This is a genomic window from Pseudomonas sp. SMN11 (assembly GCF_052041945.1).
Classification (GTDB): domain Bacteria; phylum Pseudomonadota; class Gammaproteobacteria; order Pseudomonadales; family Pseudomonadaceae; genus Aquipseudomonas.
In genome coordinates this window covers 1-57,671 of record NZ_JBKGGW010000014.1, presented here as the reverse complement: position 1 = coordinate 57,671, position 57,671 = coordinate 1, and the positions used below count along the sequence as shown (strand labels likewise).

The 57,671-nt window shown below is 58.1% G+C and carries 41 protein-coding genes (1 of these 41 running past the window's edge); 20 read left to right on the top strand and 21 right to left on the bottom strand.

Annotation, left to right across the window (positions count from 1 at the left end; all coding sequences use genetic code 11):
- The 5 genes in view from ACLEJU_RS14295 to ACLEJU_RS14275 are tightly spaced (at most 54 nt apart) and all read left to right on the top strand, a layout consistent with a single transcriptional unit that may run on beyond the window.
- Positions 1-1,019 carry the final stretch of a glycosyltransferase family 2 protein gene (locus tag ACLEJU_RS14295; protein ID WP_435422892.1) on the top strand. It extends 1,456 nt beyond the left edge of the window, so the window shows 1,019 of its 2,475 coding nt (coding positions 1,457-2,475); the start codon falls outside the window, past its left edge; it ends in the stop codon at positions 1,017-1,019.
- Positions 1,016-3,469: a glycosyltransferase family 2 protein gene (locus tag ACLEJU_RS14290; protein WP_435422871.1), complete on the top strand. Its 2,454-nt coding sequence runs from the start codon at positions 1,016-1,018 to the stop codon at positions 3,467-3,469. The genes ACLEJU_RS14295 and ACLEJU_RS14290 overlap by 4 nt, the downstream gene beginning before the upstream one ends.
- 54 nt (positions 3,470-3,523) lie before the next feature.
- Positions 3,524-5,128: an aldolase catalytic domain-containing protein gene (locus ACLEJU_RS14285; RefSeq protein ID WP_435422870.1), complete on the top strand. Its 1,605-nt coding sequence runs from the start codon at positions 3,524-3,526 to the stop codon at positions 5,126-5,128.
- Positions 5,125-5,820, top strand: coding sequence for a cytidylyltransferase domain-containing protein (locus tag ACLEJU_RS14280; protein WP_435422869.1), 696 nt, complete (start codon positions 5,125-5,127; stop codon positions 5,818-5,820). The genes ACLEJU_RS14285 and ACLEJU_RS14280 overlap by 4 nt, the downstream gene beginning before the upstream one ends.
- Positions 5,817-6,497 carry an HAD family hydrolase gene (locus tag ACLEJU_RS14275; protein WP_435422868.1) on the top strand — a complete coding sequence of 227 codons (681 nt, stop codon included), beginning with the start codon at positions 5,817-5,819 and terminating at the stop codon, positions 6,495-6,497. Before ACLEJU_RS14280 ends, ACLEJU_RS14275 begins: the two co-directional genes overlap by 4 nt.
- A 209-nt stretch (positions 6,498-6,706) precedes the next feature.
- On the opposite strand, the gene ACLEJU_RS14270 is transcribed toward ACLEJU_RS14275, so the two are convergent.
- Positions 6,707-10,141, bottom strand: a complete 3,435-nt coding sequence (locus tag ACLEJU_RS14270) for a glycosyltransferase (protein WP_435422867.1) — start codon at positions 10,139-10,141, stop codon at positions 6,707-6,709.
- A 435-nt stretch (positions 10,142-10,576) separates the two neighbouring features.
- On the opposite strand from ACLEJU_RS14270, the gene rfbB reads away from it, so the two are divergent.
- The 5 genes from rfbB (at position 10,577) to ACLEJU_RS14245 (ending at position 15,175) form a co-directional block, all read left to right on the top strand.
- Complete coding sequence (rfbB, locus tag ACLEJU_RS14265; protein ID WP_435422866.1) at positions 10,577-11,677, top strand: dTDP-glucose 4,6-dehydratase; 1,101 nt, start codon at positions 10,577-10,579, stop codon at positions 11,675-11,677.
- Positions 11,674-12,576, top strand: coding sequence for a dTDP-4-dehydrorhamnose reductase (rfbD, locus tag ACLEJU_RS14260; protein ID WP_435422865.1), 903 nt, complete (start codon positions 11,674-11,676; stop codon positions 12,574-12,576). The genes rfbB and rfbD overlap by 4 nt, the downstream gene beginning before the upstream one ends.
- 11 nt (positions 12,577-12,587) lie before the next feature.
- Complete coding sequence (rfbA, locus tag ACLEJU_RS14255) at positions 12,588-13,469, top strand: glucose-1-phosphate thymidylyltransferase RfbA (RefSeq protein ID WP_435422864.1); 882 nt, start codon at positions 12,588-12,590, stop codon at positions 13,467-13,469.
- Positions 13,469-14,017 (top strand): dTDP-4-dehydrorhamnose 3,5-epimerase, encoded by a 549-nt coding sequence (gene rfbC / locus ACLEJU_RS14250; protein WP_435422863.1) that lies wholly within the window; start codon positions 13,469-13,471, stop codon positions 14,015-14,017. Before rfbA ends, rfbC begins: the two co-directional genes overlap by 1 nt.
- Positions 14,018-14,128: 111 nt before the next feature.
- Positions 14,129-15,175, top strand: a complete 1,047-nt coding sequence (locus tag ACLEJU_RS14245; protein ID WP_435422862.1) for a hypothetical protein — start codon at positions 14,129-14,131, stop codon at positions 15,173-15,175.
- 264 nt (positions 15,176-15,439) lie between these two features.
- Here ACLEJU_RS14245 and ACLEJU_RS14240 read toward each other — a convergent pair whose 3' ends face one another.
- From ACLEJU_RS14240 to ACLEJU_RS14230, 3 genes are all read right to left on the bottom strand, one after another.
- A complete protein-coding gene (locus ACLEJU_RS14240; protein WP_435422861.1) occupies positions 15,440-16,648 on the bottom strand; it encodes an alpha/beta hydrolase in 1,209 nt (402 codons plus the stop codon).
- A gap of 153 nt (positions 16,649-16,801) precedes the next feature.
- Positions 16,802-17,857, bottom strand: coding sequence for an acyltransferase family protein (locus ACLEJU_RS14235; RefSeq protein ID WP_435422860.1), 1,056 nt, complete (start codon positions 17,855-17,857; stop codon positions 16,802-16,804).
- Between the two features lie 173 nt (positions 17,858-18,030).
- A complete protein-coding gene (locus ACLEJU_RS14230) occupies positions 18,031-20,097 on the bottom strand; it encodes a hypothetical protein (protein ID WP_435422859.1) in 2,067 nt (688 codons plus the stop codon).
- A 654-nt stretch (positions 20,098-20,751) separates the two neighbouring features.
- On the opposite strand from ACLEJU_RS14230, the gene ACLEJU_RS14225 reads away from it, so the two are divergent.
- Genes ACLEJU_RS14225 through ACLEJU_RS14180 form a run of 10 tightly spaced genes read left to right on the top strand, consistent with a single transcriptional unit; the run spans position 20,752 to position 32,195 of the window.
- Positions 20,752-21,741 (top strand): FAD-binding oxidoreductase, encoded by a 990-nt coding sequence (locus ACLEJU_RS14225; RefSeq protein ID WP_435422858.1) that lies wholly within the window; start codon positions 20,752-20,754, stop codon positions 21,739-21,741.
- A gap of 12 nt (positions 21,742-21,753) precedes the next feature.
- Positions 21,754-22,527 (top strand): glucose-1-phosphate cytidylyltransferase, encoded by a 774-nt coding sequence (gene rfbF / locus ACLEJU_RS14220; RefSeq protein WP_435422857.1) that lies wholly within the window; start codon positions 21,754-21,756, stop codon positions 22,525-22,527.
- Between the two features lie 7 nt (positions 22,528-22,534).
- On the top strand, positions 22,535-23,620 hold the full coding sequence (gene rfbG, locus ACLEJU_RS14215) for a CDP-glucose 4,6-dehydratase (RefSeq protein WP_435422856.1): 1,086 nt from the start codon (positions 22,535-22,537) through the stop codon (positions 23,618-23,620).
- 28 nt (positions 23,621-23,648) lie between these two features.
- Positions 23,649-24,962 carry a lipopolysaccharide biosynthesis protein RfbH gene (rfbH, locus tag ACLEJU_RS14210; RefSeq protein WP_435422855.1) on the top strand — a complete coding sequence of 438 codons (1,314 nt, stop codon included), beginning with the start codon at positions 23,649-23,651 and terminating at the stop codon, positions 24,960-24,962.
- Between the two features lie 3 nt (positions 24,963-24,965).
- Entirely contained in the window at positions 24,966-26,675 is a 1,710-nt protein-coding gene (locus ACLEJU_RS14205; protein ID WP_435422854.1) for a thiamine pyrophosphate-binding protein, read from the top strand.
- Positions 26,672-27,607, top strand: a complete 936-nt coding sequence (locus ACLEJU_RS14200; RefSeq protein ID WP_435422853.1) for an NAD-dependent epimerase/dehydratase family protein — start codon at positions 26,672-26,674, stop codon at positions 27,605-27,607. Before ACLEJU_RS14205 ends, ACLEJU_RS14200 begins: the two co-directional genes overlap by 4 nt.
- The gene (locus tag ACLEJU_RS14195) at positions 27,594-27,998 is read left to right on the top strand and encodes a GtrA family protein (RefSeq protein WP_103449607.1); all 405 of its coding nucleotides are present in this window, start codon (positions 27,594-27,596) and stop codon (positions 27,996-27,998) included. Before ACLEJU_RS14200 ends, ACLEJU_RS14195 begins: the two co-directional genes overlap by 14 nt.
- Positions 27,991-28,923 carry a glycosyltransferase family 2 protein gene (locus ACLEJU_RS14190; protein WP_435422852.1) on the top strand — a complete coding sequence of 311 codons (933 nt, stop codon included), beginning with the start codon at positions 27,991-27,993 and terminating at the stop codon, positions 28,921-28,923. Before ACLEJU_RS14195 ends, ACLEJU_RS14190 begins: the two co-directional genes overlap by 8 nt.
- Positions 28,924-28,962: 39 nt before the next feature.
- Positions 28,963-31,239: a DUF7024 domain-containing protein gene (locus tag ACLEJU_RS14185; protein WP_435422851.1), complete on the top strand. Its 2,277-nt coding sequence runs from the start codon at positions 28,963-28,965 to the stop codon at positions 31,237-31,239.
- Positions 31,240-31,265: 26 nt separating this feature from the next.
- Complete coding sequence (locus ACLEJU_RS14180) at positions 31,266-32,195, top strand: NAD-dependent epimerase/dehydratase family protein (RefSeq protein WP_435422850.1); 930 nt, start codon at positions 31,266-31,268, stop codon at positions 32,193-32,195.
- 64 nt (positions 32,196-32,259) lie between these two features.
- On the opposite strand, the gene ACLEJU_RS14175 is transcribed toward ACLEJU_RS14180, so the two are convergent.
- From ACLEJU_RS14175 to gyrA, 17 genes are all read right to left on the bottom strand, one after another.
- Positions 32,260-33,897 carry a glycosyltransferase family 4 protein gene (locus tag ACLEJU_RS14175; RefSeq protein WP_435422849.1) on the bottom strand — a complete coding sequence of 546 codons (1,638 nt, stop codon included), beginning with the start codon at positions 33,895-33,897 and terminating at the stop codon, positions 32,260-32,262.
- A complete protein-coding gene (locus ACLEJU_RS14170) occupies positions 33,894-36,779 on the bottom strand; it encodes a glycosyltransferase family 4 protein (protein ID WP_435422848.1) in 2,886 nt (961 codons plus the stop codon). The genes ACLEJU_RS14175 and ACLEJU_RS14170 overlap by 4 nt, the downstream gene beginning before the upstream one ends.
- A gap of 17 nt (positions 36,780-36,796) precedes the next feature.
- Entirely contained in the window at positions 36,797-38,179 is a 1,383-nt protein-coding gene (locus ACLEJU_RS14165) for a class I SAM-dependent methyltransferase (RefSeq protein WP_435422847.1), read from the bottom strand.
- Positions 38,180-38,371: 192 nt separating this feature from the next.
- A complete protein-coding gene (locus ACLEJU_RS14160; RefSeq protein WP_435422846.1) occupies positions 38,372-39,580 on the bottom strand; it encodes an ABC transporter ATP-binding protein in 1,209 nt (402 codons plus the stop codon).
- A gap of 1 nt (position 39,581) precedes the next feature.
- Entirely contained in the window at positions 39,582-40,382 is an 801-nt protein-coding gene (locus ACLEJU_RS14155; protein WP_435422845.1) for an ABC transporter permease, read from the bottom strand.
- A 112-nt stretch (positions 40,383-40,494) separates the two neighbouring features.
- Positions 40,495-41,691 carry a glycosyltransferase family 4 protein gene (locus tag ACLEJU_RS14150; RefSeq protein WP_435422844.1) on the bottom strand — a complete coding sequence of 399 codons (1,197 nt, stop codon included), beginning with the start codon at positions 41,689-41,691 and terminating at the stop codon, positions 40,495-40,497.
- Positions 41,692-41,820: 129 nt separating this feature from the next.
- Entirely contained in the window at positions 41,821-43,182 is a 1,362-nt protein-coding gene (locus ACLEJU_RS14145; protein WP_435422843.1) for a phosphomannomutase, read from the bottom strand.
- Between the two features lie 130 nt (positions 43,183-43,312).
- Positions 43,313-44,755, bottom strand: coding sequence for a mannose-1-phosphate guanylyltransferase/mannose-6-phosphate isomerase (locus ACLEJU_RS14140; protein ID WP_435422842.1), 1,443 nt, complete (start codon positions 44,753-44,755; stop codon positions 43,313-43,315).
- A gap of 320 nt (positions 44,756-45,075) precedes the next feature.
- Positions 45,076-46,521 (bottom strand): MBL fold metallo-hydrolase RNA specificity domain-containing protein, encoded by a 1,446-nt coding sequence (locus ACLEJU_RS14135; protein ID WP_435422841.1) that lies wholly within the window; start codon positions 46,519-46,521, stop codon positions 45,076-45,078.
- A gap of 102 nt (positions 46,522-46,623) precedes the next feature.
- A complete protein-coding gene (locus ACLEJU_RS14130) occupies positions 46,624-46,887 on the bottom strand; it encodes a LapA family protein (protein WP_435422840.1) in 264 nt (87 codons plus the stop codon).
- Between the two features lie 21 nt (positions 46,888-46,908).
- Positions 46,909-47,205 (bottom strand): integration host factor subunit beta, encoded by a 297-nt coding sequence (gene ihfB, locus ACLEJU_RS14125; RefSeq protein ID WP_012313292.1) that lies wholly within the window; start codon positions 47,203-47,205, stop codon positions 46,909-46,911.
- Positions 47,206-47,470: 265 nt separating this feature from the next.
- On the bottom strand, positions 47,471-49,147 hold the full coding sequence (gene rpsA, locus ACLEJU_RS14120; protein WP_027918186.1) for a 30S ribosomal protein S1: 1,677 nt from the start codon (positions 49,145-49,147) through the stop codon (positions 47,471-47,473).
- A 124-nt stretch (positions 49,148-49,271) separates the two neighbouring features.
- Entirely contained in the window at positions 49,272-49,958 is a 687-nt protein-coding gene (gene cmk / locus ACLEJU_RS14115) for a (d)CMP kinase (protein ID WP_294340171.1), read from the bottom strand.
- A complete protein-coding gene (locus tag ACLEJU_RS14110) occupies positions 49,955-52,162 on the bottom strand; it encodes a bifunctional prephenate dehydrogenase/3-phosphoshikimate 1-carboxyvinyltransferase (protein WP_435422891.1) in 2,208 nt (735 codons plus the stop codon). Before ACLEJU_RS14110 ends, cmk begins: the two co-directional genes overlap by 4 nt.
- A gap of 111 nt (positions 52,163-52,273) precedes the next feature.
- Positions 52,274-53,368, bottom strand: coding sequence for a prephenate dehydratase (pheA, locus tag ACLEJU_RS14105; RefSeq protein ID WP_027918183.1), 1,095 nt, complete (start codon positions 53,366-53,368; stop codon positions 52,274-52,276).
- The gene (serC, locus tag ACLEJU_RS14100) at positions 53,368-54,453 is read right to left on the bottom strand and encodes a 3-phosphoserine/phosphohydroxythreonine transaminase (RefSeq protein ID WP_435422839.1); all 1,086 of its coding nucleotides are present in this window, start codon (positions 54,451-54,453) and stop codon (positions 53,368-53,370) included. The genes pheA and serC overlap by 1 nt, the downstream gene beginning before the upstream one ends.
- 174 nt (positions 54,454-54,627) lie before the next feature.
- On the bottom strand, positions 54,628-57,390 hold the full coding sequence (gyrA, locus tag ACLEJU_RS14095; RefSeq protein WP_435422838.1) for a DNA gyrase subunit A: 2,763 nt from the start codon (positions 57,388-57,390) through the stop codon (positions 54,628-54,630).
- Between the last annotated feature and the right edge of the window lie 281 nt (positions 57,391-57,671).

Below are 57,671 nucleotides of genomic sequence, written 5' to 3'. Positions count from 1 at the left end.
TGCGCGTGGCGCACAACAATGCCATTTTGCGCAAACGCTACCCGGATGCCTCGGCGCGGTACAACGCCTTCACCCTGCGTGACCCGATCAAGCCGGCCCGGCAAGCGCTGCAACAGGCGCGCCTCAAGCACCTGGCCAACAAGTCGGCAAACGAACAGAACGCTTGCTGGCCAGCTGGGGCCGACAAGGCCCTGTACATCCATGACGGTTCGAACAGCGACGCCGACTTCAGCCTGAGCTACCACCGCGATAGCCATCGCGAGTGGGCAGTGCTGCGCGCACCCCTGAAGCCACTGACGCTGAACCTGGAGTTCGAGCTGCCGAGCGACCTCACCCGTTTGGTCGAATGCCTACGAAATTTGCCGGTTCAGAACCTGGTGTTCCAGCAATTGGCGGGCTGCCCGATGGCCTTGTGCGACCTCCCTTCCCTGCTGGACATCCCGTACTGCATCCTCTGCCACGACGACCACCTGCTCAACCTGCAAGGTGACTACGACTGGCAGCGCTTTGCCCGGGAAGCCACCAGCGTGCAGCTGCCTTGGCAGGCACTTCAGCAAAGCTATGCCAGGGCCTTGCCTGGTGCCCATCTGCTCGCACAAACAAATTCGACTCGCAGCATTGCACCTGCCGTAACACCAAAGGTACTGCTGATTGGCGACAACCTGCGTAATCCTGACACCGCCCAGCGCTGGCTAAAGCTCGCCAGGCACATCAGGCGCGAGCAACTGCCCATTCGTTTGCTGGCACGGAGCGACAGCCCTTGGCTTAAACAATTGAGAGCCATCGGAACCGTACACGAGCTTCCTGAAGTCCATGACTTCAGCCTGGCCGAATGCGCCCAGGCAGCTGGCTGCGAAGCCGTACTGAGCCTCGTCGAGAACCCTGGCAGCGGCTGGCATGCACCGGCCCTCGCGGAAGAACTGGCCCAGCCACTCTTCGCTGATTGTGGCCTGCTGGCAAGCGAAGCCGGCGCATCCCCCCACACCTCTTTGCCTTTTTCACCGAGCCCGGACCGATGACCCAACACCTCCTGGACCAACCACAGGCGGCTCAGCAGCCCGTCATCTCTCCTGCCTTCAGTGGCGCCATCCTCGGCTTGGAGGGTGACGTGCTACATGGCTGGGCCATGGATAATGCACAGCCGGAACAACGCCTGATCATCGAGGTGTTCGTCGATGGCGCCAGTGTCGCGCTCGCCCGCGCCGACCAGTACGAGCCGCAAGCGCCGGCCGGCGACCAGTTCCACGGGTTTGTCGTGCAGCTGCGCCAGAGCTGGCTTGATGAAGCACGCGTCATCACCGCGCAGATCGCCAACCAGGCGGTTTCTCTCGATGGCCAGGTACTACTGCCCACCACGCCAAGTCAGGACACTGCGTCCGTTGCGTCACAGGTGTGGCACACCGGCGGCCTGCGGGTCGGCGGCTGGTGCTGGGACCCACAGGCTCCGCGCCGCCATGTGCAAGTGACCGTGCGTGAAGGTAACCAGGTCATCAGCCAGGCCACGTGCAACGTGCACAACCAGGCCCTCGCATACAGAGCTACCAGCGACCACGGATTTGCGATCGACCTGCCCTGGGAGCTGGCTGACGGCAAAATGCATGTGCTGGATGTGGTCAATGACCTGGGGCAGCCACTCGCGGGCAGCCCCATCCGCCTGCGCTGCTGGCCAGAGGGTGTGGAGGGCCTGATCAAGCAGCTTGACTCGACGCAGGATGCCGCAACACTGGAGCTGCTCAGCGCAGTCGCCAACGAGCAAAGTCTGCGCCTGCCGAAAAGTGCTGGCTGGGAGAGCTACCCCCAGTGGTTCGAGGCGTTTCAGCGTCTGGATGAAAAGGACTCCCCTGCCCTGCAAGGCAAGCTCGGCCTGTTGCTGATCAGCGAAGGTGAAGAAGCCCTGGAGCAAATCAGCCTGACGAGCCTCGGCGGTAATCGTGAAGACGTTCATACATTGGCCATCGCACCCTCGGCAGACCTGACACCGGGGATTGCTCAACTGCTGGCGGCAGGCTGTGATCGCATCTTGCCGCTGCATGCCGGTGATCGCCTGGCACCCCATGCCCTGCCTCACCTTAGCGCATTGCTCGATGATGGCAGTGCGTGGGCATTTGCCGATTGTGACCGGGACGGCCCTCAAGGCGAGCGCAGCCTGCCCTGGCTGAAACCAGTGTGGGATATCGACCTGTTCATCGGGGCCGATATCTTCACGCCGGGTGCGATCTTTGGCGCGAGCATGATAGAAACAGCCATTGCACTGCTGAGCGCCCGAGGTGATCAAGCATCCGTTGACTGGCACGAGCTGATTGCAGGCGTGGCCTTGGCCACTCAGAACAGCGACGAAACGGTAGCTCACTTGCCTCGCGTGCTTTACCACCGAGCCCACCATGCACCGGCCAGCCCGGAGCAGGCAGAGCCGTCGCTGCAACGGCTGCGCGCGGTGGAGTGGTTGTGCGAGGCGCTGGCATCGGGAGCTTCGGTGAGTCGCGTGGCGGGTTACCCGGCACTCCTCAGAGCCCACTGGCCGCTGCCTGAACAATTGCCACGCGTGAGCCTGATCGTGCCGACTCGGGATCAGTACAAGCTATTGCATGCCTGCATCGAAGGGCTACTGAACGACACCGACTATCCCAACCTGGAAATCATCGTTGTCGACAACCAGTCCAGCGATCCCGCGACCCTGGCCTATTTCGAGGACATCAAGGCGCGGGGCGTGACCCTTCTGCACCATCCCTACCCGTTCAACTATTCGACCATCAACAATCGCGCTGCCAGCATTGCGACGGGCGAGCTGATTGGCCTGGTGAACAACGATATCGAGATCATCGACGGCGGGTGGCTCAAGGAAATGGTTGCTCAGTTGCTCCGCCCGAATGTTGGCGCAGTGGGGGCGAAACTGCTGTGGCCAAACCGTATGGTGCAGCACGGTGGCGTGGTTGTGGGGATCAATGGCCTCGCTGCACATACAGGTAACAACCTGGAACAGCACGATGCTGGATACCTTGGGATGAACCAGATCAGCCGCAGGCAAAGCGCCGTGACTGCAGCTTGCTTGTTGCTGCGCAAATCGGTGTTCGATGATGTCGGCGGGCTGGATGAGCGTGCGTTTCCCGTGGCATTCAATGATGTGGACCTGTGTTTGCGAATTCAGCAACGAGGGATGCACTTGCTTTGGAGTGCATTTGCGCAGCTGATTCATGCCGAGTCAGCCAGCCGAGGCAAAGATCTCACTGCGGAAAAAAAAGCACGCGCTCAACGCGAGCAAGAGAATTTCATTAAGCGCTGGGGCGCCACTCAAACAGACCTTAATTATCACCCCGCACTTAGCCTCGATTACTTGACTGGTCCTTATGGTGGGATCGCATTACCACCGCAGCGCGCTGGCCAGCGGCTCAACAACCCCTCAGTCACGAAGCCAGATACAACGTCTAAAGATCAAAAAATTAGCCGACCCATGGAATCTGTCAGCCACTAGCTGACAGCCTTGAACCGGTCAGATATTAACCACCTCAAAATGGACGGATCATAAATGAAGCATTTGGATTGCACGCTACGAGACGGTGGCTATTACAACAACTGGAATTTCTCCGAAACACTGGTAGCGCAGTACATCGCCGCCATGCAAGCCGCAGGTATCCACACTATTGAGCTGGGGCTCCGCTCCCTGAAAAATAATAAATTCAGCGGCGCGTGCGCTTACACAACTGATAATTTCCTCCGCACCCTGGCTATTCCACCCTGCTTTACTGTCGGTGTGATGGTGAATGCTAGCGAACTGGTCGGCCAGCTTCCGCTTCAGCACGCGCTGAGCCTATTATTCCCTGTTAAAGCAGATGAATCGCCTGTTGATCTGGTACGTATTGCATGCCACGTCCACGAGTTCGCCGATGCGCTGCCAGCCTCTAACTGGCTGAAAGAGCGCGGTTATCAAGTCGGCTTTAACCTGATGCAGGTAGCTAACTGCTCAGAAAGCGAAATCAAGTCACTGGCAAAACTTGCGACCGGCTTCCCACTGGACGTTCTTTACTTTGCGGACAGCATGGGCAGCATGTCGCCGAACGACGTTGCTGAAATCATTAATTGGATCAAGAGTGAGTGGAGTGGCCCGCTCGGAATCCATACCCATGATAACTTGGGCCTTGCATTGTCCAACTCACTGCGCGCGATGGATGAAGGTGTCACCTGGCTTGATTCGACAGTGACCGGGATGGGCAGAGGGCCAGGGAATGCTCGCACAGAAGAACTGGCAATCGAGATCGCTGCACGCGAGAAAAAAGCATCGAACTTCATTCCTTTGATGCAACTGCTTCGCGAACACTTTAAGCCCATGCAAGCAGAATATGGCTGGGGCACCAATCCATATTACTACCTCGCTGGCAAGTACGGCATTCACCCTACTTATATCCAGCAAATGCTCAGTGACTCCCGCTTCGGGGAAGAAGATATTCTCGCTGTCATTGAGCATCTTCGAAAAGAGGGTGGAAAGAAATACAGCGAAAACACATTAGACGCTGCCAGGCATTTCTACCAGGGCAACCCGACTGGAAATTGGCAACCTCAAAGCCTTTTCTTGGAAAAGGAGGTACTGCTGCTGGGTACTGGACCGGGTGTTGCTGCACACCGGCAAGCATTGGAGCAGTTCATTACCGAACATAAGCCATTGGTCGTGGCATTGAACACACAAAGCTCGATTGCAGCTGAGCTTATCGATGTGAGGGTAGCCTGCCACCCCGTGCGATTGCTTGCAGACTGTGAAGCCCATATCAACCTGCCGCAACCGCTAATCACACCGTTCTCAATGCTCCCAGCCGATGTACAGGATGCGCTGAGAAGCAAGAATATTTTTGACTATGGGCTGAATGTACAAAGCGAGAAATTCTCTTTCGAGGATACGCACTGCACCATTCCGACCTCACTGGTGGTTGCTTATGCGCTGGCCGTAGCTGCTTCCGGTAAGGCAAAGCGGATTATGATGGCAGGCTTTGATGGATACATCGGCGAAGACCCGCGCAACGCCGACACCAATAACTTGCTCAAGAAGTACCAAGCTACACCAGGCAGCACCCCTCTGCTCTGCCTGACCCCAACGCGCTACGACATCAAGTGCCAAAGCATCTACGGACCTGTTAAATGAACAAACAAAAGCTGACTTGCTTCTTACCCTGCAGAAAGGGAAGCGAGCGCATTCCGCAAAAAAATATTAAACCTTTTGCAGGGTTTAAGTTTGGTTTGATCGAAATAAAACTTAAGCAACTGATCGAGTCGAGTAGCATCGACGAAATCATGCTAAGCACCAATGACGACTGCATTCTTGAATATGCATCTTCGCTGAAGTGCGACAAGATCAAACTTCACAAAAGATCCGACGCACTGTCTTCAAGCAGCACAAGCACAGATGAACTCGTAGCGCATGCGGCGTCGCTAATCCAAGAAGGCAACATACTCTGGACGCATGTCACCTCACCCTTCTTAACCGCTGATCGCTACAACGAGATTATTTCCCTTTATTACAAGAAGATTAACGAAGGTTATGACTCGCTAATGACGACAACACTTATTCACAGCTTCTTGTGGAATCAGCAGCAGCCTCTTAATTATGACAGAAATGTTGAAAAGTGGCCTAGAACCCAGACGCTCGAGGCCATCCATGAGATAAATAGTGGAGCCTTCATTGCTAGCACTGAAATTTACAGCACTTTAGATGATCGTATCGGGCAGAAGCCCTACCTTTACCCACTTGACAAACTCGTGAGCCATGACATCGACTGGCCTGAGGACTTCACGGTCGCTGAATGCCTAATCGAGAAAGGACTGGCAAAGGTATGACTATCCGCAAACTCGATCTCTTCAGCTATTCCACTTTGGTATTCGACTGTGACGGAGTTGTGCTCAACTCCAACAAAGTAAAAACTCAAGCCTTTTACCAAGCTGCTCTCCCCTATGGAAAGCAAGCTGCCGAGGCGCTAGCGAGGTACCATGTTGAAAACGGCGGTATATCTCGCTATAAAAAGTTCTCCTATTTCCTAGAACATATAATCCCACAACAAGCCAATAACGACATTGTTGACACCCTGCTTTCCGATTACGCAAACCATGTCCAGGAAGGCTTACTAAGCTGCGAAATCTCGCCTGCCCTTTTCAATCTTCGCGAGCAAACAGCACATGCAAATTGGCTAATAGTTTCTGGTGGCGACCAGAATGAACTGCGCTCAATATTTAAACAGCGCAATATCGCAGATATGTTTGACGGCGGGATTTTTGGAAGCCCTGACGCCAAAGAAGAAATTTTAGAACGCGAAGAAAGAAAACTCAACATCAAGCCAAACTCTCTATTCTTGGGAGACAGCAAATATGACTACCAAGCTGCCAAAAGCGCGAACATGGACTTCACATTCATCAGCGCCTGGTCAGAAGTGCAAAATTGGGAGCAATGGTGTAATGAATACAATATAACCAACACCCCCTACCTTACAGATTTAATCAACCCTCAAGCAAATCAGTGATTGAGGCGACACAACTACAAGTAAATCCACGCAACTTACGCTCGAACGCAACAATTATACACAAAAATAAATACGCACTTTTAGCACCATTTAGCCAACCAAACACCCTCAAAAAAAGGCTCTAGAAATCAATCTAGAGCCATATTCCAAAATTCGACTATTTAATTCTTACAACCTTCTAAATCCAGATAAAGCAACCAGCAAGTGTTTCATTGCTTTAATCCACTCTCAACCCTATCTCCAGACCAAACTGCATAAATATTGCTCAGCAATCGGACTTGATCAGCGGCAGTTTTCCTAACCACTTCACTGGACGTTTTCTTATGGACAACCACTTCCCCATCTATTTCTCTCAGGACTTTAACAATCCCAGCTTCAGTGGGTGAAATAATGTAACCGTTGACCCCCTCAGCAATGTCTTCACCTATCCCGCCTAAATCACTGGCAACCACCCAGCAACCGCAAGCTACGGCTTCTCGAGTTACAAGACCAAAACTCTCTGGCCAAGTTGAAGGCGCAAAGAGAACATCAATTTGACGATAAAGATCAACGACATCTTCCTGCCTAACCCGCCCAATAAATTTGACGGGGACGTCTCCCCATAGCGAATGATGTTCGTACCCTTCTTCCTTCGAGTGATCAACGACAAGAAACTCTATGTTCTTAGGCTGAGATGCAAGTACTGCTTCCTTCAGCAGATAGTACCCCTTGTGTTCAGACATTCCGCCAATGTGACCACAAATTACTTTACTGGAGTAGGCCGTGTCTTTATTCTGCCACTGTACGTTATCGGATATTCCATTAGGCGTAACAGTCACCTCAGCAATCCCATTTGCCCTGTAAATCTCTGCGAATGCATTGGATACAGTCAGAACCTCAGCGGCCCCAAGCAACAACTCCTTCAGATCGCGACGACGCTCGATAGAGTCTGCGAGCTTGATATTGGTGGGCAACTCAATCTTTTGATACAGATCTGGATGCCCTTGCGGATAGACTTTAGAATTATGGTCTACCAAGAACTGAAAATCTGAAATCCACCAAGCGTCATGCGCTGTTACAACGTATGGCACGCCACTATCTTTTGCAGCCGATACTATAGAGGCAGTTAAACGCTGGACACAATGGAAGTGTATGAGATCCGGCTTTTCACACTCCAGAAACTCGTTGAAAAGACGATACATCTCAGGATCTTTCGGGTGCCAGTCCATATGCTCGCGCCAAAGCGTAGTCGCGCGATAAACACGACAGCCTTCGTGATTATAGACAGTAAGCTTGTGCGCTTCGCGGCACTCCACATCAGCAGTAAATACACACAAGTCAAATTGACCAGCGTAATCCTTCACCAGCGTCGAGAAATTATCTGCAACAACACGCGTTGCCCCACCAATTGACTGGGGAGGGAAGAACACGTTAACCAATGCGACTTTTTTCTTTACTGCAGGCTTAGCAGCAGCATAACTCTCAATGTTCTTGCTCAGGGATTTCCCTAGCGCCTCCAAACCATAGTCGGAAGTTGCACGACGTTGGGCAGCTTGCCCAACTGAAAGGCGTAGATCGCTATCACCTACCAGTTGCTTCAGCGCCGAATACCACTCACTTTCACTGCTTGCCAGGTATCCGTCCTCACCATCCTTGACAACATCTCTATAGTTTTCCGTCGTGCTCAATACGGACGGAATGCCGTAGCACGCTGCTTCAAACCATTTAAGCTCACTTTTGCACGAGTTGATGCGATCATCATGCAGCACGGCAATATTGATATCAGCCTGCTCCAGAAGCGACCAATAACCTTGGACACTATCAATTGCAGGAAGGTGAATATACCTTCCCTCATAGGCTTGTTCAAACGCCTTCGGCAATCGAAGATATCCGACCACAATCAACCGAACATCAGAATAATCATTGAATATGCGCTCAATTGCAGGCAACGCCTGTTCAATGAAATCGATATTGTGCGCCTGCGTACCACTTCCGTAGAAGATATCAATGTGCTTTTTGGCAGCTTTGTCAGTGGTGCGAATTTTATTGAGGCTATCCAAGCCGTTCCGGTGAAGCCAGCAGCGCCGTTCCTGCACCAGGTTTTGCAACTCGCGCCTTAGCGGCTCTGTCGATGCAATACCATGACGGCACAGTCGAGCAGCGGCGTTGAATAATGCCATCCCTCGAGTCAACTCTCGATAGGTCTCATTGGACACATAGCCGCCATAACTTTCCAAGGCAGGCGGATACTCTGGCACGAAAAGCAAATCATCAATTTCGTAGAGGCTGAGTTTTCCGGTGGCGTTAACCTGCGCGATGGCCTTGATGACTTGCACCACGGCAGGCACACGATAAAATATCACAACATCATGCAGCGCCAATTCATTCTGCTTTAACTGAAGCTCAGTCCAGCTTATCGCGGTGGCTGTCTTACCCTGCAGCTGCAATTGCTCCAGCTTTTGATCTATTCGATAGCGCACGCATTGCGGAACGTGGAAATCACCAACAATAAGAACACGGTCGGTATTGATATCGCCCAACGGCCCTAACGTTGGAATGGGGGAGTCGCTATTCGACGCATCCACACCGCTGGCGGTCAGATAGGCGCGATAGATAAAGTTTACAACCTCACACGCTTCCTGAATCAAAAGATCACGATCCTGCATGTCCACACGAACCAACATGGCCGCGTGCAGGTCTTGCCACTTCTGATCGACCAACCGATCGAGCTCATCATAGAGCGCCCGATGATTAGGGTTGCGCAAAATGCCTTTGGAGAGCATTTCAATCGCTTCGTCTGGGCGATGCAGCCTATTCAAGCAAAGCGCACAATTAAACTCCGTCCAGATCGATGCACCAGGCAAATCCGATGCTGCCTCGAAGTATCGAAGCGCAATACTGACGTGCCCTTCCTCCATGTAGCTGGAGCCCAATTTATTTAGAGCTTCAGCGGAAGGTGCAATGCCGAGCGCGGCTTGAAGCAAGTTACGACCCTGCTGCTTCTTATGGCACTCAAGGTAGTACGAACCGAGACCGAGCAGTACGACCTGAGTCTTGTGCGGCGTATCGTCAAGCGGTAGAGGGATGACATTGTTACCTAACAGCGTATCAAAAACTCGCTGAGGGCTTATTTCAAAGCCATCCCGTGCGCTTCGCTCAAGAACGGCAGAAATATTGAAGCCGGTCGGAATCAAACGCTCAGGTAAGTCATTCTTCACGGCCCATTCTGCAACAGAAGGAAAACGACCTTCAGATTTCCCAAACCGTTGATAATGGAGGTCAGCCAGAGGCTGTGTAGTGATGCCATTGGCTTTCAAGTCTGGATACATCGCAAGGTAGAAGTCCAGTTCCACCTTTTTGCTCTGTAGTGGAAGCGGCTTCAGCCCTGCTGTCGTTTCGACGACGGACTTCTCGCTGGCGAGTTCAGCATCGCCTGCTGCATGGGAAGCTGACGCATACCGCCCTTCTCGATATCCAAATGCATGCCAGTGACTGACAAGATCCTCATCGCTCAACTCAGCCAAGTCAGCATAACTGAGGCGATAATATGCGGTATCCAAAGCAATTCTATACGATCCAGCCTTTTGCTGAGTCGCAATCGCCCCAGGCACTACCTCAAGACCTGCTTGCCCTTCGAAACTTTGATCTTTTTCCCTGACTGACATCTATGACGTTCCTATTTATTCCTATCACCCATTAAAAGCGGATAATTGGATAATTCCCTTTCTTGCAAGTCGAGCTTAACTAGCAAGCACTTTTAATGTCTACCTATACACTCTCAGAACCATTTGCACCGGATCAGCGTCTTGCCCCCACAGCCATTCACGCACCTTTAGTGCCTAGGCCTGCTGATCCTCTGCAGGCTTGCACTGCTCGCCATCACCTTGAGCCTTGAGCCTTCTGCTGCGGTCCTTCGTTGGATCCGTACTGCGGCTTGGCCGATTGAGGTGACAAACACAACCTCACGATCAAGTGTGTATTTTTACATATCAGGGTGGTCTAATTCACCCACGCGCTGATTTTCTGGCTAAGGTTGATGCGAAGTTTCTCAGCGTGGTGTGCTTAGGACAACATTTTTCGATCAAATAGAGCAGCTTTCTATGATATTTGTAACAGGCGGTGCCGGCTTCATCGGTTCGAATTTCGCACTGCAGTGGTGTGCGAATAACAGCGAACCCGTGGTCAACCTTGATGCGCTTACCTACGCAGGCAACTTGGGCAACCTACAGTCGCTGGAGGGCAATGCACAGCACCAGTTTGTTCATGGCAACATCTGTGACGCAGCGCTGCTTGCCCAGCTATTCGCTGAACACCGTCCCCGCGCGGTCGTGCACTTCGCAGCCGAGTCCCACGTTGACCGCTCGATCTCTGGTCCCGAAGCGTTCGTCGAAACCAACGTTGTAGGCACCTTCCGCCTACTCGAAGCGGCACGCGCACACTGGAACAGCCTCGAAGGCGACGAGAAAGCAGCCTTCCGTTTCCTGCACGTCTCCACCGACGAGGTATACGGCACGCTCGGGCCAAACGACCCAGCGTTCACCGAAACCACTCCATACGCTCCCAACAGCCCTTACTCGGCCAGTAAAGCTGCCAGCGACCACCTGGTGCGCTCGTACTTCCACACCTATGGCATGCCTGTACTGACCACCAATTGCTCGAACAACTACGGCCCGTTCCACTTCCCAGAAAAGCTGATCCCGTTGATGATCGTCAACGCCCTGGCTGGCAAGGCCCTGCCGGTATACGGCGACGGTCAGCAAATCCGCGACTGGCTGTACGTCGAAGACCACTGCTCGGGCATCCGCCGCGTCCTGGAGGCCGGAACCTTCGGCGAAACCTACAACATCGGCGGCTGGAACGAGAAAGCCAACATCGACATCGTTCGCACCCTTTGCAGCCTGCTTGATGAGCTTGCCCCTGCCTCCTCGCGCCAGGTGATCAATCAGCAGACTGGCAAACCGGTCGAACAATACGCAGAGCTGATTACCTATGTCACCGACCGCCCAGGCCACGACCGCCGCTACGCTATCGATGCCCGCAAGATCGAGCGCGAATTGGGCTGGAAGCCTGCTGAGACCTTCGATACCGGCATCCGCAAAACTGTAATGTGGTACCTGGCCAACCAGGAGTGGGTTAAAGGCGTCATGGATGGCAGCTACCGTGACTGGGTTGCTCAGCAGTACGGAGCAAACAAGGCGTGAAAATCCTGCTGCTGGGAAAAAACGGCCAGGTAGGCTGGGAACTACAGCGCGCTCTGGCCCCGCTGGGTGAAGTCATCGCACCGGACCGCCAGGGCAGTGGCGAACTCTGCGGCGACCTGGCTGACCTGGAAGGCCTTGCCGCCACCGTACGCCAAGTAGCCCCCGATGTGATCGTCAATGCGGCCGCCTACACGGCGGTGGACAAGGCAGAAAGCGAACAGGCGCTGGCAGCACTGATCAATGCCGAGGCTCCTGGCGTGCTGGCACGCGAGGCTGCTGCATTGGGTGCCTGGCTGATTCACTACTCCACGGACTATGTGTTCGATGGCAGCGGCCAGAGCTGCTGGCAGGAAGATGCGCCCACTGGTCCATTGTCGGTCTATGGCCGCAGCAAGCTCGAAGGTGAACGCGCCATCGAGGCCAGCGGCGCCCGCGCCGTGGTACTGCGCACCAGCTGGGTGTATGCTGCGCGGGGTCATAACTTTGCCAAGACCATGCTGCGTCTGGCTGCCGAGCGTGATGCGCTCAATGTGGTAGCCGACCAGTTTGGTGCCCCTACCGGGGCTGAACTGATCGCAGATGTTACCGCACACATCCTGCGACAGATCACCAATGCTGCAGACGCAAGCCAGTTGGCCGGTACCTATCACCTGGCCGCAGCGGGCGAAACCAGCTGGCACGGCTTTGCTCGGTTCGTGCTGGCTCACGCTGGCAGTAAAGGTGTTGCGCTGAAAGTTTCGGCCGAGCAGGTCGGCGCCATCAGCACCGAGGACTATCCAGTACCCGCACCACGGCCGCGCAACTCGCGCCTGGCGCTGGACAAGCTCGAAAGCACCTTCAAACTCAAGATGCCGCTTTGGGAGCAAGGCGTGCAACGAATGCTGGACGAAATTCAGTAATAGGGACTCTCATGGCTCGTAAAGGAATTATTCTGGCTGGCGGTTCGGGCACTCGCCTGCATCCAGCCACACTGTCGGTATCGAAACAGCTGCTGCCGGTGTATGACAAACCGATGATCTACTACCCGCTCAGCACGCTGCTGCTGGCCGGTATCCGCGACATCCTGATCATTTCCACACCGCAGGACACACCGCGTTTCGAACAGCTGCTGGGTAACGGCAACCAGTGGGGCCTCAACCTTTCTTATGCAGTGCAGCCAAGCCCGGACGGATTGGCGCAGGCATTCACCATCGGTGCCGACTTCATTGGCAACGATACGTCGGCCCTGGTACTGGGCGACAACATTTTCTACGGTCATGATTTCCAGTCGCTGCTGCTCAACGCCGGCCAGCGTGAAACCGGCGCCTCGGTTTTCGCCTACCACGTTCAGGACCCTGAGCGTTACGGTGTAGCGGAGTTCGACGACAGTGGCCGCGTGCTCTCGCTCGAAGAGAAGCCGAAAGTACCTAAATCCAGCTATGCAGTTACCGGCCTCTATTTCTACGACAATCAGGTTGTCGACCTGGCCCGAGGTCTTAAGCCGTCCGCCCGTGGCGAGCTGGAAATCACTGACCTCAACAACCTCTATCTGCAGCAAGAACAACTGCAAGTCGAGATCATGGGGCGCGGCTACGCCTGGTTGGACACTGGCACCCATGACAGCCTGCTTGATGCTAGTCAGTACATCGCCACCATGGAGCGCCGCCAAGGCCTCAAGGTCGCTTGCCCGGAGGAGATTTGCTATCGCGCCGGCTGGATCGATGCCGAGCAGCTCGAACGTCTGGCTCAACCGTTGCTGAAAAACGGCTACGGGCAGTACCTGAAAAACCTGCTTAAAGAAAAGGTGTTCTGATGCACGCGGTTCCATTGGCCATCCCCGACGTTTTCCTGTTCACCCCCAAGGTGTTCGGCGATGAGCGTGGCTTCTTCTACGAAAGCTTCAATGCCAACATTTTCAGCGAAGTCACCGGCCAGCGCCCCGAGTTCGTTCAGGACAATCATTCACGCTCGGTGAAGGGCGTATTACGCGGGCTGCACTACCAAATGCCGCCACACGCCCAAGGTAAACTGGTGCGGGTGATTCAGGGTGAAGTGTTCGACGTTGCGGTAGATATTCGTCGCTCTTCCCCTACTTTTGGCAAATGGGTTGGCGCTGTCCTTTCCGCCGAAAACAAGAACCAGCTGTGGATTCCGCCAGGATTCGCGCACGGCTTCGTCACCCTGAGTGACACGGCCGAGTTCCTGTACAAGACCACCGACTTCTACTCACCTCGCAGCGAGCGCTGCATTGCCTGGGATGACCCGGCAATCGCGATCGAGTGGCCGATTGACTTCACTCCTAGCCTGTCGGGCAAGGACCAGCTGGGATCAGCATTGGCAGACGCTGAATTATTCGATTGAAATCGAAGCGAGGCTGATTATGAAATTCACAGCCTCGCTTTCGCTCCGCTATATCATCTTTATTTCGCAAATCTCGACTAAGAATCCAACCAAAAATCTTAGAAACCAAAGGTGAATCAGTTGCCTTCAATAAATTTTGAATACTCTGCTTTTGACGTAAGCCTCAGCATAGCGGCAGAAAGCTCACCGAAAGTAAGTTTCGACGATGGAAAAACTTGGCAGACACCAAACCTGGAAAGCCCAGGAAAATACACTTACACTGTACCGGAAGACTTTTCACTCATCACTGATAGCGCGCTAATTAAAGAAAGCAATGGCGAGGTAATTACAATTTCTCCGCCATTAGATTTCGACGTAAGCCGCTCACACGACATCCACTATCTTAATGAAAAGGTTTTCAACTTTCGTAGCAGGATATCTGACAAGACAATATTTTACCACTACCTCCGCTCTCTATTCCTCTCGATGGATCGGAGCAGCAAGTTTTTCTGGGGTGTGATTTCCGTTCTTGCTTTCCGTGTGGCGGAGGATCCGGAGGCTAGAGCTGGCTTAGGACGTGAATTAATCCGTATTCGGAGAGACCTAATCACTCACAAGCCTCCGGCACCTCTAGACCCGGTTTCGCTGCGCTGGTGGATTTCTTCGGGCACAAACCTGATCCCAGTGGCAGAATTTTATAACCTCCGCGACAGCGCATTTGACATTGCGAAGGATATTTATGAAATGCGTGATGATAGCGCTAAGGCGCATATTGTCTATTGGAATACAGCTTCAGCCATGTTGCTTTATGCTTTTTATCTGTATGGCCAAGATCGAAACGGAGAGGCCTCGGACATCTTCTTAAACACCTTCACATTATGCCGCCGCGGCATTTCCGACATTTTCAATCCTCAAAATAAAAGCATCTTAAGCCAATATCCAGACTGTACGGCCCTAATCGAAATTGGCCGCAACGCCTTCGCATGCCATGCCGTTCTAAACGGCCGAAAATTTCAACCCGGCACGACGGCAGAATACCCGGTCGACTTAAAAGGTTACTACATCGATTTCATTGGCGCTGTACGGCGACATGATAAAAGCTTCCCGCCAAAGCTTGGTTACTTTATTCAACTTAAAGACCGCATGAATAAAGCAAGGGATATTTTGTTTAGCGACTGATGCGATTCATAAGAGTCAGCACCGAATCTAAAAGCTAGCCCAACGCAGCGCTCTGGCATCTCTAAACCGCGCCCCCCAGTATTAGAATGGGTGCCAGAGCCGGCGTCGCAGACCTTGACAAGAAATCTACACAATCCCAGTACGACACTGATTTTCGCCACGTGCCAGCGCAAAATTATTGCATCATAGAGGTTTACTAGCCCGCAAGCCATGTACAGAAATTGGATAAACCCTTTCAACGCACTAGAGGCATTACGGCCAAAACTAAACCGAAAGCGCCAACCTTCGATTGCGAATTACCTCATCAGCTTTCGAGCCATGAAGTCTCTTAAGATCAGCGGCTGCCATTTTTGCACCACTAAAATCCGAATCATGTATCAGTATATCTAAATACTCTCTCATCAACCCGAAATCATTCGGAAATTTTTCAAGTGCCGAACGGCATTTCATCTTTGCGAGATCCACATCACCACCAAGTCGAGAATACTTAACCGCTCGCACATATGCCAGCGAAGGTGCGTTCACCCCAAAGAGAGAAATCGCGAAGAACCATCGAGCTGCAGCTTGCTGCGGCGAACTTAACTGCTCAGCAACTTCGCAAAAAAGCTGAAAAGATGAGAAGCGTTTATTCGACTCGTAAAGCTTTAGGGCTTGATAACTGCCCCCTACCATATTTTTATTTTTCAATTGGCGCTTAGTCAGCGCCAATCTCAGCGCATCTACGTATGCAGGGACACATGCCCTATGAGTACGAAACTTTTTTCGGGTTTCATTAACTTCATCCTTCCCCCCAATTATCAACCGCAGGAGATAGTCGGGGATCATATCGGCTGCCTTCAACGCCTCACTTACTCCATGCCCACAAAATGGCATGCGCATTCTGAATACTTTTTTTAGGCTCCGCTCATATTCACGATAATGACTGCAATCGATCGAATAAAATTGATCATACGCAATAAGAAATTCACTATCTTGACTTGTATTTTCCTTGACATCATCGCGTATAAATGAAATGCCCGCAGCCAAGATTTTAAATCCAGAGTCGAATTTTATTTTTTGCGGATCAATTGAAAACTGAGGGCAGATAGCGAAAACTTTCGAAGGCCGAAGCAGCCCCGAAGTATGAATAGCCCCGTAAGCACCCATGGACTGACCATAAGCTACAACCTCTGAATACCTATCAGATATACAGCGTATCTCAGCGATCATTGGCTCAATATCGTCATACTGATACCAATGATTACCACGCGGAATTACTTGAATAGTATCTAAACCGGCGCCCCTGAGCGTTTCACGGCTTTGGCCCTTACGAGGGAGATCCAAATAATGCGTAAGTTGTAATGCATGAAATGCAACAACCAACTGCCTGGATTGAGCCTCCGCCGCACGGCAGTATATCGCGACTAGGTTTTCAGATTCGTAGATGACCCTGTCGGACTCAGGGAAGTCGAGGGGGATTGAGGTCCTTCGCATGCTGATCGGTCTCCTGTGCAATATCGCAGTATACAAGCGACGCATGCACTTACGCACCTACAGGTTAGTCGCAAGATCTTGTAACAAACCGGTACAAACTCCACCAGCGGTCATCATCTCGACCACGGAGTCATCAATGCTTCATTGAACTTATCAGCGCTGGGCTTGCAGTGACACGCCCGGCCCAGACTTGTTGCCAGTCATCGCTTTGGCGAATTTCAGCAGCGATTTCTCAACGACCACATAGCACATCACCCCTCCCAGCAGGCCGACTGCCAAGGCGCCAACCGCATACACAATCGCAAGCTCCTTGCTGGCCACCTGACCGAACAACGCTACGAAAAGCACGTACCAGACCCGCTGAGTCATGGGGTGCGAGAGATACATCGAGTACGACGCCTCCCCCAACAGCAAGGCAGCCTTACTCACCTTGGCGCGCAGGTATTTCTCAAGCGAAATGACGCCACACACCAACAATAATGCTGGCACGCCATAACTCAACACCCTCGGCACAGCACCTGCATCGGCCAACAGCAATGCGGCAATCGAAACACTAATGAGCGCAGTCGTCATCACCTTGCCAAGGCCCAGCAAATAGTGACGCTTGTAGCCCACCAGGACACCAAACAGGAATTCCAGAATGATTGGATTGGTGTAGGTGATAGCCACTGCCCCCTCAGGTTTCAGCAATACACCCGACAGCACAAGCGAACACAGTACCAGCGCAATCATTACGACCCTGAGCGCTGGCCTGGCAACCCAAAGCGTCAGCCCAAAGAGCGCGTAAAAGAACATCTCATATACCAGTGTCCAGCCAACGGTATAAACAGGTGTGATATCCCCTACATCAGGATTCAGGGCTGGAATAAACAAAAGTGATTTGGCCAGAAAAGCCAGGTCGACACCGCGCGTATTGAAAAACAGGCTGGGCATATAGACCACCGCCGCAACCAGCGCCAGGGTGAACAGCCAATAAAGCGGGGCCACACGCAGAAAACGAGACAGCCAGAAGCGGAAAATGCTCTTGTTCCCAGCCTCGGTTGTGACCCACATGACGAAGCCAGATATCACAAAGAAGATATCAACGCCGAAGTCGCCAATGGGTTTTGAAAAGTACGGCGCTACTGCAAACATGACCAACGAGTGATAAAGAATGACGAGGGACGCTGCAGTACCTCTCAGGTACTGGATTCCATAAAATTTTTCCACACGTACAATCCATTGCTATCTGAATGAAGTCAAAGCGACATTATCCCCGCGCGCTTGCCTTTTCTCAACAAACGGTCAGAAGCTGGGCACGGCACCGTTATGCCTGGGCTGTCGCTGTCGCGGGCAGCCCAGCCCAGACACAGGCTATTCGAGTGAGACACGGCTCTGACGGCTCACTTCTGCACAGCCACCGCCGCAGGCTCAAGCAGCATCAGGGTGCCGGCGGGATTTTTGGTGATTACCGGGTATCTGGCCATCAACGCTGCGTCGTTCACATCCACATACGTAATCGTACCTTCGGCCACGCCCAGGTAAATGCATTGCAGGGGTTGTTCGAGCGCCGCTCTAACCAGGCGGTCCAAGTCTCGCTGCAACAACGTTTCAGCGATTCCAGGTCCTTTCAGCGGCGACGCGATATTCAACTCCGCCGCATAGATGGCCTGGCGTTGGGTAAGAATCAGACAGTCGCGCCCACGGTAGGTACTGCGCATGAATGCCAGTTCATCGGCCACAGTCGGATCACGCTCGGCATTCAGGCTTGTGACGTTGTTTGCTGCGTCCAGGGCCATCGAGGGGCTCACGGCAATAAAGGTCACGGCGCCCATCGACATGAACAACACGATTGGAAACGCCATCGTTTTTATTGGCAGCAGTGCACCACGGGCGCCCTCTGCCGAAAGCAGCCGGTCGGCTAATACGCCTGCAATGAAGATGCACGGCCAGGAAACCAGCAACAGGCAACTGACGTGCGACCGCCCCTGATAGTAAGCAAATAGCCCTAGCCCCAGAACAGCCGTGCACAACAACACATCACACAGCGGGTCATCGGCACCGTTTCGCCAGGCATACAGTGCTGCAACCATCCCTGCCGCATACAAGGCAATGACTACTTGCCAGGCGTCCAATGCAACGGGCATTGGCAGCATGCCGAAGCCTGTCATGTAGAAAATCTTTTGCGATATCAGGATTTCTTCAAGGTCCAGGGATGCCCCGGCCTTGATACGCAGCAGCACGAAGCATCCAATCAGTGTACCTATGGCGATGAACAGGAAAAGCGCTGCGCGGGCTGCCGCTTCGCGAACGTTGCCACGCAACAGAGCTTTCACGAACAGCGTTGCGCAGAGAGAGACGAGGACCGGCACACCCGTATCCACATTCCAGAACACCGCCACACCGGCGAGTACCGCCAGGGCGCCATACAACTGCCAACACGGCCTGTGCGCGTAAGCGGAGAACAGCAGCAATGCCACTACCGGCATGATGAACCTGATCGGGAAGTACTGAACATACATATCGTCAGCATGCCAGTTCAGGTACATGAACAGGCCCATCGAAAGCGATGACGCGAGAAAGACGAAGAGTGACAGCACCCCATTGTTGATATACCTGCGGATCAGCACCGCAAGCGCCAACAGGCCGATGGCCTGGAGCAGCGAGAAGAAGGCCGTCATCGAGAAGACGGACAACCCGGTAACCTTGAATATGGGCGCAATGATTTCCGGAAAAAATCCGTACTGAGAAGGCAAGTCTGCGATCAATGTTTTCCCGTGAACCACCTGATTCAGTGCATAAAGGGCTGCATCGACATGAACGGACCAGACCGGCGACAAGTTCACTGCGCCGATAGCCTGCAAACGGTAAGACGCTATCTGCAATGCTGTTGCAACAAGCACGACCACCCACCAGCCCATTCCAGCAAGTCGACTACGCCTGTTACTCCCTGCCCGTTGCATCAGCGTAACCGCCAGTGCCACAGCCATCGACAGCACGAAGAAACCGATCTGGTTTTCTTTTGCCCATTCAAACGGGAAAAACAGGAGTCTTGTGTACTCTGAAGACACCAGCGGCAAGACAAACAGCACCAGGGTGGCCACCAATGCACTCGCCCGAACCCAGGGGCTTGCAACACATGCGTGAAGCCCTGGGGCCGTTGCCCTTCCCGAAAAAAGGAAGTACCCGACCAGCAGCATTGGCGCGAAGGCAGCGAGCACTACATAAATCAGGCGCTCCACCGGTTCGGGCGCCACACTGTATGGCTGGCCGTTTCTGGCATGGACCAGCATCTGGTCCGATGGGATCGCCGGAATATCCTGCGGAGCGAGCGCCCCAATCAGTAAACCTGCAGCCACCACGCAGGCCAGGAAACACAGTAGGACCACCAGGCCTTCATACACATACGTTTCCCAGTACCGAATGCCTTTTTCCGCCCTTGCCACCATCACCCCCTCGTCGTCGGTCATGCTTGCGCGCGGGCAAACTACAGCGCCCTGCGACTATTTTCAAACGACCCTTTTCCTAGGCCACGAACACCGGCTTACTCCCGATCCTCTACATGACTTGCGCTGCGGGCCAGAGTACCCGGCCGTGTGCTTTTTCTGGTGCAGCAAATGCACACCTCGGCTATGATGCGGGCCCTCAGGGTGAGAGGATCAAGACTGCCCCCTGACAACCCAGCACGGACAAGCATTTCAGCGTGATAAACGGATTTTCTGAGCGTCCCCACGCAGCATGCTCGGCTGCGCTTTCCCTCCCTGTTACCCGCAGGCCATTCAGCGTAGGTGACTCGCAGGGATACCCACAAATCGGGCGTGCCCCGCTAACCGGCTGTACCTTAGCGCACCGCTTGGTAGTTTTTTGTAGGAAAACTCCTATAAATTCTGCCGTCTGGCATTTACGACACTGAACACCTTGTCGCGATGGTAGACTCGCTGCCTCGTCACAACTTCAGAAACGCTGCCGGAGTGCCCGCCCTACCTGGGGTAACCCTAAAGCAACTTGTTAACAGGACTTTCCACGGCAGGTTCAAGTAATGGGTTTATCCCTGAGAACTGCTAACTGGCCAAAGCCGACAACAACTTCTGCAGCCCTTTGATTTTTCAAACCCGGTAACCTCAATGGCTTCAGTAAAACTTCAAAACGGCAAGACATTCAGTTCCGAATCCGGCACCTCACTGCTCGACAGTGCCAAGGCCGCCGGCCTCACCCTGGAATACAGCTGCCGCACCGGCCGTTGCGGCGTGTGCAAGACCACCGTCGTCTGCGGTGAAACTGAAGCCTTCCGTGAAGAAACCTCGCTGACCGCCGAAGAGCGGGCTGCCGGAATGATCCTGACCTGCTGCCGCCACGCAGCCAGCGACGTGGAAATCGACGCCGAAGACCTCGGCGCCCTCGGCGACATCGTGGTCAAGACCGTGCCCTGCCGCATCGACAGCCTCACCCGCCTGGCCGACAACGTGGTCGAAGTGGTGCTGCGCGTACCGCCCACCGGCAAGCTCAACTACCTGCCCGGCCAGTACCTGGACGTGATCGGCGAAGGCGGCCTGCGCCGCAGCTACTCCATTGCCAACGCCCAGCGCGAAGACGGCAAGCTGGAGCTGCAGATCCGCGAAGTCGAGCAAGGCATGATGTCGCAATACTGGTTTGGCAGTGCCAAGCACAACGACCTGCTGCGCCTGGAGGGCCCGCTGGGTACCTTCTGCCTGCGCGACAAAGAGGCAGGCACCATCGTCTTCCTCGCCACCGGCACCGGCATCGCGCCGGTCAAGGCCATGCTCGAACAGTTGCTGGGCAACCCCGAGCTGGCCGCCGGCAAGAAAATTTACGTCTACTGGGGTGGTCGCACCCCCGGCGACATCTACTGGACCCCTCAACTCGAAGGGCTCAACGCCGAATTCATTCCGGTACTGTCGCGCTCCCACGCCGACTGGCCGGGGCGTACCGGCTACGTGCAAAAGGCACTGCTCGATGACGGCATCGAACTTGCTGACGCGGTCATCTATGCCTGCGGTTCGGAAGACATGATCCACTCCGCCCGTGATGCACTGACCGCCGCCGGGTTGCCGGCCAAACACTTTTACTCCGATGCATTTGTAAGCTCAAACTAACAAGGAGCAGTCATGAAAGCAGTCATTCTGGCAGGTGGACTGGGGACGCGCTTGAGCGAAGAGACCGGTACTCGTCCCAAGCCGATGGTCGAGATCGGCGGCAAGCCGATCCTCTGGCACATCATGAAGATGTACTCCTCGCACGGCATCAATGACTTCATCATCTGCTGCGGCTACAAGGGCTACATGATCAAGGAGTACTTCGCCAACTACTTCCTGCACACCTCGGATGTCACCTTCAACATGCGTGACAACAGCATGGAAGTGCACGACAAGCGTGCCGAAGACTGGAACGTGACCCTGGTGGATACCGGCGAAACCTCGATGACCGGTGGCCGCCTGCGCCGCGTGGCCGACTACGTGCGCCACGAAGAAGCCTTCTGCTTCACCTACGGTGACGGCGTGGGCGATATGGACATCAGCGCCACCATCGCTTTCCACAAGCGCCACGGCAAGGACGCGACCCTGACCGCCACCTACCCGCCGGGCCGTTTCGGTGCGCTGGACATCAGCGAAGGCCAGGTCCTGAACTTCAAGGAAAAGCCAAAAGGCGACGGCGCCATGATCAATGGCGGCTTCTTCGTCCTTTCGCCGAAAGTACTCGACCGCCTGAGCGCCGACAACACCGTCTGGGAGCAGGAGCCGCTGATGGGCCTGGCCGACGACGGTCAGCTGATGGCCTACGAGCACGCCGGTTTCTGGCAGCCGATGGACACCCTGCACGACAAGAACCTGCTGGAAAAGCTGTGGCAGAATGGCACCGCGCCGTGGAAATCCTGGGAATAACTAGAAAATGAAAGCTTCCGTCTCGGCCGCCTTCTGGCAAGGCAAGAAGGTCTTCCTCACCGGCCACACCGGCTTCAAGGGCAGCTGGCTGGCCCTGTGGCTGCAGGGCATGGGCGCGCAGGTGAAGGGCTTTGCCCTGGCACCGCCGACCACCCCGTCGCTGTTCGAACAGGCGCAGGTCGAGCGCGGCATGCACGCCTCGCAGATCGGCGACATCCGCGACCTGGCAGCCATCACCGAGAGCATGACGGCGTTCGACCCGGACATCCTGATTCACATGGCGGCCCAGCCACTGGTCCGGCTGTCGTACCGTGAGCCGGTGGAAACCTATGCCACCAACGTGATGGGTACCGTGCACGTGCTGGAAGCCGCACGCCAGTGCCCGAGCCTGCGCGCCATCGTCAATGTCACCACCGACAAGTGCTACGAAAACCAGGAATGGGAATGGGGCTACCGTGAAAACGAGCCCATGGGCGGCCACGACCCCTACAGCAACAGCAAGGGCTGCGTCGAGCTGATCACCAGCGCCTACCGCAATTCATTCTTCAACGGCGAACACGCAGCGGCGCTGGCCTCGGCCCGCGCCGGCAACGTCATCGGTGGCGGTGACTGGGCAGACGACCGGCTGATCCCCGACATCCTGCGCGCCGTGGCGCAGGGTGAGCCGGTGGTAGTGCGCAATCCCAAGGCCACCCGCCCCTGGCAGCATGTGCTGGAGCCGCTGAGCGGTTACCTTGTTCTGGCCCAGCAGCTATGGGAGCATGGCCACGCTGTCGCGCAGGGCTGGAACTTCGGCCCGCGCGACGAAGATGCACGCCCCGTCGAATGGATCCTCGACCACATGGTCCAGGCGTGGGGCGATGGCGCCCGCTGGCAGCTGGACAACGACCTGCAGCCGCACGAAGCCCGCTACCTGAAACTGGATATCTCCAAGGCCCGCGCCCACCTGAAATGGGAGCCGACCTGGAACCTCGAGACCACCTTGACCTACATCGTCAACTGGCACCGCGCCTGGCTGCAGGGCGATGACATGCACGCCCGCTGCGTAGACGAAATCAACAGCTACATGGCCGCCATGGCTTCTGGCGCCTAAACCACAATTAGCTTGAGCAGGAACTACTATGACCCCCGATATGCTCCGTCAGGAAATCAGCCAGCTCGTCGAGCGCTATGCCCAGATGGCCCTGGCTGCCAAACCTTTTGTTGGGGGCGAAACCGTCATCCCTCCTTCGGGCAAGGTGATCGGCGCCCGTGAACTGCAACTGATGGTCGAAGCGTCGCTGGACGGCTGGCTGACCACCGGCCGTTTCAACGCCGAGTTCGAGAAAAAGCTTGCCGAATTCCTCGGCGTCAAATACCTGATCACCGTGAACTCGGGTTCGTCGGCCAACCTGGTGGCCTTCAGCACCCTGACCTCGCCCAAGCTGGGTGAGCGCGCCATCAAGAAAGGCGACGAAGTGATCGGCGTGGCCGCCGGCTTCCCGACCACCGTCAACCCGATCGTACAGTTCGGCGCCATCCCGGTGTTCGTCGACGTCGACATGGCCACCCACAACATCGATGCCGACCTGATCGAGGCCGCCATCACCCCGAAAACCAAGGCCATCATGCTTGCCCACACCCTGGGCAACCCGTTCAACCTAGCCAAGGTCAAGGCAATCTGCGAGAAGTACAACCTGTGGCTGGTCGAAGACTGCTGTGACGCCCTGGGCGCCACCTACGACGGCAAGCTGGTCGGCACCTTCGGCGACATCGCCACCCTGAGCTTCTACCCAGCGCACCACATCACCATGGGTGAAGGTGGCGCGGTGTTCACCAACAACGCCCAGCTCAAGCTGATTGCCGAATCGTTCCGTGACTGGGGCCGCGACTGCTACTGCGCGCCGGGTTGCGACGACACCTGCGGCAACCGCTTCGGCCAGCAGTTCGGCAGCCTGCCACAAGGCTACGACCACAAGTACGTTTACGCCCACTTGGGCTACAACCTGAAGATCACCGACATGCAGGCCGCCTGTGGCTTGGCCCAGCTGGACCGCGCGCCGGAGTTCATCGAAACCCGCAAGCGCAACTTCAAGCTGCTCAAAGAGCGCCTGTCGAGCCTGAGCGACTTCCTGGAAATCGCCGAGCCGACCCCGAACAGCGAGCCGTCCTGGTTCGGCTTCCCGGTCACTCTGAAGGAAAGCGCCGGGGTCAAGCGTGTCGACCTGCTGAAGTTCCTCGACCAGCACAAGATCGGTACCCGCCTGCTGTTCGCCGGCAACCTGATCCGCCAGCCGTATTTCCACAACGTGGAATACCGTGTAGTCGGCGAGCTGACCAATACCGACCGGACCATGAACCAGACCTTCTGGCTGGGCGTTCAGCCTTCGCTGGGTCAGGAACACTTCGACTTCGTCGGTGAAAAGCTGGAAGAATTCTTCGGGATTGGTTTCTAACTCATGAAAGCTTCAGATGCAGTGGCAAAAGTTCTGGCGGACCACAACGTCCTCTATGGTTTTGAGCTCATCGGTGGAATGATCGCCCATCTGGTGGACAGTATTAACTTGCTCGGCAAGACCAAGTTGGTATCCATGCACCATGAGCAAGGCGCGGCCTTCGCTGCATCTGCGGTCGCCCGTGCGACCCATCACAAGGTCATGGGCGTGGCACTGGGCACCAGCGGTCCAGGCGCCACCAACCTGATCACTGGCATTGCCGATTGCTGGCTGGACAGCCACCCGTGCGTGTTCCTCACCGGGCAGGTGAACACCCACGAGCTCAAGGGCGACCGCCCTATCCGCCAGCAGGGCTTCCAGGAACTCGACAGCGTGGCCCTGGTGAGCAGCATCACCAAGTATGCGCACCAGGTCACTCACGTCGACGAACTCATTCCTAGCCTGCTCAAAGCGCTGCGTATCGCGCGAGAAGGCCGTCCAGGCCCTGTCCTGCTGGACATCCCCATGGACATCCAGCGCGCCGAAATCGATGAGGCGGTGCTGGACCAATTGCTGAAAGCCAGCCTGGCGGCCCCTGCGGCCGAACCACAGCTCTCGTACGGCGAGGTCTGGGCCGCGCTGGCCAAGGCGCAGAAGCCGCTGTTCCTGATCGGCGGCGGCGCTGTCAACTGCCCCACCTTCAACGCTTGGCTCAGCCAGGTCGGTAAACTGGGCATTCCCCACGTCGCCAGCCTCAAAGGCGCTGAAAAGCTCACCGCCAGCGAGCACTACCTGGGCATGCTCGGGGCCTACGGCACCCGCGCCGCCAACCATGCCGTTCAAAACTGCGACCTGCTGGTGGTGTTCGGTAGCCGCATGGACGTACGCCAGACCGGCGCCAAGACTGAAACCTTCGCCGCCAATGCCCAGATCATCCAGTTCGACCTGGATGCTGCTCAGCTGGACAACCGGGTCAAGGCGCAGCAGTCGATCCACGCCGAACTCGATGGCGTGTTCACCGACTTCATCGCCCACGCCGCCACGCTGCAGCCGGCTCCGGCAGCCTGGCGCCAGCACCTGAAAAAGGTGTTCGCACAGTCTTTCGCCGACGAATATGCGGCCTGGGGCGTCAGCCCGTTCGCACTGTTCAGCAGCCTCAACGACCTGACCGCTGACCGCGCCCTGGACTATGTGGCCGACGTCGGCAACAACCAGATGTGGGCCGCCCACACCCTGCGCCTGGGCCCCAATCAGGCCATGCACCATTCCGGCGGCCTGGGCACCATGGGCTTCGCCATCCCTGCCGCGGTGGGCGCGAGCATCGCCGGCGACAAGCCGGTCATTGTCATAACCGGTGATGGCGGTGCGCAGCTCAACATCCAGGAACTGGACATCATCGCCCGCGACCAGCTGCCGATCCTGACCATCGTCATGAACAACCACTCGCTGGGCATGGTCCGCGGCTTCCAGGAAATGTACTTCGAGGGGCGCAACTCTTCGACCTACTGGAATGGCTACACCTCCCAGTTCAAGGCGCTTGGCGAAGCGTACGGCATCCCGTCGCACAGCGTGATCGACCTGGCCGCCTTCAATGCGGCGGTGGCCGAGTTCCTGGCCAACGGCAAGCCGATGCTGATCGAAGTGCTGATGCCCGATGCCCGCGAATGCCGCCCGCGCCTGGAATTCGGCCGGCCGATCGATGAGCAGTCGCCGCTGATGGACCTCAGCCAGTGAGGCTGGCAATCCTCGGGGCCAGCAGCCACATTGCCAAGGACCTGGTCGCCAGCATCGCCGCACACACTGCCTACGCCTGCACCTTGTTCGTCCGCGCGCCTGCCGCGCTGGACGCCGAGTTGCTGGCCATTGCGGCGTGCAAGGGCTACGCCGTCAGCGATTATGCCGGCTTCGATGCCAGCTGCCAGTTCGACGCGATCATCAACTTCGTCGGCGTGGGCGACCCGGCCCGCGCCGTGCAGATGGGCAAGGAAATCTTCACCGTCACCGAGCAGTACGACAACCTGGCGCTGGACTACCTGCGCAGCCACCCTGCGTGCCGCTACATCTACCTCAGCAGCGGCGCGGCCTACGGCAGCAATTTTGCGGCGCCGGTGACCGAAGCCTCCGATGCGGTGTTCCCGATCAACGGCCTGCGCCCGCAGGACTGGTATGGCGCGGCCAAGTTCCAGGCCGAATGCCGCCACCGCGCGCTGCCCGAGGCAGCGATCGTCGATGTGCGGGTATTCAGCTACTTCAGCCATCGCCAGGCCCCGGAAGCTCGCTTCTTCCTCAGCGACATCCTGCGTGCGCTGCACAATGGCAGCGTATTGGAAGTGGCGCCGGACGACATGCTGCGGGATTACCTGACCCCTGCCGATTTCCTGCAGCTGATCGACCGCATCCTGCAGGCACCGCCGTGCAATGCCGCCATCGACTGCTACAGCCAGGCGCCTGTCGGAAAGTTCGAGCTGCTGGCGGCACTGGACCAGACCTTCGGCCTGCAACACAGCGTTGCCGGTGACCAGGCGCGAGTCAATGCCACCGGCCCCAAGGCCCATTACTATTCCCACAACCGCCGGGCCGAGCACCTGTTTGGCTATGTGCCCGGTGACTCGTCACTCAGTGGCGTGGTTCGCGAGATCAGGCAGCAGCTCGATGCAAGACACTAACCCGTCACTCCCCTGGATACGCCGCCTGCTGCAGGTGAAGCTGTTCCGCTTCCTGCTGGTGGGCGTGCTGAACGCGGCATTCGGCTACGGCTGCTTTGCCGGCTTCCTGTACCTGGGCCTGCACTACAGCGCGGCCTTGCTACTGGCCACCATTCTGGGCGTCGCCTTCAACTTCAAAAGCACCGGGGCCCTGGTGTTCGGCTCGAAGAACAACAAACTGATCTTCAGGTTCGTGGCTGGGTATGGCGTGGTTTATGGCGCCAACGTGGCCGGCATCGCAGCGCTCAAGCTGCTGGGTGTCGACCCCTACCTGGCCGGCATGGCATTGATCGTGCCGATGGCCCTGCTCTCCTTTGTCATCAATAACAGGTTCGTTTTCAATTATGCGTAAGCTGATCAGCATAGTGACTCCCTGCTACAACGAAGAAGCCAACATCGATGAGCTGTACCAGCGCATCGTCGAGGTCATGTCACGCCTTGATTACGATTACGAACATGTGTTCATCGACAACTGCTCCACCGACGGCAGCCACGCGAAGCTGCGGGCACTGGCCGCGCAGGACAAGCGCGTCAAGTTGATCTTCAACGCCCGCAACTTCGGCCATATCCGTTCGCCTTACCATGCCCTGCTGCAGGTCAACGGTGACTGCGCCGTGCTGATCGCCTCCGACCTGCAAGACCCGCCCGAGATGATCGAAGAGTTCGTCAAGAAGTGGGAAGAAGGCTTCAAGACCGTGATGGCGGTGAAGCCGGAAAGCGAAGAGTCGCGCATGATGTTCCTGGTGCGCCGCGCCTACTACCGTTTCGTCACGCGCATTTCGGAAGTACCGCTGGTGCAGAACGCCACCGGTGCCGGCCTGTTCGACCGCGCGGTGCTCGACATCCTGAAGAAGATCGACGACCCATACCCGTACTTCCGGGGCTTGCTGTGCGAAATCGGCTTCCCGATCGCCACCGTGCCGTTCAAGCAGCCACGCCGCCAGCGCGGTATCACCAAGAACAACTTCTACACCCTGTACGACATCGCCATGCTTGGCATCACCAACCACTCCAAGGTGCCCCTGCGCCTGATGGTGATGGGCGGTGGCCTGCTCGCGGGCCTGAGCCTGCTTGCCGCGTTTGCCTTCCTGCTGGCCAAGCTGGTGTTCTGGAACTCGTTCCAGATGGGTATCGCGCCGTTGCTGATCTCGCTGTTCTTCTTCAGCTCGGTGCAGATCCTGTTCCTTGGCATGCTGGGGGAATACCTGGGGTCGGTGCATACGCAGATGCGCAACATGCCGCTGGTGGTGGAAGCCGAACGCGTGAATTTTGACTAAGGCAAGTCGAGCTCGATACCCATGAATGCACACAACTCCATGCGCTCGGCCGGGCAGACTGCAACGATAAGGACGCGGACTTTGCGCAGCATCCTTGCCGCTGAATGGAAACTGGTATTGGTGGGGGCGCTGGCCTCTTTCCTGATCGCCAGTATTCTCATGAGCGGCATGCGCGAAGGCCTGGTGCCAGACCTTTCCACACCTTACGGTTATGCAGGCGATGGACTGTTCCACGCCTGGATGGCCCAGCGGGTCGCCGAGGGCTGGGTATTCGATAACGCCCGCAGTGGTTTCCCGTTCGGCTCGAACTTCCTCGACTTCCCCGGTTCCGACGCCGGCGCGCACCTGGTCATCAAGCTCTCGTCCATGCTTGGCGGTGGGTGGGTGGCAGGGGTCAACCTGTTCTTCTTGCTGGGCTTTGCCGCGTGCTTTGCCGCCACTTATGTAGCGGCTCGAGCATTTGGCCTCAACCGTAGCTTCGCAGTAACTGCCAGCGCACTTTATACGTTTGTGCCCTTCCACTTCTTGCGTTTGCACCACCTTTTCTACACCTGGTACTTCGTTGCCCCACTGTTTTTCTACTTGGCTCTGGTGGTTTATCGCACATGCGAACCTGAACAACCGGCCAGTATCCTGTCCCGGCTCGGCAAGCTGCTGGCAACCGCCGCAGGCATGCTGGTACTGGCCTCGTTCGGCGTCTACTACGCGCTGTTCGGTGCAATCGTCATTGCGCTGGCCGGGGTATTCAGCGCCCTTAGGTCAGGCAACCTGCATGGCCTGAAGAAGGCCGCTCTGCTGTGTGCCGCCATCGTATTCGGGGTGTTCGTCAACATCGCCCCCAACATGCTTGGCAATCTCAGGGATGGAAAAAACCCCGAAGTGGCGCAGCGCTCACCTGTCGAGTCCGAAATCTATGGCTTGAAGATGATGCAACTGATCATGCCAAGGCAGGAGCATCGTATTCCCTATCTGGCTGAGCTGACTCGGCAGTACAACCGCTGGACCCCAGTGGTCAACGAAAATGCAACCTCGTCCATCGGCGTGATTGGCTCCGCCGGCTTCATGTTGATCTTGCTGCTGATTGCCCTGGCGCCAGCCCGCAATGAAACCGACGACAGGCTCCGTCTGCTGGCAGGGGGTACCTTGGTGCTGTTCCTGTTCGCGACCATCGGAGGCTTGGGAGCACTGTTCGCCATGCTCGTTTCGCCCTCCATCCGGGGCTGGAACCGTGCCAGCATCTTCATCGCCTTCGGCTCGATCCTGTTCTTCTTCATTGCATTGCAACTGCTGCTGGAAAAGAAGGCACCGCGCCTGGCTAACTACTCAGTCGCTATTTCGGCCGCACTGCTTGCCGTAGGCCTGTACGATCAAACCGCACCTGCCTGCCAGGCTTGCAATGCCAGCCAGAAGGTGGCTTTCGAAAGCGACAAGCATTTTGTGGAGGCTGTAGAGCACGCGCTGCCCGCAGGCGCTGCGGTGTACCAGTTGCCTTATATCGGCTTCCCTGAGGTACCGCCACTTCACAGGCTTGCCAATTACCAGATGATGGCTGGCGTACTGCACTCCACCGCTCTGCACTGGAGCTTCGGTGGCATGAAAGGCCGGCCGGGAGATCTGTTCTATCGCTCTCTGGCTCAGGAGCCGATGGTCCGCCAACTTGAAGTGGTTCGCCAGCTCGGTTTCGAGGGCATTTACATTGATCGGCGCGGCTACGCCGACAATGCCGATGCGCTGATAGCAGAGCTGACTCGGTTACTGCAACATCCACCCGCGCTGCAGAGCGACGACCAGGAACTGGTGTTCTTCAAGGTCGACGGCAGTGCGCATCCGCAACTGGCCGGTCTCTCGGCGAAACAGGTCATGGGCCAAGCTGGCTACTTCGCTGACGCACTGGGCCCACGTAGTCATGGCACTCTACAGAGCGGCATCGATTTTACCCAACGTCTCTTCCCCGACTTCATCAGCAGTGCTGAAGGCCTGTCTGCACAAGAACCCTGGGGGCGTTGGTCCGCCGGTTCCAAAGTGGATTTCGGCTTCGTCGAACCCTTGCCGCAGAAGTTCACCCTGGTATTGAAAGCACAAGCCTTCGCAGCCAATGCGCAAACCCCTATACGGGTTGTTGTGGGCAGCCAGGAATACAGCATCGAGTTGACGCACGGAGTCTCCGAGGCTCGGTTGGACGTGGACCTCAAGGGCACCGAAGCGAAGCACATCGCGTTCTTCCCTCCCCATCCAGCGTCACCTAGGGACGTGGCCGGCAGTGATGACGAACGTATCCTCGGTATCGGTTTCGTATCGATGCAGATCGTAGAGTAAGGATGACCGCCCCTATGGAGCCATTTATGCCTGAAATGCCTGTCCTTATTACCGGGGGTGCCGGCTTCATCGGCTCGCACCTGAGCGATGCCTTGCTGACCAAGGGTTACTCGGTGCGAGTGCTCGATGATTTGTCCACCGGCAAGCTGAGCAACCTGCCGCTGGACAACCCGCGGCTGGAGTTCATCCGGGGCGATGTCGCCGATGCCTCCCTGGTTGCACGGGCAGCCGAAGGTTGCCAGGCGATCATGCACCTGGCCGCCGTTGCTTCGGTGCAAGCATCCGTCGATGACCCTGTCCGTACGCACCAGAGCAACTTCATCGGCACGCTGAATGTCTGCGAGGCCATGCGCCTGGCAGGTATCAAGCGCGTGGTATTCGCCTCCAGTGCCGCCGTTTACGGCAACAACGGTGAAGGCGAGTCCATCAGCGAAATGACGCCCAAAGCGCCATTGACGCCCTACGCCTCGGACAAGCTGGCCAGCGAATACTATCTGGACTTCTACCGCCGCCAACACGGGCTTGAACCGGTGCTGTTCCGCTTCTTCAACATCTTTGGCCCGCGCCAGGACCCTTCCTCGCCGTATTCCGGGGTGATCAGCATTTTTGCCGAGCGTGCGCAGAAAGGCCTGCCCATTACGGTGTTCGGCGACGGCGAGCAAACTCGCGACTTCTTCTTCGTCAGCGATTTGGTGAACTTGCTGGTGCAAGGGCTGGAGCTGAGCAGCAGCCCCGAAGGGGCGATCAATGTCGGCTTGAACAAGGCGACATCGCTGAACCAGATTCTGGCAGCGCTGCGTGATGTGCTGGGAGAATTGCCTGAGGTGTCCTATCAGCCCGCTCGCGCCGGTGACATTCGTCACTCCAGAGCCGATAACCAGCGCCTGCTGGAGCGTTTGAAGATGCCGAAAATCACACCGATCGACGTCGGCCTGGCCCGTTTGCTCGGGATTTAATGGTCAGCTGATGCCCGTTTAGAGCAGTGACGAGCAGGCTGGCAAGCCTGCTCGTCATGTGTGCTCAAACAGCCATTCGTTCTACGGTAACACCTGAGTCCGTGGCATCACGGGCCACTTGGGCATGGGCGAGCAAATGTTTAAGCCCCAAGGCCACTTGCAGATCTCCACGTACCAGCAAGGATGTTGTGCAGTTGCGCGCCAGCAACAGATTGCGCTCATCCAGTACTACCTGCTTGCCCAGTTTTCGGTAAGACTCGATCAGCTTCCTGGCCGCCGCAGGGTCGCCGTCTACAGGCCCCGCCACCCAAAGTACATCCGCTTGATCCGGCTTGATCCAGTTGGCCGGGATACAGCATGGCTGACTGGCTGGTTGTGGGCGGTTGGCCGGCACAGGGCACAACTCCTCGAGCATGGCATCGAAGGTACCAGCTGGCGGCGCGCCATGGCAGGCGATCACCTGCATGGGTTGGCCGCGCTTGGCTGCCGGAGAGGCAAGCAAGCTGGCTATACGGTCAATCTGCAGTTCGAAAGCAAAGGCCTGAATACGCTCGCGACCCGCTGTACCGTGGGCCACGATTTCTTCTGGCTGATCGATGTAGTAGCGCAAACGCGCAGCCAGCGCTTCGGCGTCACCATGTTGGAACAGCCAGCCCGTCTTGCCATCGTCCACCAACTCAGGAATGCCGCCGATGCGCGATGCAACTACCGGCAAGCCGCAAGCCATTGCTTCAGTGATGGTCACGGGCTGGTTTTCCGGACATACGGAGGGCAGAACAAAAACATGCGCCTGGGCAAAACGCTCGGCAATGCGCGCATTGGGTAGGCGCCCCCAGAACTTGGCCGAAACGCCGGGCGCATTCTTGCGCAGTTCAGCCTTGTAGCTTTCCATCATGTGTCCATCGCCGACCATGTCGACGTGAACCTTGTCGGGCGGCAGCAAAGCCAAAGCCTTGAGCAGGGTGGGCACGCCCTTGTGCCCCCCCATGTAGCCGGTGAACAGTACATTCAGGCGTGGGCCAGGGGTTGGCGGTGACGTCTCTCTGAAGCGTTCGAGCTCGATGCCGTTGGCAATCACGTGCATCCGCTCGGCGGGAAGGCCATTGGCGATGTAGGTATTGGCCAGGTAATGGCTGGGCGAGATGAAATAATCAACGGCATCTAGCTGCCAGCGCAGATAGTCCTGGCGCATACGCTGGGGCAGCATCACCCCATCGTTATAGATGTGCGAGTGGCACTTGTGGCACTGGGTACTGTCGTGACACAGGATGTCCTTGCTGGTGATCCGCGTGCTGTTCATGCAGAACCCCCAGTGATCATGCAAGGTCAGCGCGATTCGTATGCCATTGGCCCGCGCCAACTGCAGAATCCCCAGCGACAGCCCCGCCATATGGTGAGCATGGATGACGTCTGGGCGCCATTCGGCAATCAGCCTGAGGAAAATCCGCTCCACACCAGGGTGCGCAACGTTGTTGCCTGTCGGCGCAAAGTCCAGGTAGGTGAGGGAAACACGGGTGACGGGCAAACCATCGAACACTTCCTGTTCGATTGGATAACCCGGCAGGCCACGGCTGTTGTCGCCGGCCAGCACCCTTACCTCATGCCCCCGCGCAGCCAGCGCGCGAGCCTGATGGTGGGCAATGATTTCTGCCCCGCCAATCACATGTGGCGGGAAGAAGTTGGAGATGACCAGTACCTTCATTGATCCGACCCTGACACCACGTGGGGGTAAAGATAGCCAGCGAAGCCCGGCAGTTCTATTGCCGCCTGCACGGGCAGGCCCAACACCTGGGCAGTTGCCTGCGCAACCTGCTCATCAATCAGGATCAGGCCTTCACCCTGCCCTGCTACCAGCGGCGCCAACGCCTGACACACTTCCGGGTCCCGACCCTGTGCGGCATTGAGAATCACCAGATCAACGGCAATTTCACTGTCGTGCAACTCATCAAGCAGTAACGGCAAAGCGGCTGTCACCGGCGCATCGATGCGGCTGAGCGTACCCACACTGGTGATATCACCGGAGAGATTACCCTCCGTCACTTGCCAGGCTCGCAGCGCCTGATGGCCTACCAATGCCGGCACCCACTCGGCATGCTCGCCCAGTAGCAGCGCACACCCCGCAGGCCGTTTGCTGAGCAGGCAGGCCAAGGCGAGCTGAGCCGGGTCGTCAACCAAAGGCACCTGTGGGTCAATCAACAGGTGTTGCCATTGCCGAGGCAACGGTTTGCCAAGGTTACGTGGGGTATGGCCGGCCAACTGCTTGAGCAGCGCCCGGGCATAGCTGCGCCAAGTCAGAATTGGCCGTGCGACGGCTTCGCTGGCCAACTGCATGTACTGCTCAGGTTGGCTTGCCAGCTGATGAATCTGGGCGGCCAAGGCATCGGGATCGGTCATGTCGACAGTGCGACAACCGCCTTCAGCCGCCAGCTCGGCCATGACACCACCGTTGTGACAGATGCAGGGGCGGGCATGCCACAGGGATTCGACGATCGGCATCCCATAGCCTTCCACCAGCGATGCGTACACGCTGACATGGGCCTTGGCGTAGTATTCGTTGAGTGTTGCATCGTTGACGACGCCATGCCAGACGATACGTGGATCAGCGGCATTGGCCGCTTTTACGGCCTCGACGATATGGTCAGCACCGGCGTAGCGGTTACCGATCAGGTCCAGTTGCCAATCCAGCTGTGGATAGTTCCGCGCCAGGCGGGCTACCGCCTCGAGCAGTACCTTGTGGTTCTTGCGCGGTTCCAACGTGGACACACAAAGAATGCGCAGCGGCTCACCCGCTCGCGGCGCAGCAGCGGGCGTGGTGGCACGTGGCGAGGCAGTGAGCTCCCCCGGGATCCAGCAGGTTTTCACTTGAGCGTGTGGGACGATGCCTTCGCGCGCCCAGTAGGCCTGCAACTGCTTGCCAGCATCTGGCGAGATGGGCAGAACGCGATCGGTTTCAGCCAGACCGTTCATGTATGCCGCATGGTTGTCGCGAATGATGGTATCCGCCACCCACTCCGGATGCGTAACCGGGATCGCATCGTAGAAGATCGCCGCCACTTTCAGCCCCAGCTCGCGAGCTGCGGCTCGCCTTGCTGGGCCCTGTCGCTCAAAGACGATTTCGCTCTGCAGCAACCAGCCACCACGCAAAGCTCGCCCGCCCAGGCTGGATAGCGTCTGGCGGCGATGATCGGGCGAGCGAGGCAGCACGTAATGTTGAGGGTCCGGCTTCGGCCCGCCGTACAGTGCCAGGTTATGGTATTCCCCTTCTGTGGGCAGCACGTACTCGCGCAGGCTTTCATCCCAGGTCACGAACAGCGGCTCGCCGAAATCCTGCAGCTTGCGCGTCAGACTGCGAACCACCCTCGCCACGCCAGTGTTGGCCGTATCCCGCAGGCAGGCACTGGTGTCGATGACCAGCCTCGGGACGGGCAGCTCCCTGACCGGTGCAAGACCGCCGAGAAGCTCGGCATAAGCCTCGATGGTCCGCTTCCAGGTGAATGTCTGCTGAAACGCATCCAGGTGTGCTTCCCACTCGGGCCCTGTCAGCAGGTTGCCGGCAAGCACTTGCAGGGCTTTCTCGCCAATCTCCGTTTCATCACTGCACAGCTGCCGGGCATCGGCAACCACCTCGGGGTGCGCACCGATATTCAATACCAGCACCGGCTTACGTAGCTGCTGCATTTCGGCCAATGGCAGGTTGAAACCCTCCCAGTGCGAAACGCTGATACCCAGCTGGGCGCTTGCCATCAAGGCGGCCAGTTCGGCGTCGCTGGGATGCCCCAGCGGCAGGATGTGACCCACCAGGTCTGCCGGCAGCTGAAGCTCATCGGCTGTCGCCAGCACACAGAAGCGTGCCTTGGGATGCACGGCGATGATCTGCCGGGCAATGGGGTAAAGCCCTTCGCTGTTCTTGTAGTTGCCGGTTTCCCAACGCCCCAGGTTGACGATCAGCGGCCCGTCCGCCGGGTCGCTCGATGCTGTCACGCTTTCGGTCTGGTGGCCATGCTGCCAGAGGCTCTGGTCTACACCGCCCGCCAGGTGGTCAGCACCAAGGTGGATCATGGCAATTTCCACATCCAGCCCGGCATCAGGAAGGCTCTGGCTGCGGGAAACGAAATGGCTGATCGGGGTAACCACCCGGGCTTCCGGCAAGTACTCCCGTCGCTGGGCGCGCAAGCGTTCCTGCACCAACCGGGCAGGCCCTTGCATGTCTTCATAGGGCACACCACCGCAGTCGAGTGCCACGGTGGGGACACCCCACTGGCGGAATACGGCGATCGACGCATAGAACGGCCATCCACCGATCAATGCCACGGTACCCGAAGGGTCACTGCCTGCTGGCACGAGCAGATGCTGATTACCACGCAGCCACTCAGCGGTGACGTGGTCGAGTTCGGTATACGGCCCCAAGTGCTCCGGTGGTGTGTGGATATCGTCGGTAATGCGGCGCAAGACATCATGGTTGGCGCGCTGAGCGACGAACGTGATATGCCAGCCGGCAGCCTTCAGCCCTTGGGCGAGCAGCAGCAATACGCGGTCGACACCAAAGCGGAACAGCAGGCGCTCATTGCAGATAATTAGATGCATGGTTCTATTCAGCCTTATCAGGGCACGTAGCCGATGGCTGCGTAATCTTGTGGACCAAACAGCAATTGATTGAGAGGACCCGCAATCGCCTCGTCCGTGCTCTGCAGCAACAGCGACGGATCCGCCGGATGGCGACGGTCGATTTCAACGCGCGCAAAACCACGGGCCTTGAGCAGAAACGCCACCAACGCCGGTGGAAGCGGATTGCGGTGGGTCGGGTCAGTGTAGAAGTTGCAGGCGCCAGTAATCAGGTTTTCAGGGTTCGGCGTCTCGAACAACACTACGCCACCTGGGCGTACCACGCGACGGGCTTCGTCGATCAGGCGTACCAACATATCCAGCGGCAGGTGCTCGATGATATGGAACGCGGTCAGGCCCGCCAGGCTTTGCTCAGGCAGACTTTCCAGATACTGCAAGGCATCGCCGAGGTGAACTTCAAGACCTTCCTTTTCACAGCGCTCGATCATCGCGCTGTTGGAGTCGACACCGACAGCCGCGATGTGCTCTTCCTTTAGCAACTGAAGCCACTCGCCACGACCACATCCCAAATCGAGCACCGGGTATAACGGCTCGGCTGTAACACCACGGAAATAACTGAGGTTCTGCTTCAGGCGCTCACGAATCATCTCTGGCGACCCACGGAAACTGGCTTCGAACTCCAGATAAAGCTCAGCAGGCATGCCGGGCTCTTGAGACTCAGCCAGCAGCGAATCTTCACGGCTGCCCACGACCGCCCCTTGCGCCCGAGTGTTCGCGACGGCCTGCTCGCGCAGCAAGCGCTCAAGCCGACGCATGCGCTCGATCAGATATTGCTCGTTTTGCTGGATGGCCAGACCATGGGTATACAGACTCTGGTTGGTCTGGTTCTGCAGCTGCACACCCACATTGCGCAGCCTTGCGTGGCCATCTGCGATGTGCCATTCCAGAGCGGCCAGACGCTCCGGCATGTGCCGCGCAACGGCGAGAACATGCAGGGCGCGGTGGGCACCAGGGATGCGTACGATCACGGCGCGGGCAAGCGCAATGAACAGGTTTTTGAGCGTCGCACCACCTGGGCGCTGGCGCACCCGCGTCAGGAAATTCATGACACGTGGGTGGCCAAAGTATTTGCCCACTACCGGCAGACCGCGCAACCTCCGGTACAAGCTGGGCGGCGGGGTCTGGGCAGGAGGCACATCGAGCGCTGCGCTATCGACAGCTACCGCCTCCGTTGGTGGGGCTGCGTCATGCCTTGGCGGCAGGTAGGCCTCAATATCCAGCAGCTCGAACGTGTGGACAATGTCATTGGGTACGCTGCGAGGCATTTTCGCGTTACTGGCATCAGCTGTAACGCGTTCGTACTCCCGACGATTGACTTCAGCCTGGATGGTTTTCTGCAGTTTTTTGAGATTGATAGTCATTATTTGTGTTCAGAACTGGGGGAAAACCAGTGTATGCGAATGAGTGTACAGCCCCGACTGGGCGCGCTACGGGAACACCAGGAAACTTCCATTCTACGCAGATCGTCCGGATACCGTCGAGCAACCGGGGGGAGCGCTCGACAGCGTGCGAGCATGCTCCACCCTAAAAGTCCGAGAGCGCCGGCCTGCATGTCATTCGAGCTTGAACTCTGCCTGCATGGCACAAACCCCAGCGAAATGCTTGTAACCGGAATGGCCGATCACGTTGAACACCACAGCCTTGTCCCACCAGTCAAAATTGTCTTCGATATGGTCGGCACCGCCGTGCAGGGCCAAGGTCAGGCTGTAGCTACCCGGACCAACATTGAAAGCCGGAATGGTCACGGTCAGGTGTTTTTCCGTGCCAGCGTCGACACCCAGGTCACGCAGCTCGCCACGCAGCCAGGTATTGGTACCAAAGATGTCGTAGCCGGTGCGGTCCTTGAACATGAACCCCAGCGAGAGGTCGTAGATCGGCTCGTTGGTCTTGATCTTCAAGCTCAGCGTCAAGGGAGCGCCGACTTCGAGCATGGTGGCCGCACGACCATTGCTGCTGAGCGTGAGTTCCTCGATACGCGCCTTGCCATTGCCCGAACGACCCGCATACGGTGCATTGACGGCCTGTGCCTGAAGCGTGCCTTCTTCTTTCTTGGCAATCAGGGCGTTGTAGTAGTCCAGCACTTCGTCCGGACGCCCATCCATCAGCATCTTGTGATCACCCAGCAAGATTGCACGATCACACAGGCTCTTGATGGCGCCTGGGTCGTGGGACACGAAGAGCAACGTCGTGCCTTGCTCGCGGAAATCGCGGATACGGGCAAATGACTTGTGCTGGAAGTAGGCATCCCCCACAGCCAAGGCTTCGTCAACGATCAACACTTCAGGGCGCACAGCGGTCGCCACACTGAACGCCAAGCGCACGAACATGCCGGAAGAATAGGTCCGCACAGGCATATCAAAGTAATGGCCGATTTCGGCGAATGCTTCAATCTCAGGCATCAACGCGATGATCTCGTCACGCTCCAGCCCTTGCATCCGTCCGGCCAGCGCCACGTTCTGGCGGCCGGTGAATTCAGGATGGAAGCCCATGCCCAGCTCGAGCAATGCAGCAATGCGGCCAGTGGTGCTGATGGTGCCTTCGGTCGGCATCGCAGTGCCGGTGATCATCTTCAGCAAGGTGCTTTTGCCAGCACCGTTGACGCCAATGATACCAACCGACTCCCCCTGTCCGACCTTGAAACTGACGTTACGGATGATCCAGTTCTGATCGCGTTTGCACAGCCCGAGCCAAGTGCCCAGCGCGTGCCAGCGACCTTTGAGTTTTGGATAGGCCTTGCCTACCTGTTCTACGAGAATAGTCATATCAGATCTGATCGAGCAGGTCGTTGTAGCTGCGCTTGTACAACACCACAGCCAGAAGGAAGACGATAACGGCGAAGCCGAACGGATAAGCCAGCTGCGATAAACCGACGGGTTCGCCCAGCAGGGCTTTTTGTGCTGTAAGCACCAGCGGGAAGATTGGATTCCACGACAGCAGCGCTTGAACGTGCTCGGACAATATGCTCAGCGGATAGACGATCGGCGTCGCCCAGAACAATGCCTGAAAGACAACATCACTCAACTGGCCAATGTCCCGAAAGAATACGTTCAACGTCGCCAGCAGAGCACCCAAGGCGATCCCGAGCAACACCGTCGTAACCAACACCGGAATAAGCACCAAGGCGGTTGCCATCAGCGGGAAGCCCGATACCACCATGAACAGCACGACCAGTACCAGCAGGATGAAACTGTTGAGGGCTGCTGTCGCGATCACTGGAATGAATAGGATGAACTTCGGAAAACTGGACTTCTTGATCAGGTTGGCATGTTCGAGGAAAACGCCTTTGCCCCGCTGAACCAGCTCAAGCAGCAGGTTCCAGGTAATCAACCCTGCGCACAGATAGATACTGTAAGCGTATTGATGTTCGATACCTGGCATTCGGGCCTGCATGAGGCGCGAAAAGATCACGGTGTAGATGAACACCATGAAAATAGGCGGCACCACCAGCCAGAGGGCGCCAAAGGTCGACCCGGCATAACGGCTCTTGATCTCCCGAAGGGTGATCGCGTAGATCAGACCGCGATAACGCAGTACGTCTTTCACTAACGACAACGGCGTATTCATTGTTCTCGGCTCACCATATACATAAGACTTCCTGGTTGTAACGCCACATCATTCCGCGCGTCACGAAAGACGTGGGGCATGTTGGCTGAAAGGGCCATTTCAACGAAACCGCTCACGGGCTCACGACCCGATAAATATCCAATGTCTCCTGGGCACAACGCTTCCACGAAAATGCCTTGGCACGCACCTGGCCGGCGATGGCGAGCTGCTTGCGCAATTGGTCGTCACCCAACAACGAACCCAATTGCACACTCAACTGTTCGACATTGCCGCGCTCGACCAGCAGTGCACTGCCCTGACAAAACTCGGACATCGACGTCTCCGCCGTACAGATCACCGGCACTCCGCTTTGCATAGCCTCAAGAACCGGCAGGCCAAAACCTTCGTAGAGCGACGGATAAGCGAATACCGCGGCCCCTGCGTACAGTGCTGGCAGATCATCGCCTGGCACAAAGGATAACTGACGCAACCCGTGCGTGACTTCAAGCGCCTTGATGCGCTCGTTCAATATCTGGTTGTGCCAGCCTGGCGCACCCGCCAGAACCAGCGGGTACTCATCACGCATGGCTTTCGGCAACCGACACCAGGATTCGATCAGAGTATCGACACCTTTACGAGGTTCCAGAGTGCCTACGAAGAGCACATAGCGGCCATATTGCAAACCGTGGCGCTGCAACATCGGCATGGCTTGCTCGGAGGTTTGCGGGCGATAGGATGCAGAAGCGCCAAGGTAAACAGTACGGATCCTGCTGGGGCTTACACCAAAGTCACCAATCAACTCATCGCGGATCAGGTCCGAATCGGTGATGAGAAAGTCCGCACGCTTGAGGGTCTGCGGCAACTTCGCCGTTAGCCATTCAACCCGATTGCGCGGATGAAACTGTGGGTGGTGAAGAAATGACAAGTCGTGGATGGTCGCCACGCTGGGGCCTGGGTGGGGCCTGAGGATGAAATTGGGTTCGTGGTAAAGATAGTTACGGCGCCCGCCTGCCCGGTAAAGACGCCTGGCATCCAACAGTACTTCGCGTGCTCGGTAGGTAAAGGTCCAACGTTTGAGCACTTCGCGCACGTGCATCTCCACCTGCTGGCGCAGGCTGGTTTTTTCGCCCCCCCCCTCTTTGCACGCGTAGCGCGCACTGGCCTCCCGACAGTTGGCCAACGCCTGTTCGCCGCTGTAGAAACGGGCGCCGAGAAAGCAGTCGATGACATCAACGTCTTCGACCAGCAACTGCTCAAGCAGGTTGTAGGTGTAGTTGCCAATACCCGTGAGAGGCGGTATCAGCGATTGTGCGTTGAAAAGAAGCTTCATTAAGTCGGGCTTACCTGGATACGCCTGTCGGCGAACGAGTCAATGTGAGAGCCATCAGGGAAATGACCTCCCTGATATTCAGCTGGCCGCCCAGAAGCCGTGCCAGCTAAAGATCGAGGCAATCCTTGATCAGGTTCTGATCAAACCTGAAATCTGCGCGACATGTTGCTCCACGAGTGCTTGATCACCGCGCGACTCAACATTCAGGCGCAGCAACGGTTCGGTGTTCGACCCGCGCAGGCTGAAGCGCCAGTCGGCGAACTCGACGCTGATGCCGTCGGTACGGTCGACACTCGGCTCCTGCGGCATGTAGAAAGCCAGGATCTTCTCGATAGTGCCTTTCACATCCGCAACTTCGTAGTTGATCTCGCCACTGCAGGGGAACGCCGCAATGCGCTCGTCCACCAGTTGGGCCAGGCTCTTGCCAGTGACGCTCATCAGCGCGGCAACCAGCAGCCACGGGATGTAGCCGCTGTCGCAGTAGGCGAAATCGCGGAAGTAGTGGTGGGCGCTCATTTCGCCACCGTACACGGCATCTTCGGCGCGCATGCGCTCCTTGATGAAGGCGTGGCCGGTCTTGCTCTGGATGGCCTGGCCACCGGCAGCGCTGACTTGCTCGATGGTGTTCCAGGTGAGGCGCGGGTCGTGGATGATCTTGCTGCCCGGGTGCTTGGCCAGCAGCATTTCGGCCAGCAGGCCAACCACGTAGTAGCCCTCGATGAAGCGGCCCTGATTGTCGAAGAAGAAGCAGCGGTCGAAGTCGCCATCGAAGGCGATGCCCATGTCGGCACTGGTTTCGAGTACGGCCTTGCGGGTCAGGTCGCGGTTCTCTGGCAACAGCGGGTTGGGGATACCGTTGGGGAAATTGCCGTCGGGCTCGCCGTTGATGATGGTGATGTCCAGCGGCAGGCGCGCCTTGAGCAACTCCAGCACCGGGCCGACCGCGCCGTTGCCGGGGTCGGCCAGCACTTTCAAGGGCTTCAGCGCGGCCAGGTCGATGTAGGTCAGCAGATGGTCGATGTAGGCGGTCTTGTCAAACGCTTCGCGGATGCTGCCCGCTGTTGCCGCCTGGGTGCCGAGGTCGCCGGCTTCGACGCGTTGACGAATATCGTTGAGGCCGGTGTCACCGCTGATCGGGCGCGACTGCTCGCGCACCAGCTTCATGCCGTTGTAACCCTTGGGGTTGTGGCTGGCGGTGACCATGATGCCGCCGTCGGCCTGGTAGTGGCTGGTGGCGAAGTAGACTTCTTCGGTACCGCACAGGCCAATGTCGATCACATCGGCGCCGCCTTCGGTAAGGCCTTTCATCAGGGCGCGGGACAGGCCTGGGCTTTCCAGGCGCATGTCCCGACCGACCACATAACTGCGCCCGCCCAGCTGGGCCACCAGAGCGCGGCCGATGCGATAGGCGATGTCGTCGTTGAGGTCGGTCGGCACTTGGCCGCGGATGTCATAGGCTTTGAAGCAGCGGGTCTGGATAGGAGCGTACATACATCTCTCTCGGTGCGGTGACGCCTGCGCGTGCACTGACTGGAAGGGGATGGCCGGCGAATGGATTGCCGAATGAGCATCGGCCCGGCGCCTCGGCGAGGCACTCACGGGCCGACTGGAAAGGCCTGGGTCAGGCGTCGCAACGACCGTAGTTGTCCTCAAAGCGGACGATGTCGTCTTCGCCGAGGTAGTCGCCGCTCTGCACTTCGATCAGAACCAGGTCTATGACACCTGGATTTTGCAAACGATGCTTGTGGCCGGCCCGAATGAAGGTGGATTCGTTGGTGTTGAGCATCAGCTCCTGGTCATCGTTGACCACCACAGCCATGCCGCTGACCACGATCCAGTGCTCGCTGCGGTGATGGTGCATCTGCAGCGACAGCGAGGCCTTCGGTTTGACCACGATGCGCTTGATCTTGAAGCGCTCGCCGTCTTCCAGGGTGGTGTAGGTGCCCCACGGACGATGCACGGTCTGGTGCAGCATGTGGGCAGCGTGGCCGTCGCTCTTCAGGCGCTTGACGATGTGCTTGACGTCTTGTGCATGGTCCTTGTGGGCGATCAGCAGTGCGTCCGGGGTATCGACCACCAGCAGGTCCTGCACGCCGACCAGGGCCGCCAGGCGGTCCTCGGTGCTGACGTAGTTGTTGCTGGCGTCGTAGGCCATGACTTCGCCTTCGAACCGGTTGCCGTGCTCATCAGGCGGGGTCAGTTCGCTGACTGCATTCCACGAGCCAATGTCGCTCCAGCCGATGTCACACGGGATGGTCGCGACCTTGCGCGAGCGCTCCATCAGCGCATAGTCGATGGAGATGTCCGGGACCTTGGCGAAGCTGTCGGCGTCGAGGGCCAGGCAGCTGTAGCCCTTGGAGCTGGAGCGGCGCGAGGTTTCGAGAGTTTGCGCGACGGCTTCGAGCACGTCTGGCGCATGGGCCTTTAATTCTTCGATGACCGCGCCGACCTGGAAGCAGAACATGCCGGCGTTCCAGAAGTAGTTGCCGGCAGCCACATAGGACTCGGCGGTCTTCTGGTCGGGTTTTTCAACGAAACGCTCGACCTTCAGACCACCCTCGAGCAAACCACCCGCGGCGGCTTCGATGTAGCCAAAGCCGGTTTCCGGGTATTGCGGTTTGATGCCGAAGGTCACCAGCCAGCCTTTTTCGGCAAGGTCCACGGCTTTGCCGACAGCTTCGGCGAACGCTGATTCGTTTTGGATCAGGTGATCCGCAGCCAGTACCAGCATGTAGGCTTGCGGGCCGTGGGTCTGGTGCAGTTGCAGCGCGGCGGCGGCCACCGCAGCAGCAGTATTGCGGCCAAACGGCTCGAGGATGTAACCCTGGGCATGGCCTTGGGTATTGATGGAGCGGTATTCGTCTTCGGTCTTGAACAGAAGCTCACGGTTGGTGACGGTCAGAACTTCGACCACACCGTCCAGGCGAGCAGCGCGCTGGAATGTCTTCTGGATTAGGTTCTGTCCGTCTGGCAGGGTCATGAAAGGCTTTGGGTGAGCTTCACGGGATACTGGCCACAAACGGCTGCCAACGCCACCGGATAGAATTACCGGGATCAATTCCATAATCGAGTCCTTAACGGCCACTTGAAGTAATCAACCTCAGGGAACCTGCATGTGTCTTATCTGACCGCCGCCGCGACGACCGCGACAGCGCTTAAATGTACGCGCCCAGCGTATTTATTCCCTGGCCATCCATAGGCTCAAGACGCAAGCTTCGGCCTGTAGAATACCAGAGATTTTTACCTGTAGCTTGCCTCCCCCGGCACAAGAAATGCGGCCTTCAGCCGGCATTGAGCGGCAAACCGCACCTCCTGTTAACGCCATGAGACAAACTGTGCGCGCATCAGACAGCATCACTCGTCAACGTTCAGTGAAAGCCGGGCTTATTGCGCAATAAAAATGTCCATCGGTCGGCTCAGTTGCGCAAGACGCTGTTCCAACTGCCGCTTCAGGGCCTCTTTGGCACGCTGCTCACCATGTACCAAAACAACCTTACTTGGTGCATACGGTATACCTTCGACAAACTTTACCAACCCGTCTTGATCCGCATGCCCTGAATAGCCAGCCAACGTAAACACTTTCGCATGGATCTCATACATCCGCCCATCCAGGTCGATCTGTACGAAGCCTTCCGCGCCTTCGCTGGCCTGGATCACCGCGCCGGGCGTGCCCTTGGCCTGATAACCGACGAACATCACTTCATGCCGCGGATCGCCAAGCATGGCCTTGAGGTAATTGACGATGCGCCCACCGGAGCACATGCCATTGCCGGCAATGACAATCGCCGGGCGCCCGGTGCTCTTGAGGTAATTGACCACTTGCTGGTGTCTGGCATGGGTATCGATACATACCAGCTGGCCAAAGCCGAGCGGCGCCCTGCCCTCACCCAACCGTTGACGGGCCTCGGCATTCCAGAAGGCATGTAGCTCGCCATAGACCTGGGTAATCCGCTGCGCCAATGGCGAGTCGAGGATAATCGGCAACCGGGACCAGTCCAACGCCAGTGGGTCAGCCTCGGCTACCCTGCCCTGCTGCTGTGACAATTGCTTACGGTGCAGTATGTCCTCGATCTCATACAACAGCTCCTGGGTGCGCCCCAGGCTGAACGCAGGAATGAGGATGGTGCCGCTGTCGGCCAAGGCCCTGTCGATCGCGGCCTCCAGCTGTACTTGGCGACTGCAACGGCCGCTATGCATTCGGTCACCGTAAGTGCTCTCGAGCACCAGGGTATCAGCGCGCTCCGGCGATTTAACCGCCTGCAGAAGCGGGTTGCATGGGGCCCCCAGGTCTCCAGAGAACACCACCCGAGTGCTGGGGTCGCGCCCTGGGTAATGTACATCGCACTCGACATAGGCCGAGCCGAGCAGATGACCTGCACGCTGCAGACGCACGGAGCAGCTGATTTCCCCACCCTCGATGACAGGGTGCCATTCACCGAAAGGAACTGCCACGATCAACCGCTGCAACAGCGCCAGGTAGCGGTCGACCTGAACGGGGTCAGCACTGATGCCCAGCTTGTAGGCATCCTCCAGCACCAGCGGCAGTAGCCTGGCGGAGGGTTCGCTGCACAGGATAGGGCCGCGAAAACCTGCGGCGAGTAAGGCGGGAATGCGACCGACATGATCAAGATGGACATGGGTGACGACCAGCGCCTTGATGCCGACGATGTCGAAGCCGATGGGCGCAAGCTCAGCACCTGGTGCGGCATCAAGCCCCTGCTCAAGCCCGCAATCGACCAGCAGGCTGGTGCTCGCGTCGAGGTGCAGCTGGTGGCATGAACCGGTTACGCCACGGGTGCCGCCATGATGGGAAAGGCTGGGGAATGTCATACGGGTGCACGCTCGCCTGGGCCGAAAATGAAGCAGCTATTACTCCACTTCGACCTAGAGGTGCACAGGTGAGACTTTCCTAAGAAGCCGTAGGAATTTTCGTCAATTGCCGCTGAGGACAGCTTGTCGCGCAGATGCGCGAATCTTGCGCTTGCTGCGCTGAACGCCGTAGGCGCCGAGCAGCGGACCAATCGCCAAGCCGATGACCAGAGCAGCCAGTACAGGCACTGCCACTGGCATCGCCGGGGCCGACCAGCCAAACAGCATCAGCGCCACCGGCTGTTGGTTCTCCAGCACGAAGAACAGCACCACAGCCGCCAACAGCAGCACGAACAACGCCGCCAGGGCGCGCTTGAGGTTACGCATCAGATTGCTCCTGTCTAGAACTCAAGGGTGCTCGTGCTCTTCTTCATTAACGCGGTCGCGCAGTTCTTTACCCGGCTTGAAATGCGGCACGAACTTGCCTTCGAGCTCCACCGACTGACCGGTCTTGGGGTTGCGACCGACCCGCGGTGCGCGATAGTGCAAGGAAAAGCTGCCAAAACCACGGATCTCGATGCGATCGCCAGTGGCCAGGCATTGGGACATCTGTTCAAGCATGGTCTTGATGGCCAACTCCACGTCCTTGGACGAGAGCAGCCCCTGATGGGTGACAATACGTTCGATCAGCTCCGACTTCGTCATATTTTTCCCTTCGTTATCAAGCAGCTAGATCATTGCTTAATCAGTTTGTAGCACGCTCGAAGGGATTTGAACAGGGCGGTTCTTGACTTAATAAAAAAATTCAAGATTGCAGTGTTAGGAAATAAGAGCCCTGTAAAGGGTGGCTGCTTCGCAGCCCATCGCAGTTAAGCCAGTTCTTACAAGGGTTGCGCATGCTTGCGATAGAAATCCGGGCAAAAAAAAAGGGTGGCCCGAAGGCCACCCCTTTTTACCGATCAAACAGAACTCAGTTCTGCTTGGCCATAGCTTCGCGCAGCAGCGCGGCCATGGTGGTGTCGGCAGCCGCTTCCGGAGCGTTTTTCAGGCTCTGGATGGCTTCACGCTCCTCAGCGTCATCTTTCGACTTGATCGACAGGCTGATGACGCGCGATTTGCGGTCAACGCTGATGATCTTGGCTTCGATCTCTTCGCCTTCCTTCAGGACGTTACGCGCGTCTTCAACGCGGTCACGGCTGATTTCGGAAGCTTTCAGAGTGGCTTCGATGTCGTCGGCCAGGGTGATGATGGCGCCTTTGGCGTCAACTTCTTTCACGATGCCCTTGACGATAGCGCCCTTGTCGTTGACAGCAACGAAGTTGGAGAACGGATCGTCTTCCAGCTGCTTGATGCCCAGGGAGATGCGCTCGCGCTCTGGGTCAACCGACAGGATGACGGTTTCCAGCTCGTCGCCCTTCTTGAAACGACGTACGGCTTCTTCGCCGGTTTCGTTCCAGGAGATGTCGGACAGGTGAACCAGGCCGTCGATGCCGCCGTCCAGACCGATGAAGATACCGAAGTCGGTGATCGACTTGATGGTACCGGTGATCTTGTCACCCTTGTTGAACTGGCCGGAGAAGTCTTCCCATGGGTTGGACTTGCACTGCTTGATGCCCAGGGAGATACGACGACGCTCTTCGTCGATGTCCAGAACCATGACTTCCACTTCGTCGCCAACCTGAACGACTTTCGACGGGTGGATGTTCTTGTTGGTCCAGTCCATTTCGGAAACGTGTACCAGACCTTCAACGCCTTCTTCCAGCTCAGCGAAGCAGCCGTAGTCGGTCAGGTTGGTAACGCGAGCCTGTACACGAGTACCTTCTGGGTAACGTGCAGTGATAGCTACCCACGGATCTTCGCCCATCTGCTTCAGACCCAGGGAAACGCGGTTGCGCTCACGGTCGAACTTCAGAACGCGTACGTCGACTTCGTCGCCAACGTTAACGATTTCCGATGGGTGCTTGATACGCTTCCAAGCCATGTCGGTGATGTGCAGCAGGCCGTCGATACCGCCCAGGTCCACGAATGCGCCGTAGTCGGTGAGGTTCTTGACGATACCTTTGACTTGCTGGCCTTCCTGCAGGGTTTCCAGCAGGGCTTCGCGCTCGGCGGAGTTCTCGGCTTCCAGCACGCTGCGACGGGAAACGACAACGTTGTTGCGCTTCTGGTCCAGCTTGATGACCTTGAATTCCAGCTCTTTGCCTTCCAGGTGGGTGGTGTCGCGCACTGGGCGGACATCAACCAGGGAGCCCGGCAGGAACGCACGGATGCCGTTAACGTCGACAGTGAAGCCGCCCTTAACCTTACCGTTGATAACGCCCTTGACCACTTCTTCGGCGGCGAAAGCTGCTTCCAGAACAATCCAGCACTCGGCGCGCTTGGCTTTTTCACGGGACAGTTTGGTTTCGCCAAAGCCGTCTTCGACCGCGTCCAGCGCAACGTGAACTTCGTCACCGACCTTGATGGTCAGCTCGCCAGCTTCGTTGTAGAACTGCTCGAGCGGGATGACGCCCTCGGACTTCAGGCCAGCGTGTACGGTAACCCAGTCGCCGTCGATGTCGACAACGATACCGGAGATGATGGCACCCGGCTGAAGATTGAGGGTTTTCAGGCTTTCTTCAAAGAGTTCTGCAAAGCTTTCGCTCATTTTAATTCCTGTAGATTCGGGCGAAACATACGCCCCTCGCCACATTCCAGACAATGTGGGTTTGTTTTAAGTAAAGGAAAGTCGGCAGGACGTTGACTGGTGCCCCTGCCTGCTCTCCTGGTTATCAGACCAAGTCGCGCTGGGCGAGCTCACTCCTGATACGTTGCAGCACCTGCTCGATGGACAACTCGGTAGAGTCCAGCTGAATGGCATCGGCCGCTGGTTTCAGCGGGGCCACTGCACGCTGGGTGTCACGCTCATCACGCGCACGAATCTCATCTAGCAGACTCGACAGACTAACATCTTCACCCTTGCCCTTCAACTGCAGGTAGCGGCGACGGGCACGCTCCTCTGCACTGGCGGTGAGGAAAACCTTCAACGGCGCGTCCGGGAACACCACGGTGCCCATGTCCCGACCGTCTGCGATCAGGCCTGGCATTTCCCGGAATGCCCGCTGACGCTCCAGCAGCGCATCACGCACCGCAGGCAGCGAGGCGACCATCGAAGCACCGGCACCGACAGTTTCGGTACGGATGACCTGGCTGACGTCCTCGCCCTCGAGGATGGTCTGCTGAAGCTTACCGGGCTGGGCAGCGATGAACTGCACATCCAGATGGGCGGCAAGCTTGGTCAGCAGCTCTTCGTTGGTCAGGTCGACGCCGTGGTTGCTGGCGTTGAACGCCAACAACCGGTAAAGCGCGCCCGAATCCAGCAGGTGCCAACCGAGCTCGCGGGCCAGCAGCCCGGCGACCGTGCCTTTACCGGAACCGCTTGGGCCGTCGATGGTGATGACCGGTGCCTGGCTATTCACGCTTTGCCCTCTTCGGCGACGCGGATACCCACATCGGCGCACAGCTTGAGGAAGTTCGGGAACGACGTGGCGACGTTGGCGCAGTCATGGATACGGATCGGCGCGCTGGCACGCAGCGAGGCAACGCTGAAGGCCATGGCGATACGGTGGTCACCGTGACCGTGCACTTCGCCACCGCCGAGCTGGCCGCCATCGATGATGATGCCATCCGGGGTCGGCTCGCATTTGATACCCAAGGTGATCAGGCCGTCAGCCATGACCTGGATGCGGTCGGATTCCTTCACCCGCAGCTCTTCGGCGCCACGCAGCACGGTACGCCCTTCGGCGCAGGCAGCGGCAACGAACAGCACCGGGAATTCGTCGATGGCCAGCGGCACCAGCTCTTCAGGGATCTCGATGCCCCTCAGCTTGGCACCACGCACGCGCAGGTCAGCCACTGGCTCGCCGCCGACTTCACGCTGGTTCTCCAGGGTGATGTCACCGCCCATCAGCCGCAGGATGTCGATCACGCCGGTACGGGTCGGGTTGATGCCGACGTGCTCGAGCACCAGCTCGGAGCCTTCGGCGATCGATGCGGCCACCAGGAAGAATGCTGCGGACGAAATGTCTGCCGGCACTTCGATACGGGTGGCGGTGAGCTTGCCACCTGCCTGCAGCGAGGCGACCGGGCCGTTGCTTTCGACCGAGTAGCCAAAGCCGCGCAGCATACGCTCGGTGTGGTCACGGGTCGGTGCCGGCTCGGTGACGGTAGTCTTGCCTTCGGCATACAGGCCTGCCAGCAGCAGGCACGATTTGACCTGGGCACTGGCCATCGGCAGCGTGTAGGTCAGCCCTTTCAGCTTGCTACCACCACGAATGGTCAGCGGCGGACGGCCGTCCGGGCCCGTCTCGACCACGGCGCCCATTTCGCGCAGCGGATTGGCCACGCGGTTCATCGGGCGCTTGGACAGCGAGGCATCACCGGTCATGGTGACATCGAACGGCTGGCCGGCCAGCAGGCCGGAGAGCAGGCGCATCGAGGTGCCGGAGTTACCGACGTACAGTGGGCCGGGTGGCGGCTTGAGACCGTGCAGGCCGACGCCATGGATGGTCACGCGGCCATGGTTCGGGCCTTCGATGACCACACCCATGTCACGGAATGCCTGCAGGGTCGCCAGGGCGTCCTCGCCCTCGAGGAAACCTTCGACTTCGGTCGTGCCTTCGGCCAGCGAGCCGAGCATGATCGAACGGTGGGAAATCGACTTGTCGCCCGGTACGCGGATTCGCCCGGTCAGGCGGCCACCCGGTTGGGCCAGGAAAATCAGATCGTTGGCGTTCATAGCGTCCACATAGGCCCGGCGGGCCAGGATTTTACTGAAATGCTCCCGGGCAACGCGCGCACGGGTGAAAACACCCAGCAGCTGGTGCCCGTCCCCAGCATCAACCGCGTCGCGCAAGGCGTCGAGGTCGCTGCGAAATGTGTCCAGGGTGCGCAGGACAGCCTCGCGGTTGGCGAGGAAGATGTCGTGCCACATGGTCGGGTCGCTACCGGCGATTCGCGTGAAATCACGGAAACCTCCCGCAGCGTACCGGAAGATGTCGAGGTTTTCATTGCGCTTGGCAAGCGAATCGACCAGGCCAAATGCCAACAGGTGCGGCAGGTGGCTGGTGGCTGCCAGCACTTCGTCGTGGCGCTCCACCGGCATGTGCTCGACATCGGCATCCAGCGCGCGCCACAGGCGATCAACCAGGGCCAGGGCGGCCGGGTCGGTCTCTTCCAGCGGCGTGAGGATGACCTTGTGCCGACGGAACAGGGTGGCGTTGGAGGCCTCCACCCCGCTCTGCTCGGAACCGGCGATCGGGTGGCCGGGCACGAAGCGTGGCAGGCGCTCACCGAAGACGGCTCGGGCCTCGCGCACGACATTGCCCTTGGCACTGCCGACGTCAGTGATCACGGCATTGCCAAGCTCAAGTTGAGCCAGTCGGGCCAGGACCTTTTCCATGGCCAGAATCGGCACGGCGAGCTGGATGACATCGGCGCCGATGCAGGCAGCAGCGAGGTCTTCTTCGCAGCGGTCGACCACGCCCAGCTCGACAGCCAGCTTGCGCGACGGGGCATCCAGATCGACGCCGACCACTTCGCGGCACAGGCCGCTTTCACGCAAGCCCTTGGCGAAGGACCCACCGATCAGGCCAAGGCCAATCACGACCAGGCGATTGATGATTGGCGCAGGTTTGGTTTTTGCTGCATTTACCACTGGTGCGAACCCTGTTCAAAAATCTAGGCAGCCTGTAAGGCCCTCTTGGGGGCGCTTCGCACCCCCAGCACTTTCAGATCAAAGCACTGCCTTTGGATAGGAACCCAGCACCTTCAGCGCTACAGCCTCCTGGCTGATCTTCTCCAGCACCGCCTTGATCAGCGGGTCGCGGTGGTGGCCGACGAAGTCGATGAAGAACACGTAGGTCCATTTGCCGCTGCGCGACGGGCGGGTTTCGATACGGGTCAGGTCGATGCCGTTCTCGTGGAACGGTACCAGCAGCTCGTGCAGCGCACCGGGCTTGTTGCTCATCGAAACGATGATCGAGGTCTTGTCGTCGCCGGTCGGCGGCACTTCCTGCTGACCGATCATCAGGAAGCGCGTGGAGTTGTCCGGGCGGTCTTCGATCTTTTCTGCCAGGCGAGTCAGGCCATACAGGTTGGCCGCCATGTCGCCGGCGATCGCCGCCGAGTTCCACTCGCCCTTGACCCGCTTGGCCGCCTCGGCGTTGCTCGAAACAGCCACGCGCTCGACGTTCGGGTAGTGCGCATCCAGCCACTTGCGGCACTGGGCCAGCGACTGGGCGTGGGAGTAGATACGGGTGATGCTGTTGGTCTTGGTGCTCTCGCCCACCAGCAGGTGATGGTGAATGCGCAGCTCGACTTCACCGCAGATCACCATGTCGTGCTCGAGGAAGCTGTCAAGGGTGTGACTGACCGCACCCTCGGTGGAGTTTTCCACCGGCACCACGCCGAAGTTGACGGCACCAGCCGCCACTTCGCGGAACACTTCGTCGATGGCCGCCATCGGGCGGCTGACCACTGCGTGGCCGAAGTGCTTCATGGCCGCAGCCTGGGTGAAGGTGCCTTCAGGGCCGAGGTAGGCGACCTTGAGCGGCTCTTCCAGGGCCAGGCAGGACGACATGATTTCGCGGAACAAGCGCGCCATCTCTTCGTTGCCCAGCGGGCCCTTGTTGCGCTCCATCACGCGTTTGAGCACGGCGGCTTCGCGCTCAGGGCGGTAGAACACCGGCTTTTCGCCTTCAGCCAGGGAGGCAGTCTTGACTCGCGCCACTTCTTCGGCGCAGCGGGCGCGATCGCTGATCAGCTCGAGGATCTTCTCGTCGAGGCTGTCGATGCGTACGCGCAGGGCTTTGAGTTCCTGTTCGGACATCAGCCGTGCTCCTTCTCGAATTCAGCCATGTAGGCCACCAGGCCTTCTACCGCTTCCAGGCCCAAGGCGTTGTAGATCGAGGCGCGCATGCCACCGACCGAACGGTGGCCCTTGAGGTTGAGCAGGCCACGGGCGTCGGCGCCGGCCAGGAACGCTTTGTCCAGGCGCTCGTCAGCCAGGCGGAACGGCACGTTCATCCACGAACGGGCGTTGTGGGCGATGGGGTTGGCGTAGAACTCGCTGGCGTCGATGAAACCGTACAGGCGGTCTTTCTTGGCGCGGTTGCGCTGCTCCATGGCCTCGACGCCACCCTGCTCCTTGAGCCACTCGAACACCAGGCCCGAGAGGTACCAGGAATAGGTGGCCGGGGTGTTGTACATCGAGCCGTTGTCGGCTGCGACCTTGTAGTCGAGCATGGTCGGGCAGCTGCTGCGGGCGCGGCCGATCAGGTCTTCACGGACGATCACTACCACCAGGCCGCTCGGGCCGATGTTCTTCTGTGCGCCGGCGTAGATCATGCCGTACTGCGAGACATCGATCGGGCGCGAGAGGATGTCGGAAGACATGTCGACCACCAGCGGTACGTCGCCGGTTTCCGGAACCCAGTCAAACTGCAGGCCACCAATGGTCTCGTTGGACGCATAGTGGACGTAGGCGGCGTTCTTGGTCAGCTTCCACTCGTTCTGGCCAGGGATGGCCAGGTAATCGTAGGGCTTGGCGCTGGCGGCGACGTTGACGGTGCCGAAGCGGCGCGCTTCCTCGATGGCCTTTTTCGACCAGATGCCGGTTTCGACGTAGTCGGCAGTGGCGTTTTCCGGCAGCAGGTTCAGCGGGATTTCAGCGAACTGCTGGCTGGCACCACCCTGCAGGAACAGGACCTTGTAGTTGGAGGGGACGGACAGCAGGTCACGCAGGTCCTGCTCGGCCTTTTCGGCGATGGCCACGTAGTCGTCGCTGCGATGGCTCATCTCCATCACCGACAAGCCCTTGCCGTTCCAATCCAGCATCTCGGCCTGGGCGCGCTGCAACACAGCGTCAGGAAGCGCGGCAGGGCCTGCGCAGAAGTTAAAGGCTCGTTTGCTCACATCCACTCTCGCTCTGCCAAATAGAACAAAATCGTAATTCGGTGCTGACCAGTCAAAGCTGTGTCGTCTGCCTGGGGCTGCCTTGCCGGCGATGGGCCGCGCAGCGGCCCCAATGGTCTGGCTTTATCAGTCAAACGGGGCGACCTTGGTCGCCCCGCTCGGGTTTACGCTTGCTTATTCCTGCGGTGCCTCTTCAGCGCCTGCAGCTTCATCATCCGGCGCATCGGCCTCGACGCCCTCCTCGTCCGTCTCGATCACATCATCGAGTTCGTCCTCGGATGGCTCCTGGATACGTTCCAGGCCCACCAGGGTCTCATCGGCAGCCAGCTTGATCAGGGTCACGCCCTGAGTGTTTCGGCTCAGGCTGGACACCTCGCCAACCCGGGTCCGCACCAGCGTGCCCTGGTCGGAAATCAGCATGATTTCTTCGCCTTCCTGCACCTGGATGGCGCCAATCAGCAGACCGTTACGCCCTTTGGTACCCATGGCGATCACGCCCTGGCCCCCACGGCCGCGACGCGGGAACTTGGACAGCGGGGTGCGCTTGCCAAAACCACGCTCGGAGGCGGTGAGGATCTGCGAGCCAGACTCCGGGATCAGCATAGAGATGATCTGCTGACCTTTGCCCAGTTTCATGCCGCGCACACCGCGAGCGTTACGGCCCATTTCACGGACCACGCTCTCGGCGAAGCGGATGACCTTGCCAGCGTCGGAGAACATCATGACTTCCTTCGCGCCGTCAGTGATGGCCGCGGCAATCAGGGTGTCGCCTTCCTTCAACTTCAGGGCGATCAGGCCGTTGGAGCGCGGACGGGCGAACTGCACCAGCGGGGTCTTCTTGACGGTACCCGAGGCGGTGGCCATGAAGATGTATGCGCCGGTCGGCTCTGCTACCCACTCAGGGGTGTCGCCGTCTTCTTCGTCGGCTTCCTCGGCCTCTACCAGCTCACCTTCGAGCACGGTGTCGTCAGCCTCTTCCAGTTCTTCGTCGAGGTCGGCGTTCTGCTGCAGGGCCTCGAGGTCGATCTGCAGCATGGCGGTGATGCGCTCACCCTCCTCCAGCGGCAGCAGGTTGACCAGCGGGCGACCACGGGCAGCGCGGGACGCTTCAGGGATTTCGTAGGTCTTCTTCCAGTACACCTTACCCTTGCTGGAGAACAGCAGCAGCGTGGCGTGGCTGTTGGCAACCAACAGGTGCTCGATGTAGTCCTCGTCCTTCACGCCGGTCGCCGACTTGCCTTTGCCGCCGCGGCGCTGGGCCTGGTAGGCGGACAGTGGCTGGGTCTTGGCATAACCACCGTGGGAGATGGTCACCACGCGCTCTTCTTCCGGGATCATGTCGCCGTAGTTGAGGTCGTGGGTGGCGTTGAGGATTTCGGTGCGACGGGCATCGCCGTATTCGGAACGGATCGCTTCCAGCTCTTCGCGGATCACTTCCATCAGGCGCTGGGCGCTGCTGAGGATACGGATCAGCTCGCCGATCTGCTCCAGGATCTCCTGGTACTCGGCCAGCAGCTTCTCGTGCTCCAGACCAGTCAGGCGGTGCAGGCGCAGGTCAAGGATGGCCTGGGCCTGCTCCGGCGACAGGTAATACTTGCCTTCACGCAGGCCGTACTGCTCCGGCAGGTCTTCAGGGCGGCAGGAGTCGGCGCCGGCGCGCTCGACCATGACCTGCACGGCGCTGGACTCCCACGGCGTGGAGACCAGGGCTTCCTTGGCTTCGGACGGCGTCGGCGAGGCCTTGATCAGGGCGATGACCGGGTCAATGTTGGACAGCGCGACCGCCTGGCCTTCAAGGATGTGGCCACGCTCGCGGGCCTTGCGCAGCTCGAACACGGTACGGCGGGTCACCACTTCGCGGCGGTGACGGACGAACGCTTCGAGCAGGTCCTTGAGGTTGAGCAGGCGCGGGCGACCGTCGACCAGGGCAACCACGTTGATGCCGAACACGCTCTGCAGCTGGGTCTGCTGGTAGAGATTGTTGAGCACCACCTCCGGCACCTCGCCGCGGCGCAGCTCGATGACGATGCGCATGCCGTCCTTGTCGGACTCGTCGCGCAGCTCGGTGATGCCTTCGATCTTCTTCTCTTTGACCAGCTCGGCGATCTTCTCGATCAGGCGGGCCTTGTTCAGCTGGTACGGCAGCTCGGTGACGACGATCTGCTGGCGGCCACCGACCTTGTCGATGTCTTCGATCTCGGAGCGGGCGCGCATGTAGATGCGACCACGGCCGGTGCGGTAGGCCTCGATGATGCCCTGGCGGCCATTGATGATGCCGGCAGTCGGGAAGTCCGGACCCGGGATGAACTGCATCAGTTCATCGATGGTGACTTCAGGGTTGTCGATCAGCGCCAGGCAACCGTCGATGACTTCACCGAGGTTGTGCGGCGGGATGTTGGTCGCCATGCCCACGGCAATACCGCTGGAACCGTTGACCAGCAGGTTGGGGATACGGGTCGGCATGACCGCCGGAATCTGCTCGGTGCCGTCGTAGTTGGGCACCCAGTCGACCGTTTCTTTGTGCAGGTCGGACAGCAGCTCGTGGGCCAGCTTGGTCATGCGCACTTCGGTGTATCGCATGGCTGCGGCGTTGTCGCCGTCGACCGAACCGAAGTTGCCTTGGCCATCGACCAGCAGGTAGCGCAGCGAGAATGGCTGCGCCATACGCACGATGGTGTCGTAGACCGCAGTGTCGCCGTGCGGGTGGTACTTACCGATCACGTCACCGACCACACGGGCGGATTTCTTGTACGGCTTGTTCCAGTCGTTGCCCAGTTCGCTCATCGCATAGAGAACGCGACGATGCACGGGCTTCAAGCCATCACGCGCATCGGGCAGCGCTCGCCCGACAATCACGCTCATCGCGTAGTCGAGGTAAGACTGTCTCAGTTCGTCTTCGATATTGACCGGGAGGATTTCTTTGGCCAGTTCGCCCATGAGAAGCCTGATTCCTTTTTCTGGTGAAACTTCGCAGCTCCATCAAGGGCCGAACGAAGCTCGCCGCCGCAGCGCATAGGGGTGCGACGACTTACGACAAATCAATGAGTTGTTGCATGGATCTGCGCAATGAAGGCCGCCTTCGTGGGCGGTCTTGGAAACTGCCGGATGTTATCACAAAGGCAGGACAGTGGGGAGAGCTGGCAGGTGGCTACAGGCCGGAGACAATCTTGAGATTTTCACTAGCCGTGGCGGGGGGGTGGGGGGGGGGGGGGGAGGGA

What these genes read in the sequence shown, in the direction of transcription:
- ACLEJU_RS14290 (WP_435422871.1), top strand. Translation starts at nt 1,016, where the DNA reads ATGACCCAACACCTCCTGGACCAACCACAGGCGGCTCAGCAGCCCGTC.
- ACLEJU_RS14285 (WP_435422870.1), top strand. Translation starts at nt 3,524, where the DNA reads ATGAAGCATTTGGATTGCACGCTACGAGACGGTGGCTATTACAACAAC.
- ACLEJU_RS14280 (WP_435422869.1), top strand. Translation starts at nt 5,125, where the DNA reads ATGAACAAACAAAAGCTGACTTGCTTCTTACCCTGCAGAAAGGGAAGC.
- ACLEJU_RS14275 (WP_435422868.1), top strand. Translation starts at nt 5,817, where the DNA reads ATGACTATCCGCAAACTCGATCTCTTCAGCTATTCCACTTTGGTATTC.
- ACLEJU_RS14270 (WP_435422867.1), bottom strand. Translation starts at nt 10,141, where the DNA reads ATGTCAGTCAGGGAAAAAGATCAAAGTTTCGAAGGGCAAGCAGGTCTT.
- rfbB (WP_435422866.1), top strand. Translation starts at nt 10,577, where the DNA reads ATGATATTTGTAACAGGCGGTGCCGGCTTCATCGGTTCGAATTTCGCA.
- rfbA (WP_435422864.1), top strand. Translation starts at nt 12,588, where the DNA reads ATGGCTCGTAAAGGAATTATTCTGGCTGGCGGTTCGGGCACTCGCCTG.
- rfbC (WP_435422863.1), top strand. Translation starts at nt 13,469, where the DNA reads ATGCACGCGGTTCCATTGGCCATCCCCGACGTTTTCCTGTTCACCCCC.
- ACLEJU_RS14240 (WP_435422861.1), bottom strand. Translation starts at nt 16,648, where the DNA reads ATGCGAAGGACCTCAATCCCCCTCGACTTCCCTGAGTCCGACAGGGTC.
- ACLEJU_RS14230 (WP_435422859.1), bottom strand. Translation starts at nt 20,097, where the DNA reads ATGACCGACGACGAGGGGGTGATGGTGGCAAGGGCGGAAAAAGGCATT.
- ACLEJU_RS14225 (WP_435422858.1), top strand. Translation starts at nt 20,752, where the DNA reads ATGGCTTCAGTAAAACTTCAAAACGGCAAGACATTCAGTTCCGAATCC.
- rfbF (WP_435422857.1), top strand. Translation starts at nt 21,754, where the DNA reads ATGAAAGCAGTCATTCTGGCAGGTGGACTGGGGACGCGCTTGAGCGAA.
- rfbG (WP_435422856.1), top strand. Translation starts at nt 22,535, where the DNA reads ATGAAAGCTTCCGTCTCGGCCGCCTTCTGGCAAGGCAAGAAGGTCTTC.
- rfbH (WP_435422855.1), top strand. Translation starts at nt 23,649, where the DNA reads ATGACCCCCGATATGCTCCGTCAGGAAATCAGCCAGCTCGTCGAGCGC.
- ACLEJU_RS14205 (WP_435422854.1), top strand. Translation starts at nt 24,966, where the DNA reads ATGAAAGCTTCAGATGCAGTGGCAAAAGTTCTGGCGGACCACAACGTC.
- ACLEJU_RS14195 (WP_103449607.1), top strand. Translation starts at nt 27,594, where the DNA reads ATGCAAGACACTAACCCGTCACTCCCCTGGATACGCCGCCTGCTGCAG.
- ACLEJU_RS14190 (WP_435422852.1), top strand. Translation starts at nt 27,991, where the DNA reads ATGCGTAAGCTGATCAGCATAGTGACTCCCTGCTACAACGAAGAAGCC.
- ACLEJU_RS14185 (WP_435422851.1), top strand. Translation starts at nt 28,963, where the DNA reads ATGCGCTCGGCCGGGCAGACTGCAACGATAAGGACGCGGACTTTGCGC.
- ACLEJU_RS14180 (WP_435422850.1), top strand. Translation starts at nt 31,266, where the DNA reads ATGCCTGAAATGCCTGTCCTTATTACCGGGGGTGCCGGCTTCATCGGC.
- ACLEJU_RS14175 (WP_435422849.1), bottom strand. Translation starts at nt 33,897, where the DNA reads ATGAAGGTACTGGTCATCTCCAACTTCTTCCCGCCACATGTGATTGGC.
- ACLEJU_RS14170 (WP_435422848.1), bottom strand. Translation starts at nt 36,779, where the DNA reads ATGCATCTAATTATCTGCAATGAGCGCCTGCTGTTCCGCTTTGGTGTC.
- ACLEJU_RS14165 (WP_435422847.1), bottom strand. Translation starts at nt 38,179, where the DNA reads ATGACTATCAATCTCAAAAAACTGCAGAAAACCATCCAGGCTGAAGTC.
- ACLEJU_RS14160 (WP_435422846.1), bottom strand. Translation starts at nt 39,580, where the DNA reads ATGACTATTCTCGTAGAACAGGTAGGCAAGGCCTATCCAAAACTCAAA.
- ACLEJU_RS14155 (WP_435422845.1), bottom strand. Translation starts at nt 40,382, where the DNA reads ATGAATACGCCGTTGTCGTTAGTGAAAGACGTACTGCGTTATCGCGGT.
- ACLEJU_RS14150 (WP_435422844.1), bottom strand. Translation starts at nt 41,691, where the DNA reads ATGAAGCTTCTTTTCAACGCACAATCGCTGATACCGCCTCTCACGGGT.
- ACLEJU_RS14145 (WP_435422843.1), bottom strand. Translation starts at nt 43,182, where the DNA reads ATGTACGCTCCTATCCAGACCCGCTGCTTCAAAGCCTATGACATCCGC.
- ACLEJU_RS14140 (WP_435422842.1), bottom strand. Translation starts at nt 44,755, where the DNA reads ATGGAATTGATCCCGGTAATTCTATCCGGTGGCGTTGGCAGCCGTTTG.
- ACLEJU_RS14135 (WP_435422841.1), bottom strand. Translation starts at nt 46,521, where the DNA reads ATGACATTCCCCAGCCTTTCCCATCATGGCGGCACCCGTGGCGTAACC.
- ACLEJU_RS14130 (WP_435422840.1), bottom strand. Translation starts at nt 46,887, where the DNA reads ATGCGTAACCTCAAGCGCGCCCTGGCGGCGTTGTTCGTGCTGCTGTTG.
- ihfB (WP_012313292.1), bottom strand. Translation starts at nt 47,205, where the DNA reads ATGACGAAGTCGGAGCTGATCGAACGTATTGTCACCCATCAGGGGCTG.
- rpsA (WP_027918186.1), bottom strand. Translation starts at nt 49,147, where the DNA reads ATGAGCGAAAGCTTTGCAGAACTCTTTGAAGAAAGCCTGAAAACCCTC.
- pheA (WP_027918183.1), bottom strand. Translation starts at nt 53,368, where the DNA reads ATGTCCGAACAGGAACTCAAAGCCCTGCGCGTACGCATCGACAGCCTC.
- gyrA (WP_435422838.1), bottom strand. Translation starts at nt 57,390, where the DNA reads ATGGGCGAACTGGCCAAAGAAATCCTCCCGGTCAATATCGAAGACGAA.